The sequence below is a fragment of the Microvirga solisilvae genome (assembly GCF_022808595.1).
GTDB classification, from domain to species: Bacteria; Pseudomonadota; Alphaproteobacteria; order Rhizobiales; family Beijerinckiaceae; genus Microvirga; species Microvirga solisilvae.
In genome coordinates, this window is sequence record NZ_JAKUCN010000008.1 from 112,738 (window position 1) to 168,214 (window position 55,477).

Genomic DNA, 55,477 nt, shown 5'->3' on the forward strand with positions numbered 1-55,477 from the left:
CAGGTGGGCAGCACCCCCTGCGCCAGCGATGATCACCTGGAACCCTTCGGCCTTGGCGCCCTTGGCGAAGGCCACGAGCCGATCCGGGGTGCGGTGGGCGGAAACGATGCGGGCGTCGTAGGCTATGCCGAGCGCGTCCAGGGTTTCGGCGGCATGGCGCATGGTCGCCCAGTCCGACTGACTGCCCATGATGATGGCAACGGGGGCTTTCGCCATGACATGCTCCGGCTTTCAACGCCTAAGGTAAGAGCCGGACATAACGAAGCCGCTCCCGGCAGGCAAGCATTCGGGACGAAAAGCTCAAGCCTTTTCAGGCAATGATGTCGGGCGTGAGCTGGTCTTCCAGTCGGATGATCTGGTCCTTGAGAGCGAGCTTGCGCTTCTTGAGGCGCTGAAGCTGGAGTTGGTCCCCGGCAATCATGCTCTCGAGGGCATCGATGGCCATGTCGAGATCGCGGTGCTCCTGCTTGAGGCGCGCCAAGTCCGTTTCGAGGTCAGCCTGCTCGGTCATTCAAAAATCAACCTAGAGTTCCAAGCCCCACGAGGGCCCGGGAAGAGCGCGGGATTATGCGCGCAAGGCCTTTGAAGGGCAAGATGAAGGCAGCCTCTTCACCGGTCGATTTTTGTCAATTTCGCCTTCGACTCGCCATAGTATGTCTGGCAAACTATCGCCTGTCAGTAATCAGACAGGAGGAACTGACATGCCGCTGCAGAACCATCTGGTAGAGCTTGAGCGTAAGCACAGGGCTCTTGAGCGCGAGATCCAAGACGCCCTCAACAGCCCATCGATGGACGACATGAGACTTGCAGAACTGAAGCGGAAAAAACTCCAACTGAAGGACGAGATCAGCCGCCTTCGTAGTTCAGATACGGCGGTGCATTAAAGGCCGACTTTCATCATTTCCCAAAAAGAGCCGTCGCTTCCTTCGAGAGGCGGCGGCTTTTTCTTTGAGATCAGAAAAGCGCGCTCGCGCCGTCATAGACGAGCTTGCCGCCCACCAGCACCAAGAGAACATAGACCGCCGTGTAGAAGCTCTGCCCGGACACGCGCCGCACGAGCAGAACGCCCGCCCAGGTGGAGGCGATGGCCACGGGAAAGAGCGCCGCTGCGGTCACCAGATTTTCCATCGTGAACTGCCCCAGCGCTGCATAGGGCGGCACCTTGATCCAGTTGAGGATGCCGAACACCACCGCGCCGGTGCCGACGAAGACGTCACGCGGCAGTTTCTGCGGCATCACGTAGATCTGGAAGGGCGGTCCGCCCGCATGCGCAATCATGCTGGTGAAACCCGTCACCCAACCCCAGAAGAGGCCGCGCGGCGTATCGGCATAAGCCGCCTCAGGCGGGATGGCGCTGCGCTCCAGCATCATCCGGCGGATCGCAAACGCGATGGAGATCACGCCTACCGCAAGCTTGATCGCAGCATCCGAGACCTGCGCCGCGAGAAGATATCCCATGAGAACACCCAGGGTCGCGCCTGCGATCAGCAGCACTACGTTCCGCTTGTCCCAGGTGTGCCTGTAGGCCCAGACGGACACCACATCCTGCACGATCAGGATCGGCAGCGTGATGGCGGCGGCCTGCACCGGCGAGACCGCCAGCGCCATCAGCGGCAGGGAGAGAAGCCCCAGCCCCGATAAACCGCCCTTGGCAAGTCCCATGAGCGTGACGGCCGGAATGGCGGCGGCGTAGAAAAGCGGATTGGTAATCATCGAAGTCTAAGAACTCGCCGAAAGTCGAGTGGCCGAAAGTCGTTCCTGACCACAGTTGCTTTGCCTGCTACCACAACGGCACGCTCAAGTCTCATGCGGTGAAAGCAACGGGGAAGCGCCATGACATCAACCCAAGGCTCATCAACCCAAGGCCGCTATCGTGAGGTCTATGCCCGCTGGAAATCCGATCCGGAAGGGTTCTGGCGCGAGGCCGCCCGGGAGATCGACTGGTTCAAGCCCGCCGACAAGGTGTTCAACCCGCAATCGGGCGCCTATGGCCGCTGGTTCGAAGGCGCGGAATGCAACACCTGCTACAACGCCGTCGACCGTCACGCGGCGACGCGCGGCGATCAGGCCGCGATCATCTACGACAGCCCGGTCACGAATTCCAAGCGCAGCATCTCTTACGCCGAGTTGAAAGATGAGGTCTCCGCGCTCGCCGCCGTGCTGCAAAGCATGGGCGTCGAGAAAGGCGACCGCGTGATCGTCTACATGCCGATGATCCCGGAAGCGGCTTTCGCGATGCTCGCCTGCGCGCGCATCGGCGCGATCCATTCCGTGGTGTTCGGCGGTTTCGCCGCGAAGGAGCTCGCGACCCGCATCGACGATGCGAAGCCGAAGGTCATTCTCTCCGCGTCATGCGGCATCGAAGGCGCAAAGGTTGTTCCTTACAAGCCGCTGCTCGACGAGGCGATCCAGCTCTCCTCGACCAAGCCCGATGCATGCCTGATCCATCAGCGCCCGCAGCTCGAATGCCCGCGCATCGAGGGCCGCGATCTCGATTGGGCGCAGGAAGTCGCGAAAGCGAAATCGGAAAACAGACGTGCCGAATGCGTGCCCGTCGCCGCCACCGATCCGCTCTACGTGCTCTACACGTCGGGCACCACCGGCAAGCCGAAAGGCGTGGTGCGCGACAATGGCGGCCACATGGTCGCGCTCAAATGGAGCATGAGCAATTTCTTCGGCGTGAAGCCCGGCGAAGTGTTCTGGGCCGCGTCCGATGTGGGTTGGGTGGTCGGCCATTCCTACATCGTCTACGCGCCGCTGCTGCATGGCTGCACGGCCATTCTCTACGAGGGCAAACCGGTCGGCACGCCGGATGCGGGCGCGTATTGGCGCGTGATTTCCGATCATGGCGTCGTGACGCTGTTCACCGCGCCCACGGCGTTTCGTGCGATCAAGAAGGAAGATTCAAAAGCGGAACTCCTCAAGAAATACGACATGTCCTCGTTCCGCGCGCTGTTCCTCGCAGGCGAGCGCGCCGATCCCGATACGGTCAAATGGGCCGAGGACATTCTGCACGTGCCGGTGATCGATCATTGGTGGCAGACGGAAACCGGCTGGCCGGTGGTCGGCAATCCGCTCGGGATCGAAGCGCTTCCCGTCAAGCACGGCTCGCCCACGGTGCCGCTGCCGGGCTACACGGTAGAGGTGCTGGATGAGGGCGGCAAGCAGGTCGCTCCCGGCACCATGGGCTCCATCGTCATCAAGCTGCCGCTGCCGCCCGGTGCGCTGCCGACGCTCTGGCAGGCGGATGAGCGCTTCAAGGAATCCTACCTCTCCGTCTATCCCGGCTATTACAACACGTCCGATGCGGGCTACATCGACGAGGATGGTTACGTATGGGTGATGGGCCGCACGGACGACATCATCAACGTGGCGGGCCATCGTCTCTCCACCGGCGGCATGGAGGAAGTGCTCGCCTCCCATCCGGCCGTTGCCGAATGTGCCGTGATCGGCATGAAGGATCAGCTCAAAGGCGAAGTGCCCTGCGGCTTCGTGGTGCTGAAATCCGGCGTGCAGAAAACGCCGGAGGAGATCGAGAAGGAACTCGTCGGTCTCGTGCGCGAGAAGATCGGACCTGTGGCCGCCTTCAAGCTCGCCATCACCGTGCAGCGCCTGCCGAAGACACGCTCGGGAAAAATCCTGCGCGGCACCATGAAGAAGATCGCCGACGGCGACGCATGGAACATGCCCGCTACTATCGACGATCCCGCGATCCTCGAGGAGATCGGCGATGTGCTGAAGAGCCGAGGCGTGGTTGGATAGCTTGATGTTGCTCTCGATATTCAAGACTCTCTTGACCCGCTCTAAGCCAAGAGATCAAAGCTCGTGGCAAGCTACAGCCCCTATGTCCGGTCTTCGGTTCGAGAAACTCAATAAGGATTGGAACGCAGAGCCGAATGCTCCTAACCCCAAAGCGTCACTCTCAGGGGCGGATGTTCTGCTTGAATTTGTCCTCAATGCCCAACTCTTCAAACAATTCGAAGAGAACGAAATTGGAGTTCTCCGCTTCACCAAATGCGTCAAATACCGGATTGGGGCTACAAACGACGAAGGTTGGTATCGCGGGCAGTGTCGCTACAGCAAGGTAGTGCCCCAATGGGGCGAGTTTTATGAGATCCATGGTGATGATCCGGCTCGAGATCTCCCGACGGACTGGGTTCCGATTTCATCGGAGAAGAACACCTCGCGGCATTTCCTGTTTTATTTTCGGGATCAAACTTTTGAAGCTATCGCAGATGATTGGGCTTTCGATCACGAACCGCGCAATGCTCTGTTGAGAGGGGCGCTTCATCCTTAAAGCGATCCCGGATCGGTGCTGCGCTTCGTCCGGGATGACGCCTGCCGTGAGCGCAAACAAAAAGGCCCGGATCGCTCCGGGCCTTTCGTTTTATTCTTCCTCGTCGTCCGAGCGCTTGAGCTGCTTGAGCTTGGCGAAGACCGAGTTGACGTCGATGTCTTCTTCCGGCTGCGGCTTCGGGCGGCTCATGTCGGCGAAGGGCTCATCGCGCGTAGGCTCGGCGGTGGAGACTTCCGCCGGGAGCAGGGTGCCGCCCTGATCCTGCGGCTCCACATGCGGACGGTCCTTGGCAGCGCGCTGCACCTCGAAGTCGAGATCGATCTGCGAGCAGAGGCCCAGCGTCACCGGGTCCATCGGCGAAAGGCTCGCGGAATTCCAGTGGGTGCGCTCACGAACCTGCTGGATCGTGGTCTTGGTGGTGCCGACGAGGCGCATGATCTGCGCGTCCTTCAGCTCCGGATGGTTGCGCACGAGCCAGAGGATCGCGTTGGGGCGGTCGTGGCGGCGCGACACGGGGGTGTAGCGCGGGCCCTTCTTGATCTTCTTCTGCTCCGGCAGCTTCACGCGCGACTCGGCGAGCTTCAGGCGGTGGCTGGTATCGGCCTGAGCCTTCTCGATCTCTTCGCGGGTCAGCTGGCCCGTGGTGATCGGGTCGAGCCCCTTGATGCCTGCCGCGACTTCGCCGTCGGCGATGCCCTTCACCTCGAGCGGGTGGAGCTTGCAGAAATCGGCGATCTGGTCGAACGACAGCGACGTGTTCTCGACGAGCCAAACGGCCGTCGCCTTCGGCATCAGCGGTCCCTGGGACATGGGGTGAACCTCCTTCGAGCCGGGCACCGGACATCGGCGCCGCACGGCAAAACTCTCTTGCGCTCCGAACCGGTGGGCCCGGAGCATCTCGTCTCACGATGTGAGGGAAACGGGGTGATTATAGGGAGCGTCGGGCGATGTTGCAAACTTTAACGCATTGGACCCCAAAGGAACCCTTAGACCTTCAGCACGATCTTCCCGATATGCTCGCCCCCGTCCATCCGGGCATGGGCCTTGGCCACATCCTCCAGGGGATAGGTCGAATCCATCGCCGGCCTGCAGAGCCCTTGGGCCAGCAGAGGCAGAACCTTGGCCTCGAGAGCCTGGGCGATGGCTGCTTTCTCCAAAACTGAGCGGGAGCGCAGGGTCGAGCCCGTATGGGTGAGGCGCTTGAGCATGAGGCGGCGGAAATCCACCTCGACCTTGCTGCCTTTCAGGAAGGCGATCTGGACGATGCGCCCATCCTGGGCGGCGGCCTCGTGGTTGCGGGGAATGTAGTCGCCGCCCACCATATCGAGGATCACGTCCGCGCCGCGGCCGTCGGTCGCCTCCTTCACGGCGGCCACGAAATCATAATTCCGGTAGTCGACCACCACATCCGCTCCGAGCCGAAGGCAGGCTTCGCATTTCTCGGGGCTGCCCGCGGTCGCGATCACCTTGGCGCCGAAAGCCTTGGCGAGCTGGATCGCCGTGGTGCCGATGCCGGAGGTGCCGCCATGGACGAGCAGGGTCTCGCCCTCCTTCAGGGCCCCGCGTTCGAACACGTTGGTCCAGACCGTGAAATAGGTTTCCGGAACGGCGCCGGCCTGTTCCAGGGAGAGGGCGTCCGGTACGGGCAGGGTATTGTCCTCATGGACCACCGCGTAATCGGCATAACCCCCGCCCGGCACCAGGGCCATGACCTTGGCGCCAAGGCCGAACCGGCTCGCTCCCTGGCCCAGCGCCACCACCTCGCCCGCGATTTCGAGGCCGAGAATGTCCGGCGCACCGGGAGGAGGGGGATAGCCGCCCTGGCGCTGGATTACGTCCGGGCGGTTCACCCCGGCAAAGCGCACACGCACCAGGATTTCGCCTTCCATGGGCTGCGGCACCGGCCGTTCGACCAGCTTCAGGACCTCAGGACCGCCTTGGCCATCCGCGACGACCGCGCGCATCGTGCCTGGAATCGGCTCCATCTTGTCCCTCCTTTGGTCATGCTCGGCCCATATAGGGCAAAGTTGGCAAGCAAGGCATGCCGGATTAACGTTCAGACGATATCTCTACAGGAGGAGAATGCCATGGCCTTCGATCCCTTCGGCGACGAGCCGCGCGTAATGGTAAGCGCCCACGAAATCGGCCAGGACCTGTCGATGCTCTCGGTGGATGAGCTCGATGAGCGCGTAGCCGTGCTGGAAAAGGAAATCGCCCGTCTGAAGGAGGCGAAGCGCGTGAAGGAAAATTCCCGGGATGCCGCCAGCGCCTTCTTCAGGCTCGGGCAAGGTTAACGTGGTTTTAATGATTTTGCGCCAACGTAGGAGCGTCCGGTTTTCTCCCGCCGGATGGTCCTGAGTGGTCTTCCTCCCACTCTGTTGGACGCCTCCCTGTTAGACTCCCAAGAGCCGCTTTGAGCGGCTCGCTTTTTGTGGCGCGGGGACGCAACCTTCTGGCTTAACCTTAAGAAGAGGTTACCAGAGCATCCCGGCAAAGCCCGTTCTATATTCCCCTCCAGCACATGAACTTGACCCGGTTCCGGCCGGGGTTATCGCCTTGGGGAGACGGTCTCTTGAACGAGCCCGACGTGATCCGACTCGACATCGAACCTGCGCGCTTCGGCCACAATTTCGTGGGCTCGGAAGCGTTTTCCGCCCTCTTCCAGGAGGGCATGGAGCTTGTCGAGGAGACAGCGGCCTATCTCGATGGGCCCGGCCGCGAGGAATCGCGCCATCTCAAGCGCGAGGCGAGCGTGGCCTATGCCTCCGAGAGCATGCGCCTGACGACCCGCCTCATGCAGGTTGCCTCCTGGCTCCTGCTCCAGCGCGCCGTCGCCGAAGGCGAGATCACGCCGGATCAGGCCCAGGCCGAAAAGGCCCGGGTGCGCCTGAACTCCCATGAGACCTCCACGACGCTGGTGGATTACGAGGCCCTGCCGCTGCGATTGCGCGAGCTGATCGGCCTTGCGACGCGGCTTCACGCCCGCATCCTCCACCTTGAGCGCCTGCTCATGGAGGCCGTGGAGGAGGCCCCGCTCCAGCCGCAGGGGGAGAACCCGGTGGCGCTCCAGCTCGGCATGCTCCAGCGGGCGTTTGCTCCGGCGGAGTAAAGGCCTCTCAGCCGTCCAGTCATTATTGAGCTAAACCTCAAGGATATGGCTTCAAAAGCTCCTTCAGTTGTCATTCCCGCGAAGGCGGGAATCCACAACCACGACGGTTGGAGGAGGGACGCTGCGCTCCCCATCCGCTTCATTCTGCATCATTAGCGGATATGGATCCCCGCCTGCGCGGGGATGACGGCAGGGTGCATCGGATCAGGATGAGATCCAGAGAATGGGTCCAAAACAACAAAAAAGCCCCGCTTGAGCGGGGCTTTTTGCATTCCGGTCGAAGTGTCCGAAGGGTCGGATTACTTCTTGACGCCCAGGTTGCCGAACTTCGAGGTGAAGCGCGACACGCGGCCGCCGCGGTCGAGCAGCTGCTGCGAACCGCCGGTCCAGGCCGGGTGGGTGCTCGGGTCGATGTCGAGGTTGAGGACATCGCCCTCTTTGCCGTAGGTCGAGCGGGTGGTGTACTCGGTGCCGTTGGTCAGGACCACCTTGATGAAGTGGTAGTCGGGGTGATCGGTTTCTTTGCGCGCCATTGCCATAGTCCTTCTTGCGGCCAGCCACATCTGGTCAGCCCGCAGCGTAAGATCGAGCCTGAATTGGTGAATGCGCGCCTATACCCCACTTACAACCTTGAAACAAGCGGGGGCAAAGGTGTTAAACCGCTCCAGAGCATTTTTCGGAGAGGTAGGCCGCTTCTTTATCGAAAATTGAGGCACCTCAATGAAACGGGCCGTTTCCCCGCCCATGGAAACGGCTCTGTCCATGAATTCCTGAAATGAAGGCTGCGATGGCCGAATATTCTGAAGCCCAATCCCGTCCCAAAGCCGCGCTTGGTGCCCTCAAGCCGCTCGTTCCCTATGGCCTGGCCTATAAAGGACGCATCGCGGGGGCCCTGGCCGCGCTGACCATGGCGTCTGCCGCCACCCTCGTGGTGCCGGTCGCCGTGCGCCGGGTGGTGGATTTCGGGTTCTCGGAGCAGGGCAGGGCCTATATCAGCGCCTATTTCCTGCTGCTGATCGTGGTGGTGGCCGTTCTCGCCATCTCCAGCGCCCTTCGCTATTACCTCGTTATCACCTTGGGCGAACGCGTGGTGGCGGATCTGCGCTCCGCCGTGTTCCGGCACCTGACCTCGCTCGATCCCGCCTTCTTCGACCAGACCAAGAGCGGCGAGATCGTCTCGCGGCTCACTGCCGATACCACCCAGGTGAAGGCGGCCTTCGGGGTCAGCATCTCGATTGCGCTGCGCAACCTCTTTCTGTTCCTGGGCGCGGTGGCGCTCATGATCATCACGAGCCCGAAGCTCTCGGCTCTCGTGCTCCTCGCCATTCCCCTGATCGTGCTGCCCCTCGTGCTTTCGGGCCGGGCGGTGCGGCGGCGTTCCCGCGCGGCACAGGACCGGCTTGCCGATGCCTCGGCCTATGCGGCGGAGGCCGTCGGGGCGGTCAGGACCATGCAGGCCTTCGGCATGGAAAGCCTCACCGCCTCCCGTTTCGCGCTCGCCGCCGAGGAGGCGTTCGATGCCGCGCGGCTTTCCACCACCATGCGCTCCTTTCTCACGGGGGCAGGCATCTTCATGGTCTCGGCGAGCGTGGTTGCCGTGCTCTGGTACGGCGCGCAGGACGTGCTTGCCGGCGCCATGACCGCCGGGCGGCTGTCGCAATTCGTGCTTTATGCGGTCTTTGCCGCAAGCTCGCTCGGCCAGCTCTCCGAGGTCTATGGCGAGTTGTCGCAGGCAGCCGGCGCGGCGGAACGCTTAGGCGAGATTCTTGAGGCCAAGCCCGCTGTTGAGGCCCCGCAGAACCCGAAAGCCCTGCCGCAGCCGCCGCTCGGCACCATGGCCTTCCAGGATGTGCATTTCGCCTATCCCACCCGCTCCGAGCAGCGAGCGCTGCATGGCCTGAGCTTCACGGTCTCACCGGGCGAGCGGGTCGCCATCGTCGGCCCGTCCGGCGCGGGCAAGAGCACCATTCTTCAGCTGCTGCTGCGCTTCTACGATCCGCAAAACGGCATGATCGAGGTCGATGGGGTGCCGGTTACCGAGGCCGATCCGTTTGCGCTCCGCGCTCGTATGGCGCTGGTGCCGCAGGAGCCCACGATCTTTGCGACAAGCGTGCTCGACAACATCCGCTACGGACGCCCCGATGCCTCCGAGGACGAGGTGCGCCGCGCAGCCGAACTCGCCTCCGCCCACGGCTTCATCGAGGCTCTGCCGCAGGGTTATGCGACCCTCATCGGCGAGCGCGGCGTTACGCTTTCCGGCGGCCAGCGCCAGCGCCTCGCCATTGCCCGCGCGATCCTGAAAGACGCGCCGATCCTGCTCCTCGACGAGGCCACCTCGGCCCTCGATGCAGAGAGTGAACGCAAGGTGCAGGAGGCTCTCGACCGGCTGATGGAAGGCCGCACGACCCTCGTCATCGCCCATCGCCTCGCCACCGTGCGCTCCGCCGACCGGATCCTCGTCATAGACAAGGGGCGGATCGTGGAGGAGGGCAATCATGAAAGCCTGCTCGCTCAAGGTGGCCTTTATGCCCGCCTCGCACGCCTTCAGTTCACGAGTGCGCAAGAGAGCGGCATCGCCGCCGAATAACTGAACCCATCGCCCCACGCGCCGTTGGTTCGAGGGCCGACGGAGATCGGCCCTGCATGATCAGGGGAGGCCGGGGATGGCGGCAACCTTCAGAAGGCATCCGCAGGATGCGGCGCGCATCAATCTCCATGAGGATTGGGAGATGCGCTATTGGTCCGACCGATGGAACGTGCCGCGCCGCGACATCGTCGAGACCGTAAAGCGCGTCGGCCTGCAGGTGAAGGATGTCGCACGGGCGCTGGGGAAGGACCTGTGAGCTTTACCGTTCCGTCAGCTTCAGCTCGATGCGCCGGTTGCGTGCGTAAGCCTCTTCCGTCGTGCCGTTATCGAGCGGCTGATACTCACCGAAACCTGCCGCGACGAGGTGCTGCGGCTGCACGCCCCGGGCGATGAGCGCCTGCACCATCGCGATGGCGCGGGCCGAGGAGAGAGCCCAGTTCGAGGCGAATTGCGCGGTATTGATCGGGCGCGCATCGGTGTGGCCGTCGACGCGGATCACCCATGGAATATCCGGCGGCACCTGCTTTTCCAACTCGACGAGGGCGCTGGCGATACGGTCGATTTCGCCGGAAGCCTCGGGGCGCAGGAAGGCTTGGCCCGCGGGGAAGAGCACTTCCGACTGGAACACGAAGCGGTCGCCGACGATACGCACATCGGGCCGGTTGCCGAGGATCTGCCGCAGGCGTCCGAAGAAGTCGGAGCGGTAGCGGGCGAGTTCCTGCACGCGCTGGGCCAGCGCCACGTTCAGGCGGCTGCCGAGATCGGCGATGCGGGCCTGGCTTTCCTTGTCTCGGTTTTCGGAAGCATTGAGCGCCTCTTCCAGCGCCGCGAGCTGGCGGCGCATGGCGGCGATCTGCTGGTTGAGGATTTCCACCTGGCTCAAGGCCCGGCCGGTGGCCTGCTTCTCGGCCTCGAGCGCGGCGCTCAGCTCACCGGCTTGGCTTTGCGCCGCACCGCCCGATTCCACGAGGCCTTGCAGACGTGCCCGCTCGGCTTCCGCCGCGCGTAAAGTGCTTTGCAGAGATGAAATGCTCTCCTCCGCCGTGCGACGGCCCGAGCGTTCGAGGGAGAGGAGATCGGTGAGTTCCGCGATCTGGCGGTTGAGCCTGTCGAGCACCGTGTCGCGGCCAGACAGCTCGCGGGACAGGAAGAACTGCCCGACCGTGAAGACCGAAATCAGGAAGATGATGGCGAGAAGCAGCGTGGAGAGAGCATCCACGAAGCCCGGCCAGTAATTGAGCTGCCCGCCGCGCCCGCGCCTGCGTCCCCCTGAACTCGAAACCGGCATCAGGAGAGCCTTTCACGGGAGATGCGGTCGAGCACCTGCTTCAGCTCCTTCTCGCGGGTGGCCTGAGCCTCCACCCAGTCGCGGATCATCTGCTGCTCCGCGCGCATGTGCTGGACGAGGCCCTGCACGCCTTCGGCGAGATTGGCCATGGCCTGCGTCGCCGCGCGCCCACCCGCGCCATCGTTCACGGCGGCGGTGAGGCGGTTGAGGGCGACCGTCAGATCGTGCGGCGTCGTGGAGCGCGGAAGCGCATCGGTGGGCGTGTCGGAGGTGGTGGTGGCGAGCCAATCCTCCAGCTCCGTATAGAAGCGGTTCTGCGCCTGGCCGACCTGCAGGTCGAGGAAGCCGAGAACGAGCGATCCGGCCAAGCCGAAGAGCGAGGCCGAGAAGGAGAGGCCCATGCCCTGGAGCGGGCCTGCCAGCGAGTTCTTCAATTCGTCGAAGAGCACGGCCGAATCCTGGCCCGTGCGGAGCGACCCGATGATCCGGCCGACCGACCCCACCGTGTCGATGAGGCCCCAGAAGGTGCCGAGGAGGCCGAGGAACACCAGAAGGCCCGCCATGTAGCGCAGGATCTCGCGGCTCTCGTCGAGGCGTGCGCCGACCGAGTCGAGCAGGGAGCGCATGGCCGCGATGGAGACGGAATTGCCCGAGCGGTTGCCGATGAAGGCCGCCATGGGAGCAAGCAGCACCGGCGGGGTGGGGGCGACCAGCCCTTCCTCAGTCTGGCGCAGGGTGTTGACCCAGCGCACTTCGGGGAAGAGGCGCCAGACCTGGCGGATGGCCAGGATGATGCCGATGAACATCACGCCCAGGATCAGGGCGTTGAGGCCGGGATTCGCCTGGAAGGCCTCCCAGATCTGCCTGTACAGGATGAAGGCGATAAACCCAGCCAAAACCAGAAAGACCGCCATGCGGATGAGATAGATCCGCGGTGGGGTAAGGGGTTGGTCCGCCATCGTTATCCTGTGCTCAAGTGCTTCGGGGCTGATGCAGTGTGACCGCCCCGTCCCCAAGGATCAAGCACGAGCATGGCCGCACTCTAGGCCACGAACAGGAATATCGTATCCTAAAGCATCGGACCCAAAAGTGGATTTGCACTTTTGGGACCAGTCCAATGCTCCAAAAATCAGGCTTTTGCCTTCTTGAGCAGCTTCAGAAGCTCGCGATGCATGAACTCGTTGCCGCAGGCGACGGAGCCGGTGGCCATGGGGTTCGGAACGCCGTCCGCATCGGAGACGTAGCCGCCGGCCTCGCGCACCATGAGGATGCCCGCCGCGATGTCCCAGGTGTTCAGGCCACGCTCCCAATAAGCGTCGAAGCGTCCGCAGGCCACATAAGCCAAGTCGAGGGCTGCAGCGCCGAAGCGGCGCATGCCGCCGGCATTGGCCATGACGGACACGCACTCACGCATGAAGAGGCCGTGATCGCCCTTGCCGATATGGGGCAGGCCGCAGGCGACGACGGCTTCCGCCATCTCGTCGCGGGCCGCCACGCGGATGCGGCGGTTGTTGAGATAGGCGCCCTTGCCCTTCTCGGCGATGAACAGCTCGTCCTTGGCGGGGTCGTAGATCACGCCGGCGACGATCTGGCCATCGCGCTCGAGGCCGACGGAGATCGCGAATTGCGGCAGGCCGTGCAGGAAGTTCGTGGTGCCGTCGAGCGGGTCGATATGCCAGCGGTGGCTCGTATCAGTGCCCTCGACGATGCCGGATTCCTCCATGACGAAGCCGTAGCCGGGACGGGCCTTCTCAAGGGCTTCACGCAGGATCTTCTCGGCCTTGCGGTCGGCGGCGGACACGAAGTCGCCGGGGCCTTTGCGCGAAACCTGCAGGTTCTCCACCTCGCCGAAGTCGCGCTTCAAGGATCGCGAAGCCTTCATCACGGCATCGGTCATGACGGTCATGAGGGGCGAGCGGATCATTGGACAGGTCCTGGCAAAGAGCGAAAATTCAGATGATGTGGTCGATGAACCACGGGAGGGGCGGCGTCAAGCGGGGGATAACCGGGCCGGTGCCCAAATGATCCCTCATCTGTGCGATTTGGGGCTCCCGGACGTGGCGCTCTGCTCTCTACTGTCATCCCCGCGCAGGCGGGGATCCATAACCACGACGTTTGAGAATGAAGCGGAAGCCGTAGCGCTTTGTCCTGGGTCGTTAGCGGATATGGATTTCCACGCCTCCGGCGCGGCCCTTCGGGTCCGCTTTCGCGGGAATGACATGCGGAGGTGCCTGCACCTTACCGCACCCCGAGACGCTGGGCGACGAGCCTTTCGGCGCGGGTGCGCTCCTCGGCGGTCAGCTCTTTGAAGGCGTTGTCGAGCCAGGGATCGGCGAGGCCTTGGGCGGCGGCGAGGATGTGCCAGGCTGCTGCATCGACCTTGTTGGCGGGAACGCCCCTGCCGACGACGAGCAGGCGCGCCAGACGGTTCTGGGCGATGGCGTTGCCCTTGGCGGCAGCGCGGCGGAAATAACGGGCGGCCTGGGATTCGGAGGCCGTTACGCCCTCGCCGTTGAAGAGCAGAATGGCGTATTCCACTTCGCCCACGGAGCTGCCGTTCTTCGCAGCGCGCTCGAAGAGACGGGCGGCCTCGGAGGCGTCCTTCGCGACGCCTCGGCCCTTGAGATAGAGAACGCCGAGCGCATGCTGCGCATCGGGAATTTCCGCATCCGCCGCCTTGCGTAGGAGTTCGACCGCCTGCTCCATGTCCATGTCGGAGCCGCTGGTCAGAAGCAGCAGGGCGAGGTTATGGCTGGCGACCGGATTGCCCTTGGCGGCGGCCTCTTCGAGCCAGGCTTTCCCTTGAGCAGGGTTCTTCGGCATGCCGCGCCCGTCGAGGGCCATCAGGCCTAGGGACGATAGGGCGTTGGCGTCACCGAGCCGCGCCGCGATCTGATACCACTCGGCCGCCTTCTTCGCGTCCAGCCCCACACCGAGGCCCTGGTTGTAGAGCTCGCCCAGAAGCGTCATGGCGGGAGCATCGTTCTTGTTTTTCTCGATCCGCAGGGTCGCTTCGCGGAAGGCCGTCAGGTAGTGGCCGCGCTGATAGGCGCCATAGGCGAGGTCGGGCTGTGCCGCCCGGACTCCGGCAAGGGAGGCCAGCAGCAGGACGCCGCCGATGAGGGAAGCCCGCATCAACGGGACAACTCCGTCCGCTCAAGGATTTCGGCTGCGGCCTTCACGGCGGCGGCAACTCCCTGTGGGTGGTTCCAGACTGCATCGCCCAGCGCCACGAACTCGGATTGCGTCAGGCTCAGCGCCTCCACGGCCTCCAGGCTCGGCGCATAGGCCACGCAGGGCGTCTCGAAAATCTCGGCCCACCAGGCGGCGCGCTCGATGACGCTTTCCAGGGAGGGGAGGGAGCCGTCGCGGCGGGGCTCGCCGAACAGCAGGTAATCGACGCCAGCCTCGCCAAGCGTCATGGCATCGTCCTTGGTGCGGATGCCGCCTACGCCGATGGCGCGCTCGGCTTTCAGGCGCTCGCGCAGCTCACGGATCTGGGCCGGATCGGCGCCCGAGGCCTGGGCAGAGATATGGGCTCCATCCGCGCCGCCGCGCACGGCCACGTTGGCGATGTCAGCCTCGCCGTCCGTGGTGACGATGACGGCCGCGCCATGCTCCTGGGCGGAGGGGGCAAGCGCCTTCACCAGATTGGTGAGGCTGCGCTCGTCAGCCGCGGCTAGGCGCAGCAGCACGGCGGCGACAGTTCCGCCCTTGCAGGCCTCGGCCAGCTTGGGGGCGAAGGAGGCATCCTCCAGGACGGGGGTGATGAGATAGAGACGAGCGGGCGCGGACATCGATCACAAAACTCAAAAACGTGAAGACAGACATCCCATAACGAAAACGGGGCCATCTTGCGAGGCCCCGCTTGTCGATGAGGATTACGGCGAAAGCCGGGTCGGTTTTACTCAGCCGCCTGACGGCTGGAGCCGAAGGTCGGGTCGAGTTCGCCGGAGGCGTAGCGCTTGGCCATCTCGGCGAGCGTGAACACGCGCTTGATCTTCGAGGCCTGGCCTGCGGTGTTGAACTCCTGCAGGCGCTGCTTGCAGAGCTTCGTCATCGCGTCCATGGCGGGCTTGAGATACTTGCGCGGGTCGAACTCGCCGGGGTTCTCGGTCAGGATCTTTCGGATCTGGCCGGTCATCGCCATGCGGTTGTCGGTGTCGATGTTGATCTTGCGCACGCCATGCTTGATGCCGCGCTGGATCTCTTCCACTGGCACGCCCCAGGTCGGCTTCATCTGGCCGCCATACTGGTTGATGATGTCCTGCAGATCCTGCGGCACGGAAGACGAGCCGTGCATCACGAGATGCATGTTCGGGAGCTTCTTGTGAATCTCCTCGATGATGTTCATCGCGAGGATCGCGCCATCGGGCTTGCGGGTGAACTTGTAGGCGCCGTGCGAGGTGCCCATGGCGATGGCGAGCGCGTCGACCTTCGTCTCGGCCACGAACTTCACGGCCTCGTCGGGGTTTGTCAGAAGCTGATCGTGCGAGAGCTTGCCCTCGGCGCCGTGGCCGTCCTCGGCCTCGCCTTCACCGGTTTCGAGAGAGCCCAGCACGCCGAGCTCGCCTTCCACCGAGATGCCGCCGAGATGGGCCATCTCGACCACCTTCTTGGTGACGCCCACATTGTAGTCCCAATCGCCCGGGGTCTTGCCGTCGGCTTTCAGCGAACCGTCCATCATCACCGAGGTGAAGCCGGCCTGGATCGCGGTCATGCAGGTGGCGGGCTCGTTGCCGTGGTCGAGATGCACGCAGACCGGAATATGCGGATAGATCTCGGTGACCGCGTCCATCATGTGCTTGAGCATGACGTCGTTAGCATAGGAGCGCGCGCCGCGGCTCGCCTGGATGATCACCGGCGCATCGACCTCGCTGGCGGCTGCCATGATCGCGAGCGCCTGCTCCATGTTGTTGATGTTGAAGGCAGGCACGCCGTAGCCTTGCTCGGCTGCGTGATCCAGAAGCTGCCTCATGGTGATGCGGGCCATCTCGTCCTCCGTATTGGTTTTAGCTTTATAAGCGTCGTCAACCTGAACCGGCGATTAAGCGTCCCGAGCCTGTCGCATTGTTTCTCCGACGAAGCGATAAGCCCTTCGTCGGAGGATGCTCACTTAGACTCGCAGAGCGTCCACGCCGGGAAGCGCCTTGCCCTCGAGCCATTCGAGGAAGGCGCCGCCTGCCGTGGATACATAGGAGAAGCTTTCCGCAACGCCAGCGTGGTTGAGGGCCGCAACCGTATCGCCGCCGCCGGCGACGGAAACGAGCTTGCCTTCCTTGGTGCGCTGCGCCGCGTGACGGGCCGCTGCCACCGTGCCCTGGTCGAAGGGCGGAATTTCGAAGGCGCCGAGCGGGCCGTTCCACACCAGAGTCGCCGCGTCGTTGATGGCGGCGTTGATGCGCTCGACCGACTGCGAGCCCACGTCGAGAATCATCTGGTCGTCGGGGATCGCGTCGATGCCGTAGGTCTGGTTATGCGCGCCGGCCTTGAACTCGTAGGCGCAGACGCCGTCGACGGGAAGGATGATCGCGCAGTTGGAAGCGCGCGCCTTCTCGATGATGCGCATGGCGGTCGCGGCGAGGTCCTTCTCGGCGAGCGACTTGCCGACATTCAGGCCCGTCGCATGCACGAAGGTGTTGGCCATGCCGCCGCCGATGACGAGAGCGTCGACCTTGGTCACGAGGTTCTCGAGAAGATCGATCTTGGACGAAACCTTCGCGCCGCCGACGATGGCGACGACCGGACGCTTCGGCGCCTCGAGGCCTTTCGTCAAAGCGTCGAGTTCCGCCTGCATGGTGCGGCCGGCATAGCCGGGCAGCACGCGGGCAAGGCCTTCCGTCGAAGCATGCGCGCGGTGCGCGGCCGAGAAGGCGTCGTTCACGTAAAGGTCGCCGAGCTTCGCGAGTTCTTTCACGAAGGCCGGATCGTTCTTCTCCTCGCCCGCATGGAAACGGGTGTTTTCGAGAAGGAGAATGTCGCCGTCCTTCAGCGAGGAAACGGCATTTGCTGCGGCTTCGCCGATGCAATCATCGGCGAAGGCCACGTTTTTCTTGAGGTGCTGCGAGACCGCTTCCGCAACCGGCTTCAGCGACTCCTTCGGGTCGCGTCCCTTCGGGCGTCCGAAATGGGCGAGCAGGATCACCTTGCCGCCCTTGTCGGAGATTTCACGGATTGTGGGAAGCACGCGCTCGATGCGCGTGGCGTCCGTCACCCTGCCGTTTTCCATGGGAACGTTGAGGTCCACACGGACGAGAACGCGTTTACCTTTGACGTCGGCTTGGTCGAGCGTGCGGAAGGCGGTCATTGAGCAGCCTCCCTTAGATGAGCTTCGCCATGGCGATGGCCGTGTCGGCCATGCGGTTCGAGAAGCCCCACTCGTTGTCGTACCAGGACAGCACGCGCACGAAGTTGCCTTCCATCACCTTGGTCTGATCCAGGTGGAAGACCGAGGAATGCGGATCGTGGTTGAAGTCCGACGACACGTTCGGCTGATCGGTGACGCCGAGAACGCCCTTCAGCGAGCCATTGGCCGCAGCCTTGATGGCGTCGTTGATTTCCTGAACGGACGTGCTCTTCTTGGCCACGAACTTGAAGTCGACGACGGACACGTTCGGGGTCGGCACGCGGATCGAGGAACCATCGAGCTTGCCGTTGAGCTCCGGCAGAACGAGGCCGACGGCCTTCGCTGCACCCGTCGAGGTCGGGATCATGTTCAGGGCGGCAGCGCGGGCGCGGTACAGATCCTTGTGCATCTGATCGAGCGTCGGCTGATCGTTGGTGTACGAGTGGATCGTGGTCATGAAGCCCTTCTCGATGCCCACCGTCTCATGAAGCACCTTCGCGACGGGCGCGAGGCAGTTCGTGGTGCAGGAGGCGTTCGAGATGACGATGTGATCCTTCGTCAGCTTGTCGTGGTTCACGCCATAGACGACGGTGAGATCAGCGCCGTCGGCGGGGGCCGAGACGATGACGCGCTTGGCGCCGGCGGTGAGGTGCGCGGAGGCCTTCTCCTTCGAGGTGAAGATGCCTGTGCATTCCATGGCGATGTCGACGCCGAGTTCGCGGTGCGGCAGAGTCGCCGGATCCTTGATCGCGGTGACGCGGATCTTCTTGCCGTTGATGATCAGGAACTCGCCCTCGACCTGCACGTCCGCCGGGAAGCGGCCATGGACGGAGTCGAAGCGCAGGAGGTGGGCATTCGTTTCCACCGGGCCGAGATCGTTGATGGCAACAACCTCGATATCCGTGCGGCCGCTCTCCACGATGCCGCGGAGGATGTTGCGTCCGATGCGACCGAAACCGTTGATCGCGACCTTCACCGTCATAGTCTTAACTCCCTTGTGTTGAGGCTGAAGCCTCCATCAGTTTCAGAGATTATGCGTCCTGAGAACTTTTTCCGCTACTGCCTCGGGCGTGATGCCGAAATGCTTGTAGAGGTCCTTGTAGGGCGCGCTCGCGCCAAACCCATGCATGCCGACGAAAATTCCGTCCGGGCCGATCACCGAATCCCAGCCGAAGCGAACGGCGGCTTCCACGGCGACCTTGATCGGCGCATCGCCGATGATCTCGTGGCGCACCTTCTCGGGCTGGGCCAGGAACAGGTCGAGCGAAGGCACGGAAACCACGCGGGCCTCGAAATTCTTCTCGGCCAGCAGCTTCTGGGCGGCCAGCGCGATCTCGACCTCGGAGCCCGAAGCGAAGATCGTGGCGCGGGCTTTGCCGTTGGCGGGCGACAGCTCGTAGGCGCCGGTGGCGGACAGGTTCTTCGCGCCGCCTTCCTTACGAACCTGCGGTAGGTTCTGGCGGGTCAGAGCGAGCGTCGTCGGGCTCTTGGTGTTCTCGAGGGCCATTTGCCAGGCTTCCGCCGTCTCGATGGCGTCCGCCGGGCGGAACACGCGCATATTCGGCATGGAGCGGAGAGCCGCCAGATGCTCCACCGGCTGGTGGGTCGGGCCGTCCTCACCCAGACCGATGGAGTCGTGGGTCATGACATAGACTGCCGGAATGCCGGCGAGAGCCGCGATGCGCATGGCCGGACGGGCGTAATCGGTGAAGACCAGGAAGGTCGCGCCGGCGGGCACATAGCCGCCATGGAGCGCGATGCCGTTCATGGCCGCCGCCATGCCGTGCTCGCGGATGCCGTAATGGATGTAACGGCCCGCGTAATTGCCCGGCGAGATGGCGGTGAGGTTCTTGGTCTTGGTGTTGTTGGAGGGCGTAAGATCCGCCGAGCCCAACACCAGCTCCGGCACGGCCTCGGTGATCACCTCGAGCGCGATCTCGCTGGCCTTGCGGGTGGCGACGTTCTGCGGCTCGGCGACGAGCTTGTCCTTCAGCTTGGCGACAGCGTCGGCCAGAGCCTGCGGACGCTGACCCTTCACGCGGCGCTCGAACTCGCCGCGCTTGTCGGCGGAGAGGGCCTTCAGGCGGTCGGTCCAGGCCTTGCGCAGGCGGCGGCCCTTCTTGCCGGCCTTCGCCCAGGCTTCCTGGATGTTCTGCGGAATCACGAAGGGCTCGTGGCTCCAGCCGTAGGTGGCCTTCGCGCCCGCAAGCTCCTCGGCGCCGAGCGGCTCGCCGTGGGCCTTTGAGGTGCCGGCCTTCTTCGGAGCGCCGTAGCCGATGGTGGTTTTGCAGGCGATCAGGGTCGGCTTGTCCGACTTCTGGGCGCGCGAAATGGCGCGCTGGATTGCCTTGGGGTCGTGACCGTCGATGCGCACCGCGTTCCAGCCGCAGGCCTGGAAGCGCTTCACCTGATCGACCGAGTCGGCGATCGAGAGCGGGCCGTCGATGGAAATCTCGTTGTCGTCCCACAGGACGATCATGCGGTTGAGCTTCAGGTGGCCGGCGAGCGAAATCGCCTCCTGGCTGATGCCTTCCATCAGGTCGCCGTCGGAGGCGAGTACGTAGGTGTAATGGTCGACGAGGTCGTTGCCGTATTCGGCGTTGAGCATGCGCTCGGCGAGCGCGAAGCCCACAGCCGTGGCGATGCCCTGCCCGAGCGGGCCCGTGGTGGTCTCGACGCCCGGCGTCATGAAGTTTTCCGGATGGCCCGGGGTCTTCGAGTCGAGCTTACGGAAGTTCTTCAGCTCCTCGATGGTCATGCCCTTCACGCCGGTCAGGTGGAGCAGGGCGTAGAGCAGCATCGAGCCGTGGCCGGCCGAGAGGATGAAGCGGTCGCGATCCGGCCAGGTCGGGTCGGCGGCATCGTATTTCAGGAACTTGGTGAACAGCACCGTGGCGATATCGGCGGCGCCCATGGGCAGGCCGGGGTGTCCGGATTTGGCTTGTTCGACGGCATCCATGGCGAGGACGCGCACGGCGTTCGCCAGATCGGAATGGGTGACGCGATCGGCGGTAGCGGTGTTCAGCACGGCGTGATCCACAAATTGTGTAGCCCCGCGAAGGGGCGGGTCTGTCTGGGAAAAGGCGTGGGCTCCTTAACACGCGGGGACTTCGAGTCAAAGGCACCAAGGGGCTTAATCCTCTGATGAACCGTTGCTCGCGGAGGCTGTCATGACTAGGCTCGACAGCGATTCCCGGAGGCAGAATGACGTCCCCCCTCGACGACGCGATGAAACGGCTCGATGCGGCCCTGGGGCTTCTCGAAGCCTCCGTGTCCCGCCGTTTGGACGCCGAGAGGCGGAAAGGCAGCCTGGAGACCGAGCTGCAGCTCATGCAGGAGGACCGGTCCCGCCTCGCCGAGGACCTGGACGGGGCGCTCACCCGCCTTCAACGCTACGAGGTCGCGACCGACGATGTGAGCCGGCGCGTTCAGCTTGCCATCCACGCCGTCCAGAACGTGCTGGCCCAAGCCGGGCAGCCCGTGATGGAAGAGGGCTGACCGATGGCCCAGGTGACCGTCATCATCGCCGGACAGACCTACCGGATCGCCTGTGCGGATGGCGAGGAAGCGCATGTGGAGAGGCTTGCCGCCTCTTATGCCGCCAGGATCGAGGAGATGCGCGGGGCCTTCGGCGCGATCGACGACCTACGCCTCCATGTCATGGCTGCCATGAGCCAGGCCGACGAGCTGCATGAGGCCAAGAGGCGGCTGGCTGTTGCGGAGGCCGAGCTGACTCGACTCAGGGCAGGCGGTTCGTCCGGTGACGAGCGCCTCCATTCCGTTGAAGCGCAACTGGCGGAGGGGCTGCACAGGGCCGCCGAGCGGATCGAGCAGCTGGCGCGCAGCCTGAATGCGCCCGTGAGGGCAGAGGAATAGGGCTGACACAGCAGCCCTATCCGTTGCGATGCGGATTACCGCCGTCCTTCGGTGATGCTGGGGCAGGGCAGGTACATGCCCGAAACGACGATGCCCTTCAGCCATTCCATCTTCCGGGCGCGCGTGCCGGCCCAGCGGTCGACGCCGACGCACCACTGAATCAGGGACGGGGCTACGCTGTATTTCGTGCCGAGAAGGGCGGAAACCTGCGTGATGCCCTCGGCGCATTCCACCGACTGGCAGAGGTTCTGCACCTTGGCCACATCGATGAGCCGCTCCCGGCCCATGGACGTGGTCCATTCCCAGAGGCCATAGCCGAGGCCGACGAGGATCACGAGGCCCAGGAACCACTGGACCGGCTTGGGGATGAAGTTCAGCATTTTATTTCGACCTTCGAAGTTGCTTTGCGTAACCCTGTTACGTTGCGTGTCTCTTCGAAGTCGAGAGGCGGATGGGCTGATTCCACATCAATTGAGTAGACGTCTTCTGAATTCAAAAGACGTCATCCCGGATCGGCTCATGCCGTCCGGGATGACGCATTATGCATGATGTCTATGAGGGAAACGACAATCTGTGCTGGCGCTGCCGGAGCGTTGCCAGAAGCTCCACATAGGGGCCTCGCCTCTCAGCGTAGGCCGCCCTGATCTTCCTCTCGATATAGCCTTTGAGCTCCTGATTGGCGGCGCTCTTCTGCAACTTGTCCAGCTCGACCTCGTGCTCAAAGTCGATATTGCCGATCATATGCAATACTTCCCGCATCATGGCGTCGATGCGGGGAGATCCATTATAGTTTCGTGACGACAGTTCTTTGTAATTGTTCGGTTTAAGATGAGCCATGGTTCCTCCCTGAGCGATGGCACATCCCCCACAGGTAGAACTATAGTCTATGACCTTAGGGAAAGACATCGGAATTTTCCCCGAGGCGTGTTTTGCCGCACGCGGGTCCGGGTCTTCGGTGTTTCCAGGCTTCTGAATATCTTGAGGCCGGTCTCACTTTCCCCTTTCAACCCATCCGCTTCCTCCCTACATAAGAAAGGCGGGGCTGCGGGGCGCGTTAGGAGTTCATATTCCCCGGGGCCTTATCGATCCCAACGGGAGCTGTCCCTGCCCGGTCCGTGGACCGGAACATATGGCGCCCACCTACTTTGTAGGTTCCCGGGATCGCTTCTCCGACGGCTTTTGTGGCTCCGCACTCCATGCATTCTTCTCCTCCTCCGGTTTTGAAAGAGCAGCTCCGCCAGGAAGCGCTCGCCCGCCGCGACGGGCTCGACAAGGCGTTTTGCGAGGAGGCGGCCCAGGCCATCACGGCCCAGGCCCTCGGCCTTTCCGATCTTCGAGAAATCACCCCCGTTGGTGGCTATTGGCCGATCCGCAGCGAGGTCGATCCGCGTCCCCTGATGGAAGCGCTCCTGGAGCGCGGGCAGGACGTGGCCCTCTCGCAAATCCTCCATCCCCATTTGAGCTGGCGCCTCTGGCAGCCGGGCGACGTACTAGTCAAAGGCGGCTTCGGCGTGCGCGAGCCCGGCCCCGATGCGCCGGAGGTTTTCCCGAAATGCCTCATCGTTCCGCTCGTCGCCTTCGACCGAAGGGGAGGGCGCATCGGCTACGGCAAGGGCCATTTCGACCGGGCCATCGCGGCGCTCGAAAAGCAGCATCCCACCTTGACCATTGGCCTCGCTTATGCGGTTCAGGAGATCGAGCAGGTTCCGGTCGAGGAGCATGACCGCCTGCTCGACGTTGTCATCACGGAAACCGAGATCGTTCGGACCAAGCCTGCTTAAGGGACTATCATGCGCCTTCTCTTCCTGGGTGACATCGTCGGACGCGCCGGCCGCAATGCCATGATCGAGCGGCTGCCTGGGCTTCGTGAGCGCTGGAAGCTCGATTGCGTGGTGATCAACGGCGAGAACGCTGCCGGAGGCTTCGGCATCACCGAGGCGATCTGTGACGAGATCCTGAATGCGGGCGCCGATGCGGTCACCCTCGGCAACCATTCGTGGGACCAGCGCGAGACCCTGGTCTTCATCGAGCGTCAGCCGAGATTGCTGCGGCCCGCCAATTATCCGCCCGGCACGCCGGGGCGCGGCGCGAACCTCATCGATACCCGCTCAGGCCACCGGGTCCTCGTGGTGCAGGTGATGGGCCGCCTTTACATGGACCCGCTCGACGATCCTTTCGCCGCCGTCGATCAGGCGCTGGAGGCTTGCCCCTTAGGTCAAGTGGCGGACGCGATCATCGTCGATATCCATGCCGAGGCCACCAGCGAGAAGGAGGCGATGGGCCATTATCTCGACGGCAGGGCAAGCCTGGTCGTGGGCACTCACACCCATGTGCCGACCTCGGATCACCGGGTTCTGCCCGGCGGCACGGCCTATATGTCGGATGCGGGCATGTGCGGCGATTACGATTCCGTGCTCGGCATGCAGAAGGAAGAGGCGATCCGCCGCTTCATCCAGAAGACCCCCGGCACCCGCCTGGAGCCGGGCCTCGGCGAGGGCACGCTCTCCGGCATCGCGGTTGAGACGGACGATAGGACGGGCCTCGCGGTCCGCGTGGCGGCGGTGCGGATCGGCCCGAACCTGGAAGAAACTTGGCCCCGGTTCTGGGATTAGGCGTGCTTTGTGTCATCCCCGGCGAGCCGTAGGCGAGGGAAGGGGATCCACGGTCAAGCTCAGCGTGTGGGTGGATTCCCTTCCCCTCCGCTTCGCTCCGGCCGGGAATGACACTGAGAGGAAGCGCATCCCCTCCCTTTACCTAAGCCAGCCTCGTCCCCATTTGAAGCGCCACGGAGGACGAAGGTGGACGCCAAGACAGAGCCTGTGAGCGCTAGAAAGCGCAGCTATCGCGAAGACAGCGAATTTCATCAGGCGCATGAACACCAGAGTGTTTCCGCCGTCCTGCGTGCCGTCGTCGAGGAGGCCAAGGGCGACACGATCTCTGTTCGGGAGATCATCGAGGCCCTCGGCGACCGCGCCTTCGGTTTCGTGCTGATCCTTTTCAGCCTCCCCAACAGCATTCCGGCTGTGCCCCCCGGCGTCGCCGGGGTGTTCGGCACCCCGGTTCTGATCTTCGGCATCCAGATGCTGCTCGGCCACAAGCGCCCCTGGTTGCCGCAATTCTTCATGCGCCGGGAGCTGTCGCTCGAAAAATTCCGCAAGTTCATCGATGTTGCCGAGCCCAAGCTGCAATGGCTGGAGCGCTTCTGCAAACCGAGGCTCACCCAGCTTTTCGGGGTGGTGGGCGACCGGGCGGTGGGGCTTTTCGCGATCCTCGTAGCCTTATGCGTGCTTATTCCTTTTCCAGGCACCAACATTCCGCCCTCTGCGGCCCTGGTCATCATCTCCATCGCGGTGATCGAGGAAGATGGTTATCTTCTGATCTTAGGCTCTCTTATCGGCCTTGCCGGCATGGCCTACACCGCCACGGTGCTCGGCGCCTCTTATCACCTGATCCTGGCAGCCATTCACAACATGCCGGGCTGGTTAGGGTTTTAAGGAAGAGTGTAGCAAGGGGCTTGGCCTGAAGCCCTTCGCCGCCTTATAAGCCCTTCATCGTCAACATTCATGCGCCTGACGAGCGCCCGGGCAGGGCAGCTCTCGGCCGCTTTCCCGGAGGCCCCGATGGCCGGACATTCACAGTTCAAGAACATCATGCACCGCAAGGGCAAGGCGGATGCCGTACGCTCCAAGGTGTTCTCCAAGCTCGCCCGCGAAATCACCGTGGCGGCCAAGATGGGCATGCCCGACCCCAACATGAACCCGCGCCTACGCGCCGCGATCCTGGCTGCCCGCGCCGAGAACATGCCCAAGGACAACATCCAGCGCGCCATCAACAAGGCGGCGGGCAATGACGGCGAGAACTATGACGAGATTCGCTACGAGGGTTACGGCCCCGGTGGTGCTGCCATCATCGTCGAGGCGATGACCGACAACCGCAACCGCACGGCCTCTGACATTCGCTCCTACTTCACCAAGAGCGGCGGCAACCTCGCCGAGACCGGCGCGGTGTCCTTCATGTTCGACCGCGTGGGCTATGTGGAGTTCGGCGCTGACGTGGCCGATGCCGATGCCATGCTGGAAGCCGCCATCGAGGCCGGCGCCGAGGACGTGGTGTCGACCGAGAACGGCCACGAAATCTATTGCGAGCAGACCTCCCTCAACGAGGTGACCAAGGCGCTCGAGGACAAGTTCGGCGAGCCGAAGGCCTCCAAGCTCGTGTGGAAGCCGCAGACCCCCGTCGCCGTTGACGACGAGACCGGCGAGAAGCTCATGAAGCTCATGGAATCGCTGGAAGAGCACGACGACGTGCAGAACGTCTACGGCAACTTCGAACTCTCCGAAGCACTCATGCAGAAGATGGCTGGCTGAATGTGAGCGAGCGCGTCCGCATCCTCGGCCTCGACCCCGGCCTGCGCAACACGGGCTGGGGCGTCATCACCGTCGAGGGGACGAAGCTCTCGTTCGTTGCCTGCGGGGTCGTGACGTCGGACGGCGATCTTGATCTCGCTTTGCGCCTCAAGCAGCTCCATGACCGGCTGACGGATGTCATCCGCACCTGGACGCCGGACGAGGTCTCGGTGGAAGAGACCTTCGTCAACAAGGACGCGCAGGCGACCCTCAAGCTCGGCCAGGCCCGCGCCATGTCGCTTCTGGTGCCCGCGCTCCACAACCTGCCCGTGGCAGAATACGGCGCCAACCAGGTGAAGAAGACCGTGGTGGGCGCAGGCCATGCCGACAAGCAACAGGTTCAGGCCATGGTGAAGATCCTGCTGCCCAAGGCCGACTTCAAGAAAGCCGACGCCGCCGATGCTCTCGCCATCGCCATCGCCCACGCGCATCATCGCAAGGCCCGCGCTTTGGCGGCGAGCTTCTGAGATCATCTGAAAAGGCGTCATCCCGCACGAAGCGTAGCGCAGATCCTGGATCGCGGTGAGAACAAAGCGCGACCAAAGGCTTCCCTTTCAGGGGAAACAGTGTTTTATCCTGCACACGATCCTGGGTTCTGCTCCGCAGCCCCGGGATGACTATCAGGGGGCGGACTGACGTGATCGGCAAACTCAAAGGCGTGGTGGATTCCTACGGCGAGGATTTCGTCATCATCGACGTGCATGGGGTCGGCTATGTGGTCCATTGCTCCTCCCGCACGCTTCAGAATCTGCCGCCTACGGGCGAGGCGGCGGTGCTTTCCATCGAGACCCATGTGCGCGAGGACATGATCCGTCTCTTCGGCTTCAAGTCCGATGCGGAGCGCGAATGGTTCCGCCTGCTCCAGAGCGTGCAGGGCGTGGGCTCCAAGGTGGCGCTGGGCATCCTCTCCGTGCTCGATCCCGCCAGCGTCGCCACCGCCATCGCCACCGGCGACAAGGCTTCCGTCGGCCGCGCCCCCGGTGTCGGCCCCAAGCTTGCACAACGCATCGTCTCCGAACTCAAGGACAAGGCCCCCGCCTTCGCCGCCGTCGACCCGGCTCTCATCCGCCTCACCGATGCAATCGACGACCGAAGCGCTCCCGCCCCGGTGGCCGACGCCATCTCGGCGCTGGTCAATCTCGGCTACCCTCAGGTCCAGGCTTCAGCCGCCGTCGCCGCCGCCATGAAGCAGGCCGGCGATGAGGCCGAGGCGAAGACGCTGATCCGACTGGGCTTGAGAGAACTGGCGCGCTAATCATGGCAGGCAGACCACGAGATAGCTCTTTGGCCTCTCAGAATAGCGCATTCAAGACAATGTGCTTATCTGTATTCAAGAATTACTGCGCTTTTGGTCCTGTGATTGGCGTTCTATCTGCATGGATTTATAGCGTTATATTAACTGATGTTATACGTGCTCTTCTTGATGGAGGAGCGTTCGTCTTTATAGTTGGCTCCATATTATATTTTTTTGCTCCGACGTTTGCTGCATCTGTCGCCATATCACTGGTCTTAAGCGCGCTGGTAGTGGCGATAAAGAGCCTCAAGACAAGATATGAGTGGTTCTACGTCTCGTTGGCTGGGATCATGCTTGGGCTTTCGATCCCATTCGTTCTGGACATTTGGGATGGTCATTTCGATCTTACGCTCATGGCGGCAGAAGAAATGAATGCGGTCGGCTTGCTCGTGTTTGTCTGCTTTGTGATTGCGACATCTTGCTGGCTCCTTGTCCGTCAAGATGAACGTAGCGCCTCTAGGGATGCTCAGCCATAAACCCTAAACGTTCCTGTTTTGATCCTGTTAAGAATGGCGTATTAGTGTCTCGCCGCCTATATGAAGCCTTTGGAAGGTAAGCCTCTTTGACCGATTCACGCCGCCTGCTCAGCCCCGAAAAGCGCGAGGACGATGTCGATGCGTCGATCCGGCCGTTGTCGCTTGGCGACTTCACGGGCCAGGCCGCCGCGCGCGCCAATCTCCAGGTCTTCATCAACGCGGCCAAGGCGCGGGGCGATGCCCTCGACCACGTGCTCTTCGTCGGCCCTCCGGGACTGGGCAAGACCACGCTGGCGCAGATCGTGGCGCGCGAGCTTGGCGTGAATTTCCGCTCGACCTCCGGACCCGTGATAGCGAAGGCGGGCGATCTGGCGGCGCAGCTCACCAACCTCGAAGAGCGCGACGTGCTCTTCATCGACGAGATCCACCGCCTCAATCCCGCCGTGGAAGAAATCCTCTATCCCGCCATGGAGGATTACCAGCTCGACCTCATCATCGGCGAAGGCCCCGCCGCGCGCTCGGTGAAGATCGAGCTGCCGAAATTCACGCTTGTCGGCGCGACCACCCGCGCGGGCCTGCTCACCACGCCTTTGCGTGACCGCTTCGGCATTCCGATCCGCCTCGAGTTCTACACCGTGGAAGAACTCGAACTCATCGTGCGTCGCGGTGCGCGCGTGATGGGGCTCAACATGAGCGAGGAGGGCGCGAACGAAATCGCGCGGCGCGCGCGCGGCACGCCGCGCATCGCCGGTCGCCTGCTGCGCCGCGTGCGCGACTTCGCCATCGTCGAGAATGCGGAGGTCGTTACCCGCGAACTCGCCGACCGCTCATTGCGCCTGCTCGATGTCGATCCCATCGGCCTCGATCTCATGGACCGCAAATATCTCACCATGATCGCCAATTCCTTCGGCGGTGGTCCTGTCGGCATCGAGACGATCGCGGCAGCACTCTCCGAACCGCGCGACGCGATCGAGGACATCATCGAGCCCTATCTGATCCAGAAGGGCTTCGTGCAGCGCACCCCGCGCGGCCGCATCCTCACCCCGCACGCCTTCAAGCATCTCGGCATGCCGGAACCGACGCGCGAGACGACGGCGCAGTTCGGGCTGTTCAACGGGGATGAGGAATGAGTGAAAAGCGCGACGCCAACACCTCCCCCTTGAGGGGGGAGGTCGCGCCACAGGTGCGGGAGGGGGTGGGAAACTCCACATCTGCCAATGTCGCGCCGCCACCCCACCCCGAAGCGCTGTCGCGCTCCGACCCTCCCCCTCAAGGGGAGGGTGATCGCTGGCCCCATCTCTCCGGCATCATGCGAGATGGCGCGCATGTTCTCCCCATCCGCGTCTATTACGAAGACACGGATTTTTCCGCCCGCGTCTATCACGCGAGTTACCTGCGCTTTCTGGAGCGCGGACGCACCGAGATCCTGCGCGCAGTGGAAGTGGCGCAATCCGATCTTCATGCGGAGATGGGCGGCCTCGCTTTCGTCGTGCGCAAGATGAATATCGATTTTCTGGGAGCCGCAATCATGGATGACGTGCTCACTGTCGTCACGCGCTCCAAGGAAATGCGCGGCGCCTCGATGACCCTGGAACAGGAAGTCCGTCGTGGCGACGAGGTGCTCGTGCGCGCCGACGTAATGGTGGCTGCCGTGCGCGACGGCCGCGCCGTTCGTATTCCCGACAGCCTTCGTGCAGCGCTATCCGTCCATACCGAGTGACCCGGCAGGCTGCATCAGCTTCGCGGTTGCGCGATTATGCACTATGAATAGTTCCCCATAAGGGGGCGCTATGAGAGTTTTGCCGAAAGGGTGGGGCATTCACGTTGGCCGGGATCCTGAAAGGGAAGCGCGGCGCCTGAAGAGCCGCTTTCAGAAAATATCGCGTCGTTACGAGCGCGCCATCAAGCTCCGCCGATATCTGCTTTGGGCTAGATGGGCGGCCCTTGCGGCACTTCTCTCCTTTGCCGTGACATGGGGCTTCCTGAAGTTGAGCCCCTGGAATCCGACCCTGACCTTCAAGCATCTCGCAGCGATGCCGAGCTGCGGCATGGCCCGCGCGGTAGGCTTAGCTCCAGCCTATTACGATGGACCCGGTTATTGGCAATGGCACGATGCCGACCGTGACGGCAGGTCTTGCGAATAGGTTTTCCTTATTGCGCCTTGTCGAGAACCGGCGATCCCATCTTGAACCAGGCTTTCTGGATCAGGCCATTCTCGACTTCATAGAGCGATCACATCGACGGTTCCCGTGCCTTCCGGGAAGGTTCGCGTCACGACCTCCTGGTCCACGACCATGTTGCCGACATTCATACGCTTGATCAGCTTTCCATGAAGGTTCGGCTCCTGAAAGCGCATCACATGCCGCTCGCGGATTTGCGGGTGCCCGCTCGCTAGCAGATTATCCGGAAAAGAGATGAACTGCGCGTCTTCAGCCCAGAATTGCATGAAGACGTCGATGTCGCGCGCGTTGTAGGCGTCGAGCTGTCCCTGCACGATGGCGCAAGGATCGGTGCTGGTGTCGTGAGGCATTGGTTTTCCTTAAGAGAGGGTGCCGTTCAAATATCGTTGCAGCGTCGTGCGCGTGCCGTCGCGCCATAGGCTGTTGAGCGCGCTCTCGAAGCGCAGACGGAAAGCGGATGAATCCGCGATGTCGCCGAATATGTCGCGCAGATCAAGGAAGGCTGCGGGATCGCTCCTTGCCGCGAGCGCCGCTGGCGTGAGGCGTGCTGCGTTCGGATCGTCGAGAGGGAACGCTTCGCCTGCATCCGTGCTGCCCGCGCAATAGCGGCACCACAAGGCGGAGACGAGGGCAAGGCCTGTTACATCCGCGCCCGCCTGCAATCGGTCGCGTGTCGAGGGCAGGATGAATTTCGGCTGGCGGTTCGATCCGTCCTGCGCAAGACGTGGAATCGTGTCGCCGATATCCGGGTTCGAGAAGCGATGCGCGATCAGCTTGTAGTAATCGCGAAGATCGACGCCCGGCACCGGCGGCACATGCGGGATGATCTCTTCCGTTTCCAGCTTGTCGAGGAAGCCGCGCACCAGCGGATCGGCCATGGCATCGTGCACGAAATGGATGCCGAGCAATCCGGCGGGATAGGCGATGGCCGCGTGTCCGCCGTTGAGGATGCGCAGCTTCATTAGCTCGAAAGCCGCCACATGCGGCGTGAAGGTCACGCCCACCTCTTCCAACGCCGGGCGGCCGGAGGGGAAATTGTCCTCCAGCACCCATTGGCGGAAAGGCTCGCAGAAGACGGGCCTCTTGTCCTCGATGCCGAAACGCTCCTTCAGCAAGGTGCGCTGCGCATCATTGGTCGCGGGCGTGATGCGATCCACCATGCTGTTGGGAAAGGACACTTTGTCCCGCACATAAATCGCAAGAGCGGGATCGATCAGCGCGGCAAGGCCCGCCACCGCATCGCGGGTGACGTTGCCGTTGTGAGGGATGTTGTCACAGGACATGATCGTGAAGGGCGCGAGACCTTCGTCGCGTCGCGCTTTCAAAGCGGCCACGAGCGCTCCGAACACACCCTTCGGCGCATCGAGATGGGCGGCATCGTAGACGATCTCCGGATGCGCCGGATTGAATCGGCCAGTCGCCGGATCGATGCAATAGCCGCCCTCCGTTACGGTGAGCGACACGATGCGGATGGCCGGATCGCGCAAGGCCGCGACGATGGCGCTCGTGTCCTCGCACACGGGCAGGAAGCCGGTCATCGAGCCGATCACACGGGCGCGATGCGCGCCAGGCTCCATTTCGACTACGGTGGTAAGCCAATCCTGATCCGCGAGGTCCTGCCGCATGGCGGCGTCACTGGCTCTGACCCCGGCGCCGAGGAGGGCCCAATCATGGTCCCGGCCACGGTTGAACAGGTCGTCGAGATAGAGAGCCTGATGGGAGCGATGAAAATTGCCGACGCCGATATGCAGGATGCCGGGGCGAAGCTGCGCCCGGTCATAGCTTGGCCGTCCGATAAAGCCGGGCAGGGTTGCAAGGGCGTCAAGGCTCAGGCGGCGGCTCATGGGCTTATGTGATTCTCGGCAGGAAAGAAGGGCCGATAAGGCCAGCTCCGCTTGGTCGTGGCAACCTTTCCCATGCGTCATTTGCCCCTATTAAGGCCCTGATAAGCCGCGCTTAAACCAAGCCTTAACCTTACTCTGTGCCTAAAAGACGACGGTCTGGACATCGTGAGCCGCCTTGTGCGTCGCGCCCTTATTTTCGACAGATTCGCGGGCGAACGAGCAGGGTAAGCAAACACAATTTTCCTAGACCTGTTGCGGTGGGCCTTGGGGTTTCTCCCAAGGCTGCTCGAAGAGCGAGGACGAAACTGATGAATCCGGCCGAACTGGCCCAGGCCGCGCCTGTGGCGCATGACATGTCCCTGTTCAGCTTGTTCTGGCAGGCCAATCTCGTCGTCAAGCTCGTGATGATCGGCCTGCTCGGCGCGTCCGTGTGGTGCTGGGCGATCATCATCGACAAGACGCTGCTCTACGCACGCACCAAGCGCGCCATGGACCGTTTCGAGGACGTGTTCTGGTCCGGCCAGTCGCTCGAGGAGCTGTTCCGCTCCCTCCAGAGCCGCCCGGCCACCGGCCTGGCCGCCGTGTTCGTCGCCGCCATGCGCGAGTGGAAGCGCTCCTTCGAGGGCTCGGGCCGCTCGTTCCAGAGCCTGCCGCAGCGCATCGACAAGGTTCTCGACGTCACCATCCAGCGCGAGGTGGAGCGTCTTGATTCCCGCCTCATGATTCTCGCCTCCATCGGTTCGGCCGGTCCGTATATCGGCCTCTTCGGCACCGTGGTCGGCATCATGAGCGCGTTCACCTCCATCGCCGCTTCCAAGAACACGAGCCTCGCGGTCGTGGCGCCCGGCATCGCGGAAGCGTTGTTCGCCACCGCCATCGGCCTCTTCGCGGCCATTCCGGCGGTGCTTGCCTACAACAAGCTCCAGTCGGAAGTCGCCAAGATGCAGTCGCGTCTCGAAGGCTTCGCCGACGAGTTCTCCGCCATCCTGTCCCGTCAGATCGACGAGCGCATCTCGCGCGCGGCTTGAGAAGAGGGGATTGAGCGATGGCCATGATGGCAGGTGCAGCAGGAGGAGGTCGTCGTCGCCGCAGACGCGGACAGCGCGGCGGCGCGATCAACGAAATCAACATGACGCCGTTCATCGACGTCACGCTGGTGCTGCTCATCATCTTCATGGTGGCGGCTCCCATGATGACGGCGGGCGTTCCCATCGATCTGCCGCAGACGAAGGCGGCGCCGCTCAATTCCGACACCAAGCCCGTGGCTCTCTCCATCAAGGCGAGCGGCCAGGTGTTCTTGGGCGAAGAGGAACTGACGGACGAGGCCATCGTCGGCAAGCTTGCGGAAGTGGCGAAGGCGGGCTTCGACGAGCGCATCTTCGTGCGCGGCGACAAGAAGGTGGATTACGGACGCGTCGCACAGATCATGAGCATCGTCACGACTGCCGGTTACAAGCGTGTCGCGCTTGTGACCGAAGTGGCGCAGTAACGATCGGCGATTGGCGGTAAGGGGCGAGAAAAAGTGGCGTTGAAGTTGAAATTCAACCCATCCGAACCGGGCATGTGGATCTCGGGGCTGATTCACGGGCTTGTGCTCGTGTCGGCCGCGATTCTGCTGCTGATCTCGCCTGTCTCTCCGTTCCCCGACGCGCAGGAAGGCATCCCCGTCGAGGTCGTCACCGACAACATGGTCTCGCAGATCACCAAGGGCGAGACGGATGCCAAGAGCGTGCAGCCGACGCCGAAGCCGCGCGTCGACAAGGTCGCGGAAAAGACCGAGCAGAATGCGCCGGGCGAAGACAAGGTGAATGCGCCGGCCCCTCCGAAGCGTCCCGAAGAGATGAAGGTCGCTGAAGAGGAAAAGGCCGCCGAAGCTGCGGCTGCGGCAGCTGCCGCCAAGGCCGCCGAGCAGAAGGCTGCTGCAGAAGCGAAGGCGGCGGAAGAAAAGAAAGCCGCCGAGAAGGCCGAGGCCGAAGCCATCGAGAAAGCGAAAATCGAGCAGGCGAAAGCCGAAGCGGAAGCGAAGGCCAAGGCTGAAGCCAAGGCGAAGGCGGAAGCCGAGGCCAAGCGCGTGGCTGAGACAAAAGCGAAAGCGGACGCCGAAGCGAAGGCGAAGGCCGAAGCTGAAGCCAAGCGCGTCGCGGATGCGAAAGCTAAGGCCGAAGCGGAAGAGAAGGCGCGCAAGGACGCTCAAGTGGCGAAGAAATTCGATACGGGCGATCTGCGACAGTTCCTCGACAACAAGGACAGAAATCGCTCCACCGGATCGACCGGCGCTGAGGTGAACAAGACTCCGTCGCTCGGCACGCAAACCGGCACGGCGGCGAAACTCAATCCGAGCATGCGCGATGCTTTGGGCGGTCTACTCAAGGAGCAGATGGAGCGGTGCTACCAGCCTCCCATCGGCGCAGCGGGTGGAACGGTCACGCTCCCGATCCTGGATGTGCGCTTCAATCAGGATGGCAGCCTTTCCGCAGAGCCTAAGATTCTTCGCTCCGGTCCTAGCCAGATTGACAGAAGCACTGCTGAAGCTGCGTTGCGCGCCGTGCGACGTTGCGCCCCTTACAATATCCCGGCGAAGTTCGCGCCGTATTATAACGAGTGGAAACTCTGGAATATCGAGTTCGATACCAACCAGATCTGAGTTCCCGGCTTCCATGACACCTCATGAACACGCAATGGATATGAACATGCCTCTCCGGACGTCTTTGCTCCGCACCTTGATCGCGGCATTCTGTTTCATGGGAACCTTCATGGCTTTGGTGCCTGAAGCCTCTGCACAGCTGACTTTGCGTATCGGTCCCGGCGGGCAGTTCCAGCCGATGCCGATCGCGATTGCCGACTTCTCGGGCGAGGGCGATCTCGGCCAGCGCGTTTCCGGCATCATCGCCAACAACCTGCAGCGTTCCGGCTATTTCGCGCCGCTCGACAGGTCGCGCTTCCCGGAGCGTCCGTCTTTTGATGCCGCGCCGCGTTTCGATGCGTGGAAGATGGCGGGTGCGCAGGCTCTCGTGACGGGCCGCGTCTCGCGCGATCCGTCGGGACGTCTTCGCGCCGAGTTCCGCCTGTGGGACATCGATTCCGGCCAGCAGCTCACTGGTCAGCAATACGTGACGGACGCCAATTTCTGGCGCCGCGTCGGCCACATCATTTCGGATGCGGTCTACTCGAAGATCACGGGCGTCGGCGGCTTCTTCGACACGCGCATCGTGTTCGTGGAGGAATCCGGCCCGAAGGAAAACCGCCGCAAGCGTCTCGCGATCATGGATCAGGATGGCGCGAATGTGCGCTACCTGACTCAGGGCGATACCAGCGTTGTGTCGCCGCGCTATTCGCCGGTGACGCAGGAAATCGCGTTCATGTCGCAGGTGGAAGGCCAGCAGCCGCGCGTGCAGGTGATCAATCTCGAAACCGGCTCGCGCCAGGTGGTCGGCAACTTCCCCGACATGAGCTCGTCCCCGCGCTTCGGGCCTGACGGCCAGCGCATCGTCATGAGCCTGCAGCAGGGCGGCAACGCGAATATCTACACGATGAATCTCGGCTCGCAGGCCACCACGCGCCTCACCTCGACGGGCGCCATCGACACCTCGCCGTCCTTCTCGCCGGATGGTTCGCAGATCGTGTTCGAGAGCGATCGCGGCGGCAAGCAGCAGATCTACGCGATGAACGCCGACGGCTCGAACCAGCGCCGCATCTCGTTCGGCGACGGCTCCTATTCGCAGCCGGCCTGGTCGCCGCGCGGCGATTACATCGCCTTCACCAAGCAGCATTCCGGCGGCTTCGCCATCGGCATCATGAAGCCGGACGGATCGGGCGAGCGCATCCTCACGGAAGGCTTCCACAACGAGAGCCCGGTCTGGGCGCCCAACGGCCAGTACATCCTGTTCTTCCGCGATCCGGGCGGACAGGCAGGCGGCAAGCTCTACATGGTCGACGTCACCGGCCGCGTGGAAGTGCCCGTGCCGACGCCGTCCTTCGCGTCGGACCCGACCTGGTCACCGCTTCTCAGCGAGGCGCGTCAGTAAGAAAACAAAGGGGCGCTTTGAGGCGCCCTTTTTCGTTCAAGCTTGCAACGAAGCGCTTCCGGTGAGATCGTCTTTGCGGCTGCGCAGCTTGAACGCGAGAACGATCAGCGCGATGCCGAAGACCATCGCATAGGCGCCGAGCCACCAGGTCAACACCACGGCGCCGATGAGCGGGGCGACGAGAAGTGCCACGCCGAACAGAACCGAGACGAGGCCGCTGAAGATCAGCCAGCCGCGCCCGAAGGCAGGATCGAGTTTGAAGGCAGCGACGATCATCAGAACACCGGTGATCAGCGACCAGACGGCGAGAAGCGTGACGAAGAACAAAACCGTCAGGCCCGGCATGATGAAGGCGAGAATGCCGACGATGATGTTGAGGACGCCCTCCAGGATCAGCAGGCCCCAGCGCTCGTGACGTGAGGCGGCGCGGATGCCGGAGACGATGCCGAACACGCCGTCGACCAGCATGTAGGCGGAGAAGAACAGCACGAAGGACAGGATCGTCGCGCCGGGCCAGAAGAAGGCGATGAGCGCGAGGATGACGGCGAAGACGCCGCGAAGCGCCACGGCCCACCAGTTGCGCGCGAGAAGCGCGCTCATGGATTCGGCGCGGTAGAGCGGATCAGGGTGAGTGGGATTGGAGGTACCGGCAGCCATCGTCCTCTCCTTGGATCGAGCTTCGTGGATTAAGCCCCTAAACCAATGCAAAGCTTGGCGGTTGGTTTCCTTTATTTCCCAGCGGAGGATGCCGCTTCCTTCATCCGGCTCAGGCGTCGGCGGATCGCCATCTTGCGGCGTCTGAGGCGCACGCGCCGCTTGATGCGGAAGGCGCGGATCAGCAGGGCGAGAGCGAACCAGACGAGGGCGAGAACCACCGGCAGGACGATCAGCAACGGGAACGCCGTGATCAGGATGGCGAGCGCCAAAAGCCCGAAGCCGATGATGGCGATGCTGCTGGTCTCGGTTGTGGTGAGCGAGCGCGATCCGACCGCCTTGCCGATGCTGCTGGAGAGCGCGAGAGCGCCCGCCGCAAGCCTGCGCACGCCACCGCGTTTGAAGCGATTGCCGCGCTTCGAGCGCATTCTCTTCGCGCGCTTGCGGCGCGCCTGCCAGCCGGGCACGATCTCGGTGGCGTTGGCGAGGTCCTCCAGATACATCGCCTCCATGCTCTCGGCGAAACCGGTATCCTCCACGATCACGTCGAGCTCCCAATTGGTCGCCCAGCTCGCGAAGTTGAGATTGGTGGAGCCCACCCGCGCCCAGCGCCCGTCGACGACGGCGGTCTTGGCGTGGAGCATCGAGCCGTTCCACTCATAGACGCGGATGCCCGCCTCGATCAGCGAGCGGTAGCCCGCGCGCACGATGGGCTGAAGAGCGGGCACATCGCTCGAACCCGGAACCAGCAGGCGCACATCTACTCCGTCGCGCGCCGCTTCGCCGAGCGCCTGAACGTAAGACGTGGTGGCGACGAAATACGCATCCGTCAGCCAGAGGTTTCGCTGTGCGGTGGCGGCAATGAACTGATCGACGCGATAGGTGCGGAACATGCCCGGCTCGCCGCTGATGAGGCGTGCCGCCATGCTGCCCGCATGCGGAATGTCCTCTGCCTGCGCGAGGTCCGATTTCGGGATCGGACGCATGCCGGCAAGCACCCAGCTTTCCGCGAAGGCTTCATCGAGATCGGCGACCAAGGGGCCTTCGAGCGCGATGCCGGTATCGCGCCAGGGCTCGTTGTCCTTGCCTTCCCAGTTGTCGGAAATGCACAGGCCCGACACGAAGCCGATGCGTCCGTCCACGGTGATGAGCTTGCGGTGGTTGCGGCGTACCCAGAACGGGTCCGTCAGGCGCGGCGGGTTGAACACGCGGGCCTCCGCGCCCGCCTCACGCAGGCGACGCCAGAAGGCGGGGAGGGCGCGGAATGAGGAGCCGAGCCAATCGTAAAGAATGCGCACCTTCACGCCCGCGCGCGCCCGCTCCATGAGCGCCTCGGCGAACATCCGGCCGGTCTCGTCGTCGGCAATGATGAAGTTCTCGAAATGGATGACGTCCCGGGCCGAGCGGATCGCCTCGATCCAGGCCGGGTAGTTCTCCTTGGAGTTCTTCAGAAGCCGGATGGCGTTGCCTTGGCGCAGGTCGCTGTCGGCGATGCGCGAGAAGGCGCGCTCCATGCGGAGTTCGTCCAGGGCGGCGCGATAAGGCTGAACCGACAGTCCGGGCTGGTTCGTCATGAGATTCATGATCTCTCAACGCATGAAGCACAAATTCGGCTCAAAGCCCGACCTCCTCGCGGAAGCTTTCGGAGTCCTCCGCCACAAGAAGCTAGGTTGAAAGGCAGGCCTCAAGGTCAACACCCAGCCAGAAGAGAATGGGCTGTCAAAGCCTCAATTGCGTGAGTTCCAGCTCGAACAGCCACCGCCCTCGCATGCCATCGTAACTTCCTAACGAGTTATCCTTAACTTCCTATTAACCCTAGGCCGAAGTTCCACAACTTGGCCATAATTCACCTTAATTCCGGCAGGGCCCATCAAGGTTGACGGAACCCTCCCTTAACCATCTTGCCCGTATAACGCACACAACGTTCGGCAAACGTGTGTGTAAGGAGTATTGCCAATGATGTCGCTGCGCGCCGTCAAATTCGCCGCTGCTATCGTTCTCGCTCTCGGAGCGGCAGCCTGTTCCAACAAAGACAGCATGGCCGACGGTTCCGGCTTCGGTGCCGGCGGTGCTGCTACCCCCGGCAGCGCCCAGGACTTCGTCGTGAATGTCGGCGACCGCGTGTTCTTCGAGACCGACTCGACGGATCTCACCCCCACCGCCGTCGCCACCCTCGACAAGCAGTCCCAATGGCTGCAGCGCTATCCGAACTACACCTTCATCCTCGAAGGCCATGCGGACGAGCGCGGCACCCGCGAGTATAACTACTCGCTCTCGGCCCGCCGCGCCCAGACAGTGCGCGACTACCTAATCTCGCGCGGCATCCCGGCCAACCGCTTCCGCACCGTGTCCTACGGCAAGGAGCGCCCGGTGGCCGTGTGTAACGACATCTCCTGCTGGTCGCAGAATCGCCGCGCGGTCACCGTGCTCGGCGGCGGCGCAGGCGCCTAGAACCTTCGGAACACCGAAGTGTGACACTTGAGAGCGCCGCCACATTATCGCCGTGGCGGCGCTTTTGTGTTATCGGCACGGTCGCAAAAGACCTTTAACGGTATCCAGCATGTTTCGACGTTTTCTCGTGTTTTTCGCCCTGAGCCTTGCTCTGGCCCCACCTCTGGCTGTTCCTGCCGCCGCGCAGGACGCAGCCGATGCCATCGTGCGTCTCAACCGCCTGGAGAACCAGATGCGGCAGATGTCCGGCCAGCTCGAGCAGCTCCAGTTCGAGAACCGCCAGCTGAAGGATCAGCTGCGCAAGTTCCAGGAGGACGTGGAGTTCCGCTTCCAGGAGGGCTCCGGCCGTGGCGGCTCCCGGCCTTCGGCTCCGGCCGTTGCGCCCACGCCCCGTCCGGCACAGCCACAGGCCCAGCCTCAGCCAGCGCCGCAGCGCCGCAGCGATGTGTATGATCCTTCCCAGGACCCCAATGCCCCGGGCGCTCCGCGCCCGCTGGGCACCACGCCGCCGTCGCAGCCCCTCGCCGATGCGGAGATCGGGGAGGGCGGTGAGCAATTCGCCGGGATCGGCGAGCTGATCGAGGAAGAAGGGCAGCCTGCCCCTGGGGCGGTCGGCAACGGCATGGCCATTCCGCAGGGCGCGATCCAGCCCCGTCCGAACCCGAGCGTGGCCGCGACCAGCACCGGCAATCCGCGCGGCGATTTCGATGCCGCTTATGCCGCCTTCACGCAGAAGGATTATGATCAGGCCGAGATGGGCTTCCGCCGCTTCCTGCAATCCAATCCGCGCGACCAGATGGTGCCTGAGGCCACGTTCTGGCTGGGCGAGAGCTATCTTCAGCGCGGCCGTCACCGCGAAGCCGCCGAGCAGTTCCTGAACGTGTCCGCCGATCACCCGAACGCCTCGAAGGCTCCCGACGCGATGCTGCGCCTCGGCGTCTCCCTCAACGGCCTCGGCGCCCGCGACCGCGCCTGCGCCGTCTTCGCCGAACTCGACCGCAAATATCCCCAGGCCTCCGCCAGCGTACGCCAGGCGTCCGAGCGCGAGCAGAAGCGCAATAAGTGCACCTGACCCAGGCCCGACAAGTCGAGCACCCGAAACGTGGACGCTCCTTCGCCTGACGATCCGCTCCCGCCCGATGCGAAGGAGCCGCTTTTTTCCAGCCTGAACCGGGCCCAAGGCATCCTGGCCGCCGTGTCCGGCGGGCCCGATTCCATGGCCATGATGCATCTTCTCGCCCGCTGGGCTTCGGAGAGCCGCATCCCGATTTCCGTCGCCACCGTCGATCATGGCCTGCGGCCCGAGGCCGCCGAGGAAGCCGCCTTCGTCGCCCGCGAGGCTGAAGCTCTGGGTCTGTCTCATCGAACCCTGCTCTGGACAGGGGAGAAGCCCGCGACCGGCCTTCAGGAGGCCGCCCGAGAGGCGCGCTATCGCCTGCTCGTGCAGCAGGCCCGCGAGGACGGGGCCTCCCATCTCGTAACCGCCCATACCCTCGACGATCAGGCCGAGACCGTCCTCATGCGTCTCGCCAAGGGGTCAGGTCTCACGGGGGTGGCCGGCATGCGCCGGGAGCGCGACCGGGACGGGATCGTCCATGCAAGGCCGTTGCTCGCTTGGCCGAAGGCGGAGCTGCTCGCGCTCTGCGAGACGAATGGCTGGCCCTTCGTCACTGATCCTTCGAATGCCGACGAGCGCTTTGCCCGAATCCGCTGGCGCAGGCTGATGCCGCTGCTGGCAGGGGAGGGGCTGGATGCCTCCCGTCTGGCCCGGTTCGCCGAGCGGGCGGCACAGGCCAACGAGGCGCTGGAGATCAAGGCTCATGAGGCCCTGGAGGCCGCCATCATCGCAGAGGCGGAGGGAGAATTGTCCTTCCAAGCGGCCTGCCTCGCGCGGGAGCCCTTCGAGATCGGCTTGAGGATGCTCGCCCAGGCCCTGGGCGCGATCGGCCTCGAGAACATCCGCCTTCAGCGATTGGAAACGTGCCTTGAACGCTTGTTAAGCGCTTCGCAGGCGGGGCAATCCCTGCGCCTCACCATCGCCGGGGCGCTTCTCGATCTTGACCGATTTGGGCGCTTAAGGATGAGACAGGAACCGCCCCGATCACGCGGTCGTTAGCCAATTCTCTTAGCCAAGACCTTCGGATGATGCCCCATGCACGCCTCATTCCCTTGGCAAGGGGAAAGGGTGTGCCTACATTGAGTTTAACCGCATGGGGGGATTTCCTTGTTTTCCCTGTGTTTCATCTCCCTCTGGGGCAGAACCTGATCCAATGAATTCAAATTTCCGCAACTTCGCCTTGTGGGTTGTCATTTTCCTCCTGGTGCTGGCGCTCGTGACTCTTTTCCAGAGCCCGGGCCAGCGCGGCGGCGGCAGAGATATCGCCTATAGCCAGCTCCTGAACGACGCCGATGCGGGACGCATCACGAGCGTCATCATCTCGGGACCGGAAATCAGCGGCACCTATACTGACGGCCAGAACTTCTCGACCTATGCGCCGAACGATCCGGCCCTGGTCACGAAGCTGCAGCAGAAGGGCGTGCAGATCACGGCTCGTCCGCAATCCGACTCGACCCCGTGGTTCATCGCGGTGCTCATGAACATTCTGCCCATCGCGCTGTTCATCGGCGCCTGGGTGTTCCTGTCGCGCCAGATGCAGAACGGCGCGGGCCGCGCCATGGGGTTCGGCAAGTCGAAGGCGAAATTGCTCACTGAGGCTCATGGCCGCGTCACGTTTGATGACGTCGCCGGCATCGACGAAGCCAAGGAAGACCTGCAGGAAGTCGTGGAATTCCTGCGCGATCCGCAGAAGTTCCAGCGCCTCGGCGGACGCATTCCGCGCGGCGTGCTGCTCGTCGGTCCTCCCGGTACCGGTAAGACGCTGACCGCCCGCGCGGTGGCAGGCGAAGCCAACGTGCCGTTCTTCACCATTTCCGGTTCTGACTTCGTCGAGATGTTCGTCGGCGTGGGCGCATCGCGTGTCCGCGACATGTTCGAGCAGGCAAAGAAGAATGCTCCGTGCATCATCTTCATCGACGAAATCGACGCGGTCGGCCGTCATCGCGGCGCCGGTCTCGGCGGCGGCAACGACGAGCGCGAGCAGACCCTCAACCAGCTCCTCGTGGAGATGGACGGCTTCGAGGCCAACGAGGGCATCATCATCATCGCGGCGACCAACCGTCCCGACGTTCTCGATCCGGCGTTGCTGCGTCCGGGCCGCTTCGACCGTCAGATCGTGGTGCCGAATCCGGATGTCACCGGCCGTGAGAAGATCCTGCGCGTTCATGTGCGCAAGGTTCCGCTCGCTCCCGATGTGGACCTGAAGGTGATCGCTCGCGGTACACCCGGCTTCTCCGGCGCGGACCTCATGAACCTCGTCAACGAGGCGGCGTTGCTCGCGGCCCGTCGCGGCAAGCGCATCGTCACGATGCGCGAATTCGAGGATGCGAAGGACAAGGTCATGATGGGCGCGGAGCGCCGCACCCTCGTCATGACCGACGACGAGAAGCGCCTGACTGCCTATCACGAGGCCGGTCATGCGGTCGTCGCCCTCAACGTTCCGGCCACCGATCCGGTGCACAAGGCCACCATCATTCCGCGCGGCCGTGCGCTCGGCATGGTCATGCAGCTCCCTGAGCGGGACAAGCTGTCCATGAGCTTCGAGCAGATGACCTCGCGTCTTGCCATCATGATGGGCGGGCGCATCGCGGAAGAGATGATCTTCGGCAAGGAGAAGGTGACCTCCGGCGCCCAATCCGACATCGAGCAGGCCACGCGCCTTGCCCGCATGATGGTGACCAAGTGGGGCTTCTCGCCCGAACTCGGCACCGTGGCTTACGGCGAGAACCAGGACGAAGTGTTCCTCGGCATGCAGATGGGCCGCCAGCAGAACGTCTCCGAGGCGACCGCCCAGAAGATCGACTCGGAAGTGCGTCGCCTCGTGGAGACGGGCCTCAACGATGCCCGCCGCATCCTCACGGAGAAGGCGAACGAGCTTGAGGCTCTGGCTCGCGGCCTGCTGGAATACGAGACCCTGACGGGCGACGAGATCCGCAATCTCCTCGACGGCCAGCCCCCGGTGCGCGATGCCGGCGGCGATCCGGTGAACCCGACCCGCGGCTCCGCCGTCCCGACCACCCGCCCCGGGCGGCCCCGGGAGAGCGACGGGGGGATGGAGCCCCAGCCGCAGGCTTGATATAAAGCACTCGCGAATGACCCAGAACGCTCGCTTCCAGCGAGCGTTCTTTTTTGTTTACCTAAGCCCTCTACTTTCCATCCGATAAGACGATTGTCTCTGCTTGTAACAATTGCTCATCACAAGTGATGAGCCTGATCAGGGCGAAGACTTGACCCGGAGTAAGGGGGTTGCTTTGAAAAAGGCAAAACGCGCAGTGGCGCAGCGGAGCGGGGAGTTGAAACCCATGCGTAAATACTTTGGGACCGACGGCATCCGGGGACGGGCCAACGGCATCATCACGCCGGATCTGGCCCTGCGGGTCGGTCAGGCGGCAGGCCTCATGTTCAGGCAGGGCGATTACCGCCACCGGGTCGTGATCGGCAAGGACACGCGCCTCTCGGGCTACATGATCGAGAACGCGCTGGTGGCCGGCTTCACCTCTGTGGGCATGGACGTGCTGCTGCTCGGCCCCATGCCGACACCGGCGGTGGCCATGCTCACGCGCTCCATGCGCTGCGATCTCGGCGTCATGATCTCCGCCTCGCACAATCCTTACGAGGACAATGGCATCAAGCTGTTCGGCCCCGACGGGTTCAAGCTCAACGACGAGGTGGAGAAGCAGATCGAGGCGCTGATCGACTCGGAGCTGACGACGCGCCTTGCAGGCTCCGCCGAACTCGGTCGCGCCAAGCGCATCGAGAGCGTCCAGGCCCGCTATATCGAATTCGCCAAGCGCACCATGCCGCGCCAGATCGATCTGGAAGGCATGCGCGTCGTGCTCGATTGCGCCAACGGCGCGGGCTACAAGGTCGCGCCCGAGGCTCTCTGGGAGCTCGGCGCGGAGGTGGTGAGCATCGGCGTGGAGCCCAACGGCTTCAACATCAACCACGAGGTCGGCTCCACCGCTCCCGACGCGCTGATCCACAAGGTGCGCGAGCTGCGCGCTGATGTGGGCATCGCGCTCGACGGTGACGCGGACCGCGTGCTGATCGTGGACGAGAAGGGCCAGAAGGTCGACGGCGACCAGCTCATGGGCGTCGTCGCACGCTCCTGGCAGGAGGATGGACGTCTCTCGCAGCCGGGCATCGTCGCGACGATCATGTCCAATCTCGGCCTCGAACGCTATCTCAACGGCCTCGGCCTCGGCCTCGTGCGCACCGCCGTGGGCGACCGCTACGTGCTCGAGCACATGCGCGCGCATGGCTACAATCTCGGCGGCGAGCAATCCGGCCACATCATCATGTCCGACTACACCACGACCGGCGACGGTTTGGTGGCGGCGCTGCAGCTGCTCGCGGTGGTCAAGAGCATGGGCAAGACCGTGTCGGAAGTCTGCCATTGCTTCGAGCCGCTGCCGCAGGTTCTCAAGAATGTGCGCTACAAGTCCGGCAAGCCCCTGCAGGACGCTTCCGTGATCAAGGCCATCGAAGCAGGCAGCGAGCGCCTCGGCACATCAGGCCGTCTCGTCATCCGCCCCTCCGGCACGGAGCCGGTGATCCGCGTGATGGCGGAAGGCGACAATGCCGATCTCGTCAACCTGGTGGTGGACGATGTGGTCGATGCCGTGACGCGGGCTGCCTCCCAGGTCGCCGCCTAAGCGATCATCGCAATGCGAATAATGAAGGGCATGGAGCCGTCTCCATGCCCTTTCTTTTTGCCTGACAATTGCCGCAAGTCTTGATGGCGACTGCCTTGCACCATGCGAAACAAGGCTAAGAATTAAGATTAACGATCTCTTCATGGCTGAAGGCTACACTCTAACAGAGCCGTAGAAGATCTTTGCGGCATGTGCTTGTCGAGTGAAGAAGAGTACCATGAGTTTCATCAAGACCACGGTTCTGGCCGGCGTGATCGGCATAACCGCCTCCGCTGCCTCCGCCGCCGATCTGCCGCGCAGGCTGTTCATGCCCGCCGCTCCCGTTCTCGTCGACACCCGTGACAGCTGGTATCTGCGCGGCGATGTGGGTTACGCCCATTACAAGCGCCCGGAAGCCGATTATACGTCTGGCCTGATTTCAGGCAGCATGTCCCGTGAGCATATCGGCGACAACGCAGTGGTGGGCGTCGGTATCGGTTATCGCTTCAGCCCGATGTTCCGCGCGGACGTGACCGTGGATCACCGCTTCCATTCGCGCTTCAAGGGCCTACCGGCTGATGGCGGCTTCGCGACGGGCTCGGTGTCCGATCGTGCTCGCTTCGAAACATCGACCGCGATGTTCAATACTTATGCCGATCTCGGCACCTATCGCGGCATCACGCCTTATGTGGGCGCCGGCATCGGCGTCGCGCATAATATCATCAGCGACTACACGCGCACGACCGATGCGCTCGGCGTCATCACGCAGGAGCGTCTGGCGGGCGGCGACGATTACAACTTCGCCTGGGCCCTCATGGCTGGCGTCGGCTACAAGCTCTCCAACAGCTTCACCCTCGATCTCGGCTATCGTTACCTGAGCCTGGGCGACGTGAAGACGCGCGGCTATGCCGACGGCGCTGGCGCGGATGTGGAATCCGTCGGTACGCACGAAGTGCGCTTCGGCGTGCGCTACGCGTTCCAATAAGGCGGAATTGAAAGAATGAGTGCCGGCAGCGATCACGACGAACTCTGCCGGCTCTTGAACCAGCTCACGCCCGGCCTGCTGCCGCGTGACGTCTTTCATGCCATCGCCAGACTCATGGTGACGACAACCTACGTGGTTGTCCCTCTGTTGCGCAGAGACGGCAAAATCCTGACATTCCTGCCCAGACGCGGCGCTGACGATTTGTACTATCCGTCGATGCTGAACGCGCCAGGAACCGTCATCCGCGCGAGCGATGAAAGCTTGTCGGCAGTCTATCATCGTCTCGCAATCAGCGAATTTCCTGGAATACCGATCAAGGGCGATCCTGTCTTCGTCGACCGAGTGTACGACCTAATCGTACGCGGGAGAGAAATTTCCCTCATTCATTGGGTCGAGATGAGCGATACTGCTGATCTCACCCAGCTCATCGATGTGGATGAGCTTCCCGGCGATGTCGTTCCGACAGATCGTGCCCGCATCGCAATGGCGGCAGACGATTATCGGAAGAGAGCCGCCTAGTACCGATTACCCAGCGATGATGCATCAATAAAAAAGCCCCGGCGAAATGCCGGGGCTTTTTTGTTTTTGATGTTTCCCGCTTACTCCGCCGGATGTGTGGTTGGGCGCGGGTGGATGTCTTCGCCGTGCGGACGCTGGCCCGTCTGCGCGCGCAGTTTGTCGAGCAGCTCGCCCACATAGGTGGCAGGCTTGGTGTAGCCGCCGAGGAGCAGGTAGATCGACGGCACCACCAGCATGGTGAGGATGGTCGAGACGGTGACGCCGCCCACGATCACCGACCCGATGGCATTGCGCGCTTCCGCTCCGGCGCCGGTGGACCAGGCGAGCGGGATCGCGCCGCCGATCATGGCGATGGAGGTCATCAGGATCGGACGCAGGCGCAGCACGGATGCTTCGAGAACCGCGTCATGCACCGAATATCCGCGCTCGCGCAGCTGGTTCGAGAACTCGACGATCAGGATGCCGTTCTTCGTCATCAGGCCGATGAGCAGGATCATGCCGATCTGGCTGTAGATGTTGAGCGTCTGCCCCGTCACGAACAAGGCGAGCAATCCGCCCGTCACCGCGAGCGGCACGGTGAGCATGATGATGAACGGATTGATCCAGCTTTCGAACTGCGCGGCCAGCACCAGGAACACTACGAGCAGCGCCATGGCGAAGGTCACGTAGATCGCGCCGGTGGAGTCGAGGAAGTCCTTGGATTGTCCGTTGTAACCGATGCGCACTTCCGCAGGCAGGTTGTCGCGCACGATCTCCTGCAGGATCTCCAGGCCTTCGCCGATGGACACGCCAGGCGCGAGGCCGGATTGGATCGTGATCGAGCGGAGGCGGTCGAACCGGTTCAGTGCCTGGGGCGCTGCCGATTCAGTCAGGGTGATGAAGGAGGAGAGGGGAACGAGTTCGCCGTTGGCGGCGCGCACGAAGGTGTTGGTGAGATCGCTCGGCGATGCGCGGTCCTGCGCGCGGCCGCGCATGATCACCGGATATTCGTCGCCACGGCTGACGAAGGTCGAGATTTCCGTCTCGCCGAACATCAGCTGCAGGGTATTGCCGATATCCTGAATCGAGACGCCGAGATCGGCGGCACGCTGGCGATCGATCTGCACGCGGATATCGGGCTGGGACTCGCGGTAGTTCGAGTCCATGTTGACGAACTTGCCCGTCTCCTGAGCTTTCTGCATGACGATGTCGCGCCAGCCGCGGATCGTCTCGTAATCGGGACCGCCAAGCACGAACTGGATCGGCTGGCCGAAGCCGCCTGCGCCGCCGAAGGCCGGTGGATTGACCACCGAGGCGCGCGCGCCGGGGAAGGCCGACACCTTCGGCGTCATCTGACGCACGATGTCCTGCTGGCTCTGCGTCCGTTCTTCCCAGGGAACGAGACGCACGATCACGATGCCTTCATTGACAGGGGAGGGGCGGGCGAAGCCCGGTGCGACCTGACTCAGCATGGAGGCGACGACGCCCTGTTCCTGCAATGGCAGAAGAGCCTTCTCGACCTCCTTCACCCGGTCGCGGGTATAGTCGAGGCTGGCGCCTTCCGGCGCCTGAAGGCGCACGATGATCGCGCCGCGATCTTCCGTCGGAGCGAACTCCTTCGGCAGGGCCTGGAACAGAGCGTAGGCCGACAGCGACACCAGGAAGCCGGCGGAGAGAATGACCACCGGGATGCGCAGGGCGCGCGAGAGCAGCCAGCGATAGCTGTTGTTCATCTTCTCGAAGAGCGGCTCGGTCATGCGCTGGATGCGGCCATGGGCCGGCACCATCAGCTTGGAGCACATCATCGGCGTCAGCGTGCGCGCCACGACACCTGAGAAGAAGATGGCGGCGGCGAGCGTGATGCCGAACTCGCGGAAGAGCTTGCCGGTATTGCCGGTCATGAAGGCGAGCGGCACGAACACGGCCATGAGCGTGGCCGTCGTCGCGATCACCGCGAAACCGATCTCGCGCGCGCCGTCGAAGGAGGCGAGCAGCGGCGGCTGTCCTTCCTCGATGCGGCGGTGCACGTTCTCGATCTCCACGATCGCGTCGTCCACGACGATGCCGATGGCGAGCACGATGGCGAGCAATGTCAGCACGTTGATGGATGCGCCGAAGAACGACATGACCATGAAGGCGGCGATGATCGAAACCGGGATCGCCACCATGGCGACAATGGTGGAGCGCCAGTCGCGCAGGAAGACAAGGATCACCACGATCACAAGCGCCACGCCTTCCAGAAGCGTCTTGAGCACGCCGTTGATGGATGCGCTGATGAACTGGCTTTCGTCATAAGCGACTTCCGCCGTTGTGCCCGGCGGCAGGGAGCTCTTCAGTTCCTCCAATTCCTTGCGCACGCCTTCGACGACGGAGAGCGTGTTGGCGGTGGACTGACGCACGACGCCCATGCCGATGGCGGTCTCGCCCGACTGATAGAACTCGAAGCGCGTGTCCTCCGGGCCGATTTCGACCTGCGCCACCTCTCCGAGACGGACGAGATAGCCGTTCTTGTTGGTGACGATCACCTGCTGGAATTGTTCGGGCGTGGCGAGGCGGGAATCCGTCTTGACGGTGAATTCGCGCTGGCTGGATTCGATGCGTCCGCCGGGCAACTCCACGTTCTGACGCTTGATGGCGGTTTCCAAATCCTGCACCGTGAGGCCGCGCGCGGCCAGCGCCGGGCGGTCGACCCAGATGCGCATGGCATAGCGGCGCTCGCCGCTCAGATTGACGTTGGCGACGCCCGGCACTGTGGAAAGGCGGTCCACATAAACGCGCTTGAGGAAGTCGCTGAGTTCGAGCGCGTCGAGCGTGGTGGAGGTCACGCCCACCCACAGGATGGCCGAGGCATTCGCATCCACTTTACGCACCACTGGCGTGTCCGCGCCGTCAGGCAGGCGTCCGGTGACGCGGGAGATGGCGTCGCGCACGTCGGAGGTTGCGGCTTCCGGATCGCGGGAGACTTCGAACTCGATCGACACCGACGAGCGATCGTTCTGGCTCTGCGACGTGATTTGGCGGATGCCCTCGATGCCTGCGATGGCGCCTTCGATGACCTCCGTCACGCGGCTCTCGATCACTTCGTTCGACGCGCCGCGATAGACGGTGGAGATCGAGACGACCGGGCGGTCGACCTGCGGATATTCGCGAACCGGCAGGTTCATGAGCGCGGCAAGGCCGCCCACGATCAGCAGCAGGCTGACCACGACAGCAAAGACGGGACGGCGGATGAAGAGGTCGGAAACCTGCATGGCGATTTAAGCTCTTGAGGCCAACGTTTGACAAAAGTTCTCCCGCCGGAGCGGGAGAAGGATTACTTCGCTTCTGCGGCTTGCGCGGTGCCGATGGCATTCGGCGCATTCAGCGTGCTGCGCGAGGGCTGCTGGCGGTTTGCCGCCGGTGTGTTTTGCGGCTCACGCGTGCTCGACCCGAGCGGGCGGGCGATCACTTCCGCACCGGGGCGCACGCGCTGCACGCCGAGCACAACGATGGTCTCGCCGGCCTTCAGGCCTTCCACCACCTCGACCTTGCCGCCCTGGCGCTGGCCGATGGTGATGACGCGGCGCTCCACCTTGTTGTCTTTCACCGGATAAACGATGTGGCGTAGGCCCTCGCTCACGATGGCTTCCTCGGGCACCACGACAGCATCGTCCTTGGTGGAAACTTCGAGCGCGACGGACAGGAACATGCCGGGCTTCAAGGCCTCGTCGGGATTCTCGAACTCGGCCGTCAGGCGCGCGGTGCGGGTGGTCTGCTCCACGCGGGGATCGATGGTGGAAACCTTGCCCTTGAAGATGCGGTTCTTGTAGGCGGCGGAAATGGCGTTCACCGTCTGGCCGGGTTGAAGGCGGCCCAGAAGATTCTCCGGTACGGCGAAGTCGAGGCGCACCTTGGAGAGGTCATCGAGAGAGGTGATGCGCGTGCCGGGGGCGATATAGGCGCCGAGCGAGACGGTGCGCGTGCCGACGCGGCCATTGAAGGGCGCGCGGATCGTCAGATCCTCCAGCCGCGCTTCCGCGGCCTTGCGCTGCGCCTGGGCCGAAGCCATCGCTCCTTCGAGGGATTTCATCTGCGCCGTGAGATCTTCCACCTGCGCGCTGGTGCCCGCGCCCGTGCGGTTCAGAGCCTGGGCGCGCTCGAGCTTGATGGCGATTTCGTTCTTGAGCGCGACCGCGCGGCTGGCCTCGGCGATGGCCTGGTCGATATCCGCCTGGCGCTCGGCGGCGTCGAGCTGCACCAGCACATCGCCGGCCTTCACCTGCTGTCCTTCCTCGAAACCGATCTTGTCGATCACGCCCGCTACCTTGGCGGTCACGGTGATGGATTCGAAAGCGCGGATCGTGCCCACGGATTCGCGAGTTTCCACGATCCGTCCGGTCTTGACCGTATCGACCTCGACCGTGGCGGGGGCCGAGGGACCGCCCCGGCCGCCGCGCTGTCCGCCGGGAGCGCCCTGCTGCTGCGTGGCAGGCTCACCGCTGCTCTGATACGCATACCACCCGCCAAGCCCTGCTGCCCCCAGCAAGGCCACGACGGCGAGTTGACCGGACAAACGCATGCTCGCTCCTTGAGATCTCGGAAGTCTTCTTTCAACCGGATTATCTGATTGGCCTAACACATCATAGGTCAGGCACTATGACTATAACGCAGCAAAAGCAGGCTTTTGAATTACGATTTCGTAATCTGACGCTTTCTTGAGCATATTCCCTTGCGGCATCCGCCTTGACCGTGGGGCCTGCTTCCGTCATACCGGTCGGCGGGACACCTCTCCCCACCGAGAGGCGCCCATCTGTAAGGATGGATACAATGACAGACCTGCCCGCCGCGCGTCCGCGCGCGCCTTTCTTTTCGTCCGGCCCCTGCGCGAAGCGCCCCGGATGGTCTCTGCAAAACCTGAAAACCGATTCTCTTGGCCGCTCGCATCGCGCCAAGCTCGGCAAATCGCGCCTGAAGCTCGCCATCGACCTCACCCGCGAGGTGCTGGACGTGCCAGCCGATTACCGCATCGGCATCGTGCCCGCCTCTGACACGGGCGCCGTCGAGATGGTGCTGTGGTCGATGCTGGGCGCGCGCGCCGTCGACATGCTGGCCTGGGAAAGCTTCGGCGAAGGCTGGGTGACGGATGTGGTCAAGCAACTCAAGCTCAGCGATGCGCGCGTGATCAACGCGCCTTACGGCGAGCTGCCCGATCTGTCGCAGGTCGACACCAAGAACCGCGACGTGGTCTTCACCTGGAACGGCACCACCTCCGGCGTGCGCGTGCCGAATGCGGATTGGATCGCCGCCGACCGTGAAGGCTTGACCATCTGCGATGCGACTTCCGCCGCCTTCGCGCAGAAGCTCGACTTTTCGAAGCTCGATGTGGTCACCTTCTCCTGGCAGAAGGTTTTGGGCGGTGAGGCTGCTCATGGCATGCTCATTCTCTCGCCGCGCGCGGTGGAGCGTTTGGAAACGTATAAGCCCGCATGGCCGCTGCCGAAGATCTTCCGCATGACCAAGGGCGGCAAGTTGATCGAAGGCATCTTCGAGGGCGAGACCATCAACACGCCCTCCATGCTCGCGGTCGAGGATTATATCGACGCGCTCGAATGGGCGAAGTCCATCGGCGGATTGAACGCGCTCGTCGCGAAAGCCGATGCCAACGCGAAGGTCATCCTCGACTGGGTTGCCAAGACACCGTGGATCGCCAATCTCGCGAAGGTGCCTGCCACCGCTTCCAACACCAGCGTGTGCCTCGTCATCGCCGATCCGGAAGTCGTCGCGAAAGGCCCCGAGGCTGTTGCGCAGGTCGCCAAGGGCATCACCGCCGCGCTCGACAAGGAGGGTGTGGCCCTCGACATCGGCGCCTATCGCGATGCGCCTCCCGGCCTTCGCATCTGGTGCGGCGCGACGGTGGAGCAATCCGATCTCGAAGCCCTGACGCCCTGGCTCGACTGGGCCTTCGCGCAGGAAAAGGCGAAGCTCGCGAAAGCGGCTTGATCTTTCTTCATCCTCCCCTTGAGGGGGAGGGTCGACGCCCGTAGGGCGGCGGGGCGGGGTGGCAGCGCCGCCCGTCATCGTCGCCCTCGGACAAAACGCACAGCTAAATCAAATCGACTGCGCCGCTCACCCCACCCCGGCTCTTCGAGCCGACCCTCCCCCTCAAGGGGAGGATGAGACGGCGGCAAACAACAGGTGCACCATGCCCGCTCCCCGCGTTCTCATTTCCGACGCTTTGTCTCCCGCCGCCGTGCAGATCTTCAAAGATCGCGGCATCGAGGTGGATTTCCAGCCGGACCTCGGCAAGGACAAGGACAAGCTTGCCGCCATCATCGGCAATTACGATGGTCTCGCCATTCGCTCCGCCACCAAGGTGACGGCGAAGATTCTCGAACAGGCGACGAACCTGAAGGTGATCGGCCGCGCCGGCATCGGCGTCGACAATGTCGAGATTCCCGCCGCCACGGCGAAGGGCATCATTGTCATGAACACGCCCTTCGGCAATTCCATCACCACGGCTGAACATGCCATTGCGATGATGTTCGCGCTCGCGCGCCAGATCCCGCAGGCCGATGCGTCCACGCAGGCCGGCAAGTGGGAGAAGAACCGCTTCATGGGCGTGGAACTCACCGGCAAGGTTCTCGGCGTCATCGGCTGCGGCAATATCGGCTCCATCGTCGCCGATCGCGGCATCGGCCTGCGCATGAAGGTGATCGCCTACGATCCGTTCCTGTCGCCGGAGCGCGCGCTCGAGATCGGCGTCGAAAAGGTGGAGCTCGATGAGCTGCTGCGCCGCGCCGACATCATCACGCTGCACGTGCCGATGACGGAGAAGACGAAGAACGTTCTCTCTGCAGAAAACATCGCCAAGACCAAGAAGGGCGTGCGCATCATCAACTGCGCTCGTGGCGGCCTTGTCGATGAAGTGGCACTCCGCGCAGCCCTCGATTCCGGCCATGTGGCGGGTGCCGCCTTCGACGTATTCGTCGAGGAGCCTGCGACGTCGAACCCGCTCTTCAATCACCCCAACGTGGTCTGCACGCCTCATCTCGGCGCTGCCACCACGGAAGCGCAGGAGAACGTGGCTTTGCAGGTGGCTGAGCAGATGTCGGACTACCTGCTCCAGGGCGCGATTCAGAACGCGGTGAACTTTCCCTCGATCACGGCGGAAGAAGCGCCTCGCCTTCGTCCCTTCGTGGCGCTTGCCGACAAGCTCGGCTCGTTCCTCGGTCAGCTCACGGAAGCCTCGATCAAGGGCATCCGTATCGAGTACGAGGGCGCAGTCGCCGAGATGAACACCCGCGCGCTCACCTCCGCTGCGGTGACCGGCGTGCTGCGTCCCTTCCTGCAGGACATCAACATGGTGTCGGCCCCCGTCGTCGCGCGCGAGCGCGGCATCACGGTGGAAGAGGTGAAGCGCGAGAGCGCCGCGCGCGATTACGAGAGCTTCATCCGCATCATCGTCGACGCTGAAGACATGTCGCGCCATGCGGGCGGCACAGTGTTCCAGGACGGCAAGCCGCGCGTCGTCGAAATCCGCGACATCATGGTCGATGCGGAATTCGCGCCGCACATGATCTATGTGCGCAACGACGACAAGCCCGGCTTCATCGGTCGTTTCGGCACGCTGCTCGGCGAGTCCGGCGTGAATGTGGCGACCTTCGCCCTCGGCCGCGACAAGCCCGGCGGCGATGCGATCTGCTTCGTGTCGGTGGATGAGCCCGTCTCGGATGAACTCCTGCGCAAGATCGAGGAAATCCCGCAGGTCAAGCGCGCTCGCGCGGTTCGGTTCTGAGGAGCTTGCTATGGCCAATGCCTCGACACAACGCTTCGTGCTGACGCTCGCCTGTGCGAACCGTCCCGGCATCGTTGCCGCCGTGGCGGGGCATTTGTCGGAAGGCGGCCTCAATATTCTCGACGCCCAGCAATACGACGACACGCAAACGGATCGTTTCTTCATGCGTGTCGTCTTCGATCCCGTGAGCGGAGAGGCTGATCTCGGGGCCTTGAAGAAAGGCTTTGCGCCGCTTGCCGACCGCCTTGGCATGACATGGAACCTGCGTCGCCAGAATGAGCGCCGCAAGGTGATGCTCATGGTGTCGAAGTTCGACCATTGCTTGGCCGATCTTCTCTACCGCTGGCGCATCGGCGAACTCGATTTCGAGCCCGTCGGCGTGATCGCCAATCATGCAGTCGAAGCCTACAGCCATGTGGATCTCGGCAGCGTGCCGTTTCACTACCTGCCGGTGACGAAGGATACCAAGCTCGAACAGGAAGCGCGTGTCTGGGAGATCATTCGCGACTCGCAGGCCGATCTCGTGGTGCTTGCGCGCTACATGCAGGTTCTGTCGGATGGGCTGGCCGCGAAGCTCTCGGGCCGTTGCATCAACATCCACCACTCGTTCCTGCCGAGCTTCAAGGGCGCGAAGCCCTATCATCAGGCGCATACGCGCGGCGTGAAGCTCATCGGCGCGACGGCGCATTACGTGACCTCCGATCTCGACGAGGGGCCGATCATCGCGCAGGACGTGGAGCCGATCACCCATCGCGACAGCGCAGATGATCTGGTGCGAAAAGGGCGCGACATCGAACGCCGGGTTCTCGCCCGCGCAGTGCGCTATCACCTGGAAGACCGCATCCTGCTCAACGGTCGCAAGACGGTGGTGTTCGCGGATTGATCCTAACGGCTACTTCCGCTCGGCCAGCCAGATGCCGCCGAGCACGAGGAAGAGGCCGAACGCGTGATAATATGCGAAAGGTTCGCCCAGCAGCAGCACCGCGAGCAGCGCGCCGAAGACCGGCACGAGATTGACGAACAGGCCCGCGCGCGCCGGACCGATCAGCTCGACGCCGCGGATGAAGAATATCTGCGAGAGCAACGACGGCAGCAGGCCGATATAGAGCAGGATCAACCAGCCTTTTGCCGTCGGCCATTGCACCGCGCCTTGCGCGAATTCCATCGCGAGCAGAGGCAGCGATGAAAGGAACGCCACGCCGGCGAGCGCCGTGAAGAAGACGAGGCCCGACACCGGCGGACGGCGACGCAGCCCCAGAGTGTAGCCCGCATAGAACACGCAGGCGATCAGCATCCACACGTCGCCGATATTCAGCGCGAGCGTCTTCAGCACTTCGATGTCGGCTTTCACCGATACCAGCACCACGCCGAGGATCGTCACGACCATGCCGATGATCTGGAGCGGGATCACCCGCGCGCCGAAGAACAGGATGGTGCCGATCAGCACGAGCACCGGAATCGCGCCCTGGAAGATCGTGAGGTTCACCGCGCTGGTGTGATAGGCGGCGGCATAGAAGAGGGCGTTGAAGGCGGTAAAGCCCGAGGAGCCCATGAGGATGATGTAGAGCCAGCGCGATCCGATCTGCGACCATTCGGCGACGACCTGACGCCCCACGAGGGGCCCAAGGATCACGGC

Annotated in this window: 56 protein-coding genes and 1 other RNA gene (2 of these 57 running past the window's edge); 33 read left to right on the forward strand and 24 right to left on the reverse strand. The window is 63.3% G+C overall.

The features are described 5' to 3' along the window. On the reverse strand, nucleotides 1-216 hold the start of the coding sequence (gene purE, locus MJ639_RS15560) for a 5-(carboxyamino)imidazole ribonucleotide mutase (RefSeq protein ID WP_243374713.1). 276 nt of this gene lie to the left of the window's left edge; the window shows 216 of its 492 coding nt (coding positions 1-216); it begins with the start codon at nucleotides 214-216; its stop codon lies off the left edge, out of view. 94 nt (nucleotides 217-310) lie between these two features. Next, the gene (locus tag MJ639_RS15565; protein WP_243374715.1) at nucleotides 311-511 is read right to left on the reverse strand and encodes a YdcH family protein; all 201 of its coding nucleotides are present in this window, start codon (nucleotides 509-511) and stop codon (nucleotides 311-313) included. Between the two features lie 190 nt (nucleotides 512-701). Between MJ639_RS15565 and MJ639_RS15570 the strand changes: the two genes are divergently transcribed. Further along, nucleotides 702-884, forward strand: coding sequence for a YdcH family protein (locus MJ639_RS15570; protein WP_243374716.1), 183 nt, complete (start codon nucleotides 702-704; stop codon nucleotides 882-884). 70 nt (nucleotides 885-954) lie between these two features. Here the strand turns inward: MJ639_RS15570 and MJ639_RS15575 are convergent, their stop codons facing one another. After that, complete coding sequence (locus MJ639_RS15575) at nucleotides 955-1,713, reverse strand: sulfite exporter TauE/SafE family protein (RefSeq protein WP_243374727.1); 759 nt, start codon at nucleotides 1,711-1,713, stop codon at nucleotides 955-957. A 120-nt stretch (nucleotides 1,714-1,833) separates the two neighbouring features. Between MJ639_RS15575 and MJ639_RS15580 the strand changes: the two genes are divergently transcribed. Both MJ639_RS15580 and MJ639_RS15585 read left to right on the forward strand, forming a co-directional pair. Then, on the forward strand, nucleotides 1,834-3,762 hold the full coding sequence (locus MJ639_RS15580) for a propionyl-CoA synthetase (protein WP_243374729.1): 1,929 nt from the start codon (nucleotides 1,834-1,836) through the stop codon (nucleotides 3,760-3,762). Nucleotides 3,763-3,766: 4 nt separating this feature from the next. Next, complete coding sequence (locus MJ639_RS15585) at nucleotides 3,767-4,297, forward strand: hypothetical protein (protein ID WP_243374731.1); 531 nt, start codon at nucleotides 3,767-3,769, stop codon at nucleotides 4,295-4,297. 90 nt (nucleotides 4,298-4,387) lie between these two features. On the opposite strand, the gene MJ639_RS15590 is transcribed toward MJ639_RS15585, so the two are convergent. Both MJ639_RS15590 and MJ639_RS15595 read right to left on the reverse strand, forming a co-directional pair. Further along, the gene (locus MJ639_RS15590) at nucleotides 4,388-5,107 is read right to left on the reverse strand and encodes a DUF1013 domain-containing protein (RefSeq protein WP_243374741.1); all 720 of its coding nucleotides are present in this window, start codon (nucleotides 5,105-5,107) and stop codon (nucleotides 4,388-4,390) included. Nucleotides 5,108-5,283: 176 nt separating this feature from the next. Beyond that, the gene (locus MJ639_RS15595) at nucleotides 5,284-6,282 is read right to left on the reverse strand and encodes an NAD(P)H-quinone oxidoreductase (protein ID WP_243374750.1); all 999 of its coding nucleotides are present in this window, start codon (nucleotides 6,280-6,282) and stop codon (nucleotides 5,284-5,286) included. A gap of 102 nt (nucleotides 6,283-6,384) precedes the next feature. Here MJ639_RS15595 and MJ639_RS15600 point away from each other — a divergent pair, with 102 nt between their 5' ends. Next, nucleotides 6,385-6,591 carry a DUF1192 domain-containing protein gene (locus MJ639_RS15600; RefSeq protein ID WP_243374753.1) on the forward strand — a complete coding sequence of 69 codons (207 nt, stop codon included), beginning with the start codon at nucleotides 6,385-6,387 and terminating at the stop codon, nucleotides 6,589-6,591. 278 nt (nucleotides 6,592-6,869) lie between these two features. Next, complete coding sequence (gene rcdA / locus MJ639_RS15605) at nucleotides 6,870-7,406, forward strand: protease adaptor protein RcdA (RefSeq protein WP_243374755.1); 537 nt, start codon at nucleotides 6,870-6,872, stop codon at nucleotides 7,404-7,406. 299 nt (nucleotides 7,407-7,705) lie between these two features. Here rcdA and rpmE read toward each other — a convergent pair whose 3' ends face one another. After that, on the reverse strand, nucleotides 7,706-7,939 hold the full coding sequence (gene rpmE / locus MJ639_RS15610; RefSeq protein WP_243374757.1) for a 50S ribosomal protein L31: 234 nt from the start codon (nucleotides 7,937-7,939) through the stop codon (nucleotides 7,706-7,708). 254 nt (nucleotides 7,940-8,193) lie between these two features. Here rpmE and MJ639_RS15615 point away from each other — a divergent pair, with 254 nt between their 5' ends. Both MJ639_RS15615 and MJ639_RS15620 read left to right on the forward strand, forming a co-directional pair. After that, the gene (locus tag MJ639_RS15615) at nucleotides 8,194-9,993 is read left to right on the forward strand and encodes an ABC transporter transmembrane domain-containing protein (RefSeq protein ID WP_243374759.1); all 1,800 of its coding nucleotides are present in this window, start codon (nucleotides 8,194-8,196) and stop codon (nucleotides 9,991-9,993) included. Between the two features lie 76 nt (nucleotides 9,994-10,069). Continuing rightward, nucleotides 10,070-10,249: a DUF3606 domain-containing protein gene (locus tag MJ639_RS15620; protein WP_243374761.1), complete on the forward strand. Its 180-nt coding sequence runs from the start codon at nucleotides 10,070-10,072 to the stop codon at nucleotides 10,247-10,249. Between the two features lie 3 nt (nucleotides 10,250-10,252). Here MJ639_RS15620 and MJ639_RS15625 read toward each other — a convergent pair whose 3' ends face one another. The 9 genes from MJ639_RS15625 to tkt form a co-directional block, all read right to left on the reverse strand. Then, entirely contained in the window at nucleotides 10,253-11,281 is a 1,029-nt protein-coding gene (locus MJ639_RS15625; RefSeq protein ID WP_243374763.1) for a peptidoglycan -binding protein, read from the reverse strand. Beyond that, nucleotides 11,281-12,240, reverse strand: a complete 960-nt coding sequence (locus tag MJ639_RS15630; RefSeq protein ID WP_243374765.1) for a MotA/TolQ/ExbB proton channel family protein — start codon at nucleotides 12,238-12,240, stop codon at nucleotides 11,281-11,283. The genes MJ639_RS15625 and MJ639_RS15630 overlap by 1 nt, the downstream gene beginning before the upstream one ends. A 170-nt stretch (nucleotides 12,241-12,410) precedes the next feature. Further along, nucleotides 12,411-13,205: an inositol monophosphatase family protein gene (locus MJ639_RS15635; protein WP_243374767.1), complete on the reverse strand. Its 795-nt coding sequence runs from the start codon at nucleotides 13,203-13,205 to the stop codon at nucleotides 12,411-12,413. A 314-nt stretch (nucleotides 13,206-13,519) separates the two neighbouring features. Continuing rightward, nucleotides 13,520-14,416, reverse strand: coding sequence for a tetratricopeptide repeat protein (locus tag MJ639_RS15640; RefSeq protein ID WP_243374769.1), 897 nt, complete (start codon nucleotides 14,414-14,416; stop codon nucleotides 13,520-13,522). After that, nucleotides 14,416-15,078 (reverse strand): thiamine phosphate synthase, encoded by a 663-nt coding sequence (locus MJ639_RS15645; RefSeq protein WP_243374771.1) that lies wholly within the window; start codon nucleotides 15,076-15,078, stop codon nucleotides 14,416-14,418. The genes MJ639_RS15640 and MJ639_RS15645 overlap by 1 nt, the downstream gene beginning before the upstream one ends. A gap of 107 nt (nucleotides 15,079-15,185) precedes the next feature. Continuing rightward, nucleotides 15,186-16,274: a class II fructose-bisphosphate aldolase gene (fba, locus tag MJ639_RS15650; RefSeq protein WP_243374774.1), complete on the reverse strand. Its 1,089-nt coding sequence runs from the start codon at nucleotides 16,272-16,274 to the stop codon at nucleotides 15,186-15,188. Between the two features lie 123 nt (nucleotides 16,275-16,397). Next, nucleotides 16,398-17,588, reverse strand: coding sequence for a phosphoglycerate kinase (locus MJ639_RS15655; protein WP_243374776.1), 1,191 nt, complete (start codon nucleotides 17,586-17,588; stop codon nucleotides 16,398-16,400). A 13-nt stretch (nucleotides 17,589-17,601) separates the two neighbouring features. After that, the gene (gene gap / locus MJ639_RS15660; RefSeq protein ID WP_243374778.1) at nucleotides 17,602-18,609 is read right to left on the reverse strand and encodes a type I glyceraldehyde-3-phosphate dehydrogenase; all 1,008 of its coding nucleotides are present in this window, start codon (nucleotides 18,607-18,609) and stop codon (nucleotides 17,602-17,604) included. Between the two features lie 42 nt (nucleotides 18,610-18,651). Further along, nucleotides 18,652-20,586 carry a transketolase gene (tkt, locus tag MJ639_RS15665; protein WP_243374930.1) on the reverse strand — a complete coding sequence of 645 codons (1,935 nt, stop codon included), beginning with the start codon at nucleotides 20,584-20,586 and terminating at the stop codon, nucleotides 18,652-18,654. Nucleotides 20,587-20,831: 245 nt separating this feature from the next. Here tkt and MJ639_RS15670 point away from each other — a divergent pair, with 245 nt between their 5' ends. Together MJ639_RS15670 and MJ639_RS15675 are read left to right on the forward strand one after the other, a co-directional pair. Beyond that, complete coding sequence (locus MJ639_RS15670; protein WP_243374780.1) at nucleotides 20,832-21,125, forward strand: DUF4164 domain-containing protein; 294 nt, start codon at nucleotides 20,832-20,834, stop codon at nucleotides 21,123-21,125. Nucleotides 21,126-21,128: 3 nt separating this feature from the next. Next, nucleotides 21,129-21,503 (forward strand): cell division protein ZapA, encoded by a 375-nt coding sequence (locus MJ639_RS15675; protein ID WP_243374781.1) that lies wholly within the window; start codon nucleotides 21,129-21,131, stop codon nucleotides 21,501-21,503. A 35-nt stretch (nucleotides 21,504-21,538) separates the two neighbouring features. On the opposite strand, the gene MJ639_RS15680 is transcribed toward MJ639_RS15675, so the two are convergent. Next, a complete protein-coding gene (locus MJ639_RS15680) occupies nucleotides 21,539-21,883 on the reverse strand; it encodes a hypothetical protein (protein WP_243374783.1) in 345 nt (114 codons plus the stop codon). A 172-nt stretch (nucleotides 21,884-22,055) separates the two neighbouring features. Further along, entirely contained in the window at nucleotides 22,056-22,340 is a 285-nt protein-coding gene (locus tag MJ639_RS15685; RefSeq protein ID WP_243374785.1) for a hypothetical protein, read from the reverse strand. 199 nt (nucleotides 22,341-22,539) lie between these two features. Between MJ639_RS15685 and ssrS the strand changes: the two genes are divergently transcribed. From ssrS to ybgC, 10 genes are all read left to right on the forward strand, one after another. Continuing rightward, a non-coding RNA gene (gene ssrS / locus MJ639_RS15690) (6S RNA) lies at nucleotides 22,540-22,695 on the forward strand. A gap of 4 nt (nucleotides 22,696-22,699) precedes the next feature. Further along, nucleotides 22,700-23,284, forward strand: coding sequence for a 5-formyltetrahydrofolate cyclo-ligase (locus MJ639_RS15695; RefSeq protein WP_243374786.1), 585 nt, complete (start codon nucleotides 22,700-22,702; stop codon nucleotides 23,282-23,284). A 9-nt stretch (nucleotides 23,285-23,293) separates the two neighbouring features. Further along, on the forward strand, nucleotides 23,294-24,115 hold the full coding sequence (locus MJ639_RS15700; protein ID WP_243374789.1) for a TIGR00282 family metallophosphoesterase: 822 nt from the start codon (nucleotides 23,294-23,296) through the stop codon (nucleotides 24,113-24,115). Nucleotides 24,116-24,301: 186 nt separating this feature from the next. Next, nucleotides 24,302-24,997, forward strand: coding sequence for an exopolysaccharide biosynthesis protein (locus tag MJ639_RS15705; protein WP_243374791.1), 696 nt, complete (start codon nucleotides 24,302-24,304; stop codon nucleotides 24,995-24,997). 126 nt (nucleotides 24,998-25,123) lie between these two features. Beyond that, entirely contained in the window at nucleotides 25,124-25,870 is a 747-nt protein-coding gene (locus tag MJ639_RS15710; RefSeq protein WP_243374799.1) for a YebC/PmpR family DNA-binding transcriptional regulator, read from the forward strand. A gap of 2 nt (nucleotides 25,871-25,872) precedes the next feature. Next, complete coding sequence (gene ruvC, locus MJ639_RS15715; RefSeq protein WP_243374801.1) at nucleotides 25,873-26,376, forward strand: crossover junction endodeoxyribonuclease RuvC; 504 nt, start codon at nucleotides 25,873-25,875, stop codon at nucleotides 26,374-26,376. Nucleotides 26,377-26,546: 170 nt separating this feature from the next. Next, nucleotides 26,547-27,164 (forward strand): Holliday junction branch migration protein RuvA, encoded by a 618-nt coding sequence (gene ruvA / locus MJ639_RS15720; RefSeq protein ID WP_243374803.1) that lies wholly within the window; start codon nucleotides 26,547-26,549, stop codon nucleotides 27,162-27,164. 2 nt (nucleotides 27,165-27,166) lie between these two features. Beyond that, on the forward strand, nucleotides 27,167-27,679 hold the full coding sequence (locus MJ639_RS15725; RefSeq protein ID WP_243374805.1) for a hypothetical protein: 513 nt from the start codon (nucleotides 27,167-27,169) through the stop codon (nucleotides 27,677-27,679). An 86-nt stretch (nucleotides 27,680-27,765) separates the two neighbouring features. Continuing rightward, a complete protein-coding gene (gene ruvB / locus MJ639_RS15730) occupies nucleotides 27,766-28,809 on the forward strand; it encodes a Holliday junction branch migration DNA helicase RuvB (RefSeq protein WP_279306660.1) in 1,044 nt (347 codons plus the stop codon). A gap of 179 nt (nucleotides 28,810-28,988) precedes the next feature. Continuing rightward, nucleotides 28,989-29,399 carry a tol-pal system-associated acyl-CoA thioesterase gene (ybgC, locus tag MJ639_RS15735; RefSeq protein WP_243374934.1) on the forward strand — a complete coding sequence of 137 codons (411 nt, stop codon included), beginning with the start codon at nucleotides 28,989-28,991 and terminating at the stop codon, nucleotides 29,397-29,399. A gap of 501 nt (nucleotides 29,400-29,900) precedes the next feature. Here ybgC and MJ639_RS15740 read toward each other — a convergent pair. Further along, a complete protein-coding gene (locus MJ639_RS15740; protein ID WP_243374807.1) occupies nucleotides 29,901-30,209 on the reverse strand; it encodes a nuclear transport factor 2 family protein in 309 nt (102 codons plus the stop codon). 9 nt (nucleotides 30,210-30,218) lie between these two features. After that, nucleotides 30,219-31,703: a mannitol dehydrogenase family protein gene (locus tag MJ639_RS15745; RefSeq protein WP_243374809.1), complete on the reverse strand. Its 1,485-nt coding sequence runs from the start codon at nucleotides 31,701-31,703 to the stop codon at nucleotides 30,219-30,221. A gap of 308 nt (nucleotides 31,704-32,011) precedes the next feature. Between MJ639_RS15745 and tolQ the strand changes: the two genes are divergently transcribed. The 4 genes from tolQ to tolB all read left to right on the forward strand — a co-directional run bounded on the left by tolQ (nucleotide 32,012) and on the right by tolB (nucleotide 35,728). Then, nucleotides 32,012-32,731 carry a protein TolQ gene (gene tolQ / locus MJ639_RS15750; protein ID WP_243374811.1) on the forward strand — a complete coding sequence of 240 codons (720 nt, stop codon included), beginning with the start codon at nucleotides 32,012-32,014 and terminating at the stop codon, nucleotides 32,729-32,731. Between the two features lie 17 nt (nucleotides 32,732-32,748). Continuing rightward, the gene (locus MJ639_RS15755; RefSeq protein ID WP_243374813.1) at nucleotides 32,749-33,192 is read left to right on the forward strand and encodes an ExbD/TolR family protein; all 444 of its coding nucleotides are present in this window, start codon (nucleotides 32,749-32,751) and stop codon (nucleotides 33,190-33,192) included. Nucleotides 33,193-33,231: 39 nt separating this feature from the next. Beyond that, complete coding sequence (gene tolA, locus MJ639_RS15760) at nucleotides 33,232-34,347, forward strand: cell envelope integrity protein TolA (protein WP_243374936.1); 1,116 nt, start codon at nucleotides 33,232-33,234, stop codon at nucleotides 34,345-34,347. A gap of 109 nt (nucleotides 34,348-34,456) precedes the next feature. After that, on the forward strand, nucleotides 34,457-35,728 hold the full coding sequence (gene tolB / locus MJ639_RS15765) for a Tol-Pal system beta propeller repeat protein TolB (RefSeq protein WP_243374815.1): 1,272 nt from the start codon (nucleotides 34,457-34,459) through the stop codon (nucleotides 35,726-35,728). A gap of 36 nt (nucleotides 35,729-35,764) precedes the next feature. On the opposite strand, the gene MJ639_RS15770 is transcribed toward tolB, so the two are convergent. Together MJ639_RS15770 and MJ639_RS15775 are read right to left on the reverse strand one after the other, a co-directional pair. After that, entirely contained in the window at nucleotides 35,765-36,385 is a 621-nt protein-coding gene (locus tag MJ639_RS15770) for an HdeD family acid-resistance protein (RefSeq protein WP_243374817.1), read from the reverse strand. A 71-nt stretch (nucleotides 36,386-36,456) separates the two neighbouring features. Then, nucleotides 36,457-37,965 carry a phospholipase D-like domain-containing protein gene (locus MJ639_RS15775; protein ID WP_243374819.1) on the reverse strand — a complete coding sequence of 503 codons (1,509 nt, stop codon included), beginning with the start codon at nucleotides 37,963-37,965 and terminating at the stop codon, nucleotides 36,457-36,459. A gap of 373 nt (nucleotides 37,966-38,338) precedes the next feature. Here MJ639_RS15775 and pal point away from each other — a divergent pair, with 373 nt between their 5' ends. The 7 genes from pal (at nucleotide 38,339) to MJ639_RS15810 (ending at nucleotide 46,088) form a co-directional block, all read left to right on the forward strand. Beyond that, the gene (gene pal / locus MJ639_RS15780; protein ID WP_243374820.1) at nucleotides 38,339-38,833 is read left to right on the forward strand and encodes a peptidoglycan-associated lipoprotein Pal; all 495 of its coding nucleotides are present in this window, start codon (nucleotides 38,339-38,341) and stop codon (nucleotides 38,831-38,833) included. A gap of 109 nt (nucleotides 38,834-38,942) precedes the next feature. Further along, a complete protein-coding gene (ybgF, locus tag MJ639_RS15785) occupies nucleotides 38,943-39,905 on the forward strand; it encodes a tol-pal system protein YbgF (protein ID WP_243374822.1) in 963 nt (320 codons plus the stop codon). Nucleotides 39,906-39,935: 30 nt separating this feature from the next. Further along, nucleotides 39,936-40,949 carry a tRNA lysidine(34) synthetase TilS gene (tilS, locus tag MJ639_RS15790; protein ID WP_243374824.1) on the forward strand — a complete coding sequence of 338 codons (1,014 nt, stop codon included), beginning with the start codon at nucleotides 39,936-39,938 and terminating at the stop codon, nucleotides 40,947-40,949. 154 nt (nucleotides 40,950-41,103) lie between these two features. After that, nucleotides 41,104-43,026, forward strand: a complete 1,923-nt coding sequence (ftsH, locus tag MJ639_RS15795; RefSeq protein ID WP_243374826.1) for an ATP-dependent zinc metalloprotease FtsH — start codon at nucleotides 41,104-41,106, stop codon at nucleotides 43,024-43,026. Nucleotides 43,027-43,252: 226 nt separating this feature from the next. Continuing rightward, a complete protein-coding gene (gene glmM / locus MJ639_RS15800; protein WP_243374828.1) occupies nucleotides 43,253-44,605 on the forward strand; it encodes a phosphoglucosamine mutase in 1,353 nt (450 codons plus the stop codon). A 217-nt stretch (nucleotides 44,606-44,822) separates the two neighbouring features. Continuing rightward, nucleotides 44,823-45,569 (forward strand): outer membrane protein, encoded by a 747-nt coding sequence (locus tag MJ639_RS15805; protein WP_243374830.1) that lies wholly within the window; start codon nucleotides 44,823-44,825, stop codon nucleotides 45,567-45,569. Nucleotides 45,570-45,584: 15 nt separating this feature from the next. Beyond that, entirely contained in the window at nucleotides 45,585-46,088 is a 504-nt protein-coding gene (locus MJ639_RS15810; RefSeq protein ID WP_243374833.1) for a hypothetical protein, read from the forward strand. 80 nt (nucleotides 46,089-46,168) lie between these two features. Here MJ639_RS15810 and MJ639_RS15815 read toward each other — a convergent pair whose 3' ends face one another. Then, complete coding sequence (locus MJ639_RS15815; RefSeq protein WP_243374835.1) at nucleotides 46,169-49,318, reverse strand: efflux RND transporter permease subunit; 3,150 nt, start codon at nucleotides 49,316-49,318, stop codon at nucleotides 46,169-46,171. Between the two features lie 62 nt (nucleotides 49,319-49,380). After that, a complete protein-coding gene (locus MJ639_RS15820) occupies nucleotides 49,381-50,625 on the reverse strand; it encodes an efflux RND transporter periplasmic adaptor subunit (RefSeq protein WP_243374837.1) in 1,245 nt (414 codons plus the stop codon). 248 nt (nucleotides 50,626-50,873) lie between these two features. Between MJ639_RS15820 and MJ639_RS15825 the strand changes: the two genes are divergently transcribed. From MJ639_RS15825 to purU, 3 genes are all read left to right on the forward strand, one after another. Continuing rightward, on the forward strand, nucleotides 50,874-52,046 hold the full coding sequence (locus MJ639_RS15825) for a phosphoserine transaminase (RefSeq protein WP_243374846.1): 1,173 nt from the start codon (nucleotides 50,874-50,876) through the stop codon (nucleotides 52,044-52,046). Nucleotides 52,047-52,248: 202 nt separating this feature from the next. Continuing rightward, the gene (serA, locus tag MJ639_RS15830) at nucleotides 52,249-53,841 is read left to right on the forward strand and encodes a phosphoglycerate dehydrogenase (protein WP_243374847.1); all 1,593 of its coding nucleotides are present in this window, start codon (nucleotides 52,249-52,251) and stop codon (nucleotides 53,839-53,841) included. 10 nt (nucleotides 53,842-53,851) lie between these two features. Then, nucleotides 53,852-54,724 carry a formyltetrahydrofolate deformylase gene (purU, locus tag MJ639_RS15835; RefSeq protein WP_243374848.1) on the forward strand — a complete coding sequence of 291 codons (873 nt, stop codon included), beginning with the start codon at nucleotides 53,852-53,854 and terminating at the stop codon, nucleotides 54,722-54,724. Between the two features lie 9 nt (nucleotides 54,725-54,733). On the opposite strand, the gene MJ639_RS15840 is transcribed toward purU, so the two are convergent. After that, nucleotides 54,734-55,477 carry the 3' portion of a DMT family transporter gene (locus tag MJ639_RS15840; protein ID WP_243374849.1) on the reverse strand. 159 nt of this gene lie beyond the right edge of the window, so 744 of the gene's 903 nt are visible here — the last part of the coding sequence; the start codon falls outside the window, past its right edge; the stop codon is at nucleotides 54,734-54,736.

Bases quoted from the DNA above. Each gene is read 5' to 3' on its own strand.
- ybgF (WP_243374822.1), top strand. From the start codon at position 38,943: ATGTTTCGACGTTTTCTCGTGTTTTTCGCCCTGAGCCTTGCTCTGGCC.
- MJ639_RS15590 (WP_243374741.1), bottom strand. From the start codon at position 5,107: ATGTCCCAGGGACCGCTGATGCCGAAGGCGACGGCCGTTTGGCTCGTC.
- MJ639_RS15620 (WP_243374761.1), top strand. From the start codon at position 10,070: ATGGCGGCAACCTTCAGAAGGCATCCGCAGGATGCGGCGCGCATCAAT.
- MJ639_RS15600 (WP_243374753.1), top strand. From the start codon at position 6,385: ATGGCCTTCGATCCCTTCGGCGACGAGCCGCGCGTAATGGTAAGCGCC.
- ybgC (WP_243374934.1), top strand. From the start codon at position 28,989: ATGCGAGATGGCGCGCATGTTCTCCCCATCCGCGTCTATTACGAAGAC.
- fba (WP_243374774.1), bottom strand. From the start codon at position 16,274: ATGGCCCGCATCACCATGAGGCAGCTTCTGGATCACGCAGCCGAGCAA.
- MJ639_RS15580 (WP_243374729.1), top strand. From the start codon at position 1,834: ATGACATCAACCCAAGGCTCATCAACCCAAGGCCGCTATCGTGAGGTC.
- MJ639_RS15815 (WP_243374835.1), bottom strand. From the start codon at position 49,318: ATGCAGGTTTCCGACCTCTTCATCCGCCGTCCCGTCTTTGCTGTCGTG.
- MJ639_RS15775 (WP_243374819.1), bottom strand. From the start codon at position 37,965: ATGAATCTCATGACGAACCAGCCCGGACTGTCGGTTCAGCCTTATCGC.
- MJ639_RS15670 (WP_243374780.1), top strand. From the start codon at position 20,832: ATGACGTCCCCCCTCGACGACGCGATGAAACGGCTCGATGCGGCCCTG.
- MJ639_RS15640 (WP_243374769.1), bottom strand. From the start codon at position 14,416: ATGCGGGCTTCCCTCATCGGCGGCGTCCTGCTGCTGGCCTCCCTTGCC.
- MJ639_RS15810 (WP_243374833.1), top strand. From the start codon at position 45,585: ATGAGTGCCGGCAGCGATCACGACGAACTCTGCCGGCTCTTGAACCAG.
- MJ639_RS15680 (WP_243374783.1), bottom strand. From the start codon at position 21,883: ATGCTGAACTTCATCCCCAAGCCGGTCCAGTGGTTCCTGGGCCTCGTG.
- MJ639_RS15630 (WP_243374765.1), bottom strand. From the start codon at position 12,240: ATGGCGGACCAACCCCTTACCCCACCGCGGATCTATCTCATCCGCATG.
- MJ639_RS15820 (WP_243374837.1), bottom strand. From the start codon at position 50,625: ATGCGTTTGTCCGGTCAACTCGCCGTCGTGGCCTTGCTGGGGGCAGCA.
- MJ639_RS15755 (WP_243374813.1), top strand. From the start codon at position 32,749: ATGGCCATGATGGCAGGTGCAGCAGGAGGAGGTCGTCGTCGCCGCAGA.
- MJ639_RS15635 (WP_243374767.1), bottom strand. From the start codon at position 13,205: ATGATCCGCTCGCCCCTCATGACCGTCATGACCGATGCCGTGATGAAG.
- rpmE (WP_243374757.1), bottom strand. From the start codon at position 7,939: ATGGCGCGCAAAGAAACCGATCACCCCGACTACCACTTCATCAAGGTG.
- MJ639_RS15770 (WP_243374817.1), bottom strand. From the start codon at position 36,385: ATGGCTGCCGGTACCTCCAATCCCACTCACCCTGATCCGCTCTACCGC.
- tolQ (WP_243374811.1), top strand. From the start codon at position 32,012: ATGAATCCGGCCGAACTGGCCCAGGCCGCGCCTGTGGCGCATGACATG.
- MJ639_RS15655 (WP_243374776.1), bottom strand. From the start codon at position 17,588: ATGACCGCCTTCCGCACGCTCGACCAAGCCGACGTCAAAGGTAAACGC.
- gap (WP_243374778.1), bottom strand. From the start codon at position 18,609: ATGACGGTGAAGGTCGCGATCAACGGTTTCGGTCGCATCGGACGCAAC.
- tolB (WP_243374815.1), top strand. From the start codon at position 34,457: ATGGCTTTGGTGCCTGAAGCCTCTGCACAGCTGACTTTGCGTATCGGT.
- MJ639_RS15595 (WP_243374750.1), bottom strand. From the start codon at position 6,282: ATGGAGCCGATTCCAGGCACGATGCGCGCGGTCGTCGCGGATGGCCAA.
- MJ639_RS15825 (WP_243374846.1), top strand. From the start codon at position 50,874: ATGACAGACCTGCCCGCCGCGCGTCCGCGCGCGCCTTTCTTTTCGTCC.
- MJ639_RS15625 (WP_243374763.1), bottom strand. From the start codon at position 11,281: ATGCCGGTTTCGAGTTCAGGGGGACGCAGGCGCGGGCGCGGCGGGCAG.
- purU (WP_243374848.1), top strand. From the start codon at position 53,852: ATGGCCAATGCCTCGACACAACGCTTCGTGCTGACGCTCGCCTGTGCG.
- tkt (WP_243374930.1), bottom strand. From the start codon at position 20,586: ATGGATGCCGTCGAACAAGCCAAATCCGGACACCCCGGCCTGCCCATG.
- MJ639_RS15565 (WP_243374715.1), bottom strand. From the start codon at position 511: ATGACCGAGCAGGCTGACCTCGAAACGGACTTGGCGCGCCTCAAGCAG.
- serA (WP_243374847.1), top strand. From the start codon at position 52,249: ATGCCCGCTCCCCGCGTTCTCATTTCCGACGCTTTGTCTCCCGCCGCC.
- MJ639_RS15745 (WP_243374809.1), bottom strand. From the start codon at position 31,703: ATGAGCCGCCGCCTGAGCCTTGACGCCCTTGCAACCCTGCCCGGCTTT.
- pal (WP_243374820.1), top strand. From the start codon at position 38,339: ATGATGTCGCTGCGCGCCGTCAAATTCGCCGCTGCTATCGTTCTCGCT.
- MJ639_RS15740 (WP_243374807.1), bottom strand. From the start codon at position 30,209: ATGCCTCACGACACCAGCACCGATCCTTGCGCCATCGTGCAGGGACAG.
- MJ639_RS15695 (WP_243374786.1), top strand. From the start codon at position 22,700: ATGCATTCTTCTCCTCCTCCGGTTTTGAAAGAGCAGCTCCGCCAGGAA.
- MJ639_RS15575 (WP_243374727.1), bottom strand. From the start codon at position 1,713: ATGATTACCAATCCGCTTTTCTACGCCGCCGCCATTCCGGCCGTCACG.
- MJ639_RS15645 (WP_243374771.1), bottom strand. From the start codon at position 15,078: ATGTCCGCGCCCGCTCGTCTCTATCTCATCACCCCCGTCCTGGAGGAT.
- MJ639_RS15685 (WP_243374785.1), bottom strand. From the start codon at position 22,340: ATGGCTCATCTTAAACCGAACAATTACAAAGAACTGTCGTCACGAAAC.
- MJ639_RS15675 (WP_243374781.1), top strand. From the start codon at position 21,129: ATGGCCCAGGTGACCGTCATCATCGCCGGACAGACCTACCGGATCGCC.
- MJ639_RS15570 (WP_243374716.1), top strand. From the start codon at position 702: ATGCCGCTGCAGAACCATCTGGTAGAGCTTGAGCGTAAGCACAGGGCT.
- MJ639_RS15585 (WP_243374731.1), top strand. From the start codon at position 3,767: ATGTTGCTCTCGATATTCAAGACTCTCTTGACCCGCTCTAAGCCAAGA.
- MJ639_RS15700 (WP_243374789.1), top strand. From the start codon at position 23,294: ATGCGCCTTCTCTTCCTGGGTGACATCGTCGGACGCGCCGGCCGCAAT.
- MJ639_RS15710 (WP_243374799.1), top strand. From the start codon at position 25,124: ATGGCCGGACATTCACAGTTCAAGAACATCATGCACCGCAAGGGCAAG.
- MJ639_RS15805 (WP_243374830.1), top strand. From the start codon at position 44,823: ATGAGTTTCATCAAGACCACGGTTCTGGCCGGCGTGATCGGCATAACC.
- ftsH (WP_243374826.1), top strand. From the start codon at position 41,104: ATGAATTCAAATTTCCGCAACTTCGCCTTGTGGGTTGTCATTTTCCTC.
- MJ639_RS15615 (WP_243374759.1), top strand. From the start codon at position 8,194: ATGGCCGAATATTCTGAAGCCCAATCCCGTCCCAAAGCCGCGCTTGGT.
- glmM (WP_243374828.1), top strand. From the start codon at position 43,253: ATGCGTAAATACTTTGGGACCGACGGCATCCGGGGACGGGCCAACGGC.
- MJ639_RS15725 (WP_243374805.1), top strand. From the start codon at position 27,167: ATGGCAGGCAGACCACGAGATAGCTCTTTGGCCTCTCAGAATAGCGCA.